Genomic DNA, 50,931 nt, shown 5'->3' with positions numbered 1-50,931 from the left:
CCTGCGCGTCGTGCGTAGCGCGCGCCGCCGGACCACCGGCTGGACGTCGTCGGTGTCCGCGACCGCCGTCGTCTCGGCCGCCGGCTTCGCCGCCGCCGCACCCGACCTCGGCGCCGTCGCAGCGGGGGTGACCGCGGTGCTCGCGGTCCCGACCGTGGTCGCGGCGCGCCGACTACGCAGGCTGAAAGCCGCACCGGTACCGCCCCGCGGATACGCGCGCCGCGACCTGCCGCGGACATCGTCGGCGGCGTACGGCCCTGCTCGGCGTCTCGCGGACGCCGAGCAGGAGTTCCTCGCCCTGATGTCCGTCCTCGCCCGCACCCGGGCCCTCCCCGCCGAGGCGATCCGCGACCTCGACGACGCCGCCGACTCGTCGGCGGACGCCGTCGTCCGCTATGCCGTGCAGCTCCAGCACCTGGAGGCGGCCGCGCGTGCGGGTGTCCGGGGGCCGTCGGGGCCAGTGCTCGGCGCGTCGCTCGACGCCGGGCTGCGGCGCCTCGCCGAGGGCGTCGATGCGTATCTCGACATGGTGCGGTCCGCCGCGGCCACGGTGGCCGCCGCACACGGTGCGGCCCTCGGGCGGCCGGGGGTCGGTGCCGATGCCATCGACGCCGCGGTGCCGCAGCTGCGCGACACCGCCGATCGACTGCAGGCCTGGGCGTACGGGATCGCGGCGCTTCCGCCCGTGCCCCACCCACAGATCTGGTGAACTCCGGGTGTCACCGGCCACCCGACTCGGGGATCCCCCCGATATCTCCCTGAAATCGCAGGTCACGGGGTGACTTCGCACAGCATCGGGGCGCACGATGGGAGACATCGGGGATCGACGAAAGGTGTTGGAGATGTTTTGGAAGATCATCGGAGTGATCGCGGCGTTGTGGCTTGCGTTCCTCATTGTCAGCGTCCTGGTCAAGGCGCTGTTCCCGCTGGCGATACTGGGACTGGTGGTGATCGGTATCGTGACCGTGGTCAAGTGGCTGGGGTCCGGTAAGAAGACCACGGTCTAGCAGGCGGGGCGCGCCGCCCCGGTCGGGAGGTGGTGTGCGCGTCGCGATCGTCGCCGGTCCGGAGGCCGGTCACGCGCTACCCGCGCTCGCGCTGGCGACCGCGCTGGCCGCCGCGGGGGATACACCCGTGGTGTTCACCGGCGAGAGGTGGGGCGCTACGGGCACCGAGCGGGGTATCGACACCCGCGGGCTACCGGGCCTGTCGCCGCGGCCCGGGGACGACGACGGTGACGCCGGCCAGAAGATCCACGCGCGGGCGGCGCACATCGCCGCACTATTGCATCCGGAACTATCCTCCCTCGCACCAGATCTCGTGGTTTCAGACATCATCACCGCGGGCGGCGGGATGGCCGCCGAACGACTCGGGATCCCGTGGGTCGAATTGTCCCCGCATCCCCTGTACCTTCCGTCTCGCGGTCTCCCGCCGATCGGCTCCGGGCTCCCGCCGGGCGAGGGTGTCGGTGGGCGGCTGCGGGACGCGATCCTGCGGGCCCTGACGGCACGCCACATCCGTGCCGGCGCGCGGCAGCGCGGGGCGGCCAGGGCGTCGATCGGACTACCGTCGACCGACCCCGGGCCGCGGGCGCGGATAGTGGCCACGATCCCCGCGCTCGAGGTGGCCCGGCCCGACTGGCCGGCGCGCACCCACCTGGTCGGCCCGCTGACACTCGAGCCGACCGCCGCCCACTGCCCGGTGCCCGAGGGGGCGGGCCCTCTCGTGATGGTGGCGCCGTCGACCGCGGCCACCGGCACCGCGGGTCTGGCGGAGCTCGTCGTCGCAGGTCTGACTCCGGCGGCGTTCGGCGGCGCCGTTCGTGTCGCGATCTCGGCCCTGCACCCCACTGGATTCGACGAGCCATGGGTGGCAAGCGGATTCGGCCGGCAGGATCTACTCGTGCAGCAGGCCGACGTGGTGGTGTGCGGCGGCGGGCACGGCCTGCTGACCAAGGCTCTCACCGCGGGCCGCCCGGTCGTGGTGGTGCCCGGCGGCGGCGACCAGTGGGAGCTCGCGAACCGCGTCGCACGCGCGGGGCTGGGAGTGCTGGTACGGCCTGCTACACCCGACGGGATCGCGGCCGCGGTGCGCCGGGTACTCGGGGACCCGGGCTTCGCGGAGCGCGCCCGCGCCGCTGCCGAGGCCGCCGACGCGGTCGCGGACCCCGTCGCGGTATGCCGGTCGGCGCTCGCATAGCCGTCGGAACACGTGGCCACGACTGACTACTCTGGGTCCGTGCGGTTGACCGAGTTTCGCGAACTTCTCACCACCGAGTTCGGTGTCTCCAGAGGCGAGATGCTGATGACCGAGCACCGGCTCGCCGCGCTGGGGCGCACGGGCGAGGCCGCCATCGATGCGGGCGTCGACCCCCGCGATGTCTGGCGGGCGCTGTGTGCCGAGTTCGACGTACCCCGCGAGCGTTGGTGAGCGCCGCTGCCGTCAGTGCGCGATCGGCCCCGGTGACCACATGCCCGACCTCGTGACCGAGCCGAGCTCGGCATGTGCGGGAGTCGCGTCCGGCACGTACGGGATGTAGCGCTCGAGCGCGCCCCACTCGCGGCTCCAGTCACTGTCGAGATATGTCGCGACGGTGTCGGGCTTGCCCGACATCAGCGTCCAGCCGAGTGGGCCGCCGGCGCTGCCGCCCTCCCACGTGGTGGTGGCCGCGACCGCGAGGTCGCGCTCCGGCTGGATGCGCCACTTGGGCTGCTCGGCGATGCCACCGAACTCGGTCCACTGCCGCTGGCAGGGGAACGCGATCCCGGCGCCCCAGTCGATCAGCACGGCGTCGCGGCCGACCAGCTTCCCGAGCGGCTCGAGGTGCGGTACGCGCGGCGGCGTGTACGCGACCCAGTCGTGTGCCGACGGTGACGTCACCGTCGCCCGGATCCGCATCACCGTCGCCAGGCTCGGGACCATCGCTGCGGGAACCCGCAGGTTGCGCCACGCCGGCGCCGGGCCGATGTCGATGGGCGTCACCGTGCCGATCGCGCGGAAACCCGCTCCGTCCGCGCGCCCGAACTCCACGACGAAGCCGCCCGACTCGATGCGGCCGGCGACCGTGACGACCAGGAGTTTGCCCGCCCCCAGGGGCCTCCCGGACGAGCCGGGAAGCCGGTACCAGCCCGACACGGCACGCGCGACCTGCTGGTCGCCCGTCTGCAGGCTGCCCAGAACCGGCGTCCGCGCGGGGTCGAGGCCGAACGGCAGCGCGGCCGTGCTGCCGTTGACTCCCGGCGTGGCGAGCGTGCCGCCGCCGGTGCCGCCGGTGTTGGCCGCCGTGCGCGAGGCGTCGCCGGTCTGCACCACGTCGTCGGCGTTGGTGTTGGTCGCGGTGAGGTCTGTCGCGACGCCGTCGGGTGTGAAGTTCTCGTTGTGCTCACCGGCGAGGGCGGAGCTCTGCGTCCCCGAGACCGGTGTGAGCGTGCCCGCATCGGCGTCGGGCTCGGCCAGCACCCCGTCGGCCTCGCCGCACGGGTGGCCCGCGAGCGAGCGCAGGTTCTGCAGCCCGTACGAGTACGCCGGGTATTGATTGATGATCGACATCACGTTGGAGGCGCCGATCAGTGCGACCACCAGCGCCGCCGCCAGCGTCAGGGGCGCCGCGACAGGCCGCGCTAGGACCCCTCCCACCGCGCGGCCGAGACGGTTGTCGGCGACGATGGTCGGTACCGCAGGCCCGTCGCCGCGGATCAACAGGATCACCGCCCACACCGTGGTGAGCACGGCCAGCACCACGAACACCGACGCGATCGAGACACCCGCCACGGTCGGCGCCGCGCCGCCCCACGGGATGCCGTAGTTACCTGGATAGAACCACCCGTTGGTCGACTCGAAGCACAGCGCCAGGATCGCGAACAGCGCGGCGAGGAACGCCACGCGATAGCGGGCGGTGCGGATCGCCCGCGGCCCGACGGCCACCACCGCGACGGCCGCGATCATTGCGCCGAAGCCCGCGAATGCACCGAAGTGATGGGTCCACTTGGTGGGGTTGAACATCATCAGTAGCAGCGACATCAGGATCACCGACGCCACCCGCAGCGCCGGACCGCTCGCGATACCCGGGATCCGGCGCCGGCGCAGCAGCACCACGAGCACCGCGCCCACGGACGCGAACATCGCGAACATCGCGAACCGCCGCGCGATCGACCCGTTGGGGTTGGCCTGCAGCAGCGCGTCGTAGCGCTGGATCTCCTTGAACCACGGCTCGCTCGGACCCACCTGCGACAACAGGTGCGTCGACTGCAGCATCTCGCGCAGGCTGTGGTCGGCGAAGATCAGCAGCAGCACGGCCGACGCGGCAGCCAGAAGGGGGGCGAGCTCCGCGGCGTAGCCGAGCGTCCGGGAGCCGGCACTGCCCGCGACCGAGGCCGCGCGCACGCGGCCGGCCAGCGCCGCCCACAGTGGGCGGGCCGCGACCACGAACACCGCGAACGCGAAGCTGCCGGTCGGCGCCGCGGACAGTGTGAGCCCGGCCACCACCAGGCCCACGGCGGCCGGTGCCAGGCGTCGCGTCGCGACCGACCGCTCGACGCAGCACCAGGTGACCACGGTGCCGAACGCCACGATCGGTTCGGGCCGCAGGCCGGGGTTGTAGGTGAGCCAGAACAGGAGGAACACCGCCGCGGTCGCCCACAGCGCACGGTGGTAGTCGCGGCGATCGCGGCGCCGCGACAGGCCCAGCCGGGGGAGCACTTCGCGGGAGAGCAGCAGCCAGGTCGCGATCGCCGCCACGAGCGTGGGCAGCCTGAGCCAGGGGCTGGAGACCGACAGCTCGGTCATCCACGAGACCAGGTAGTAGGGCATCCCGAACGGCGCATAGGGCGCGTCGTAGTAGCGGAACACCTCGGGCATGTAGCCGGAGTGCAGCGACGCCTTGGCCATCCCGAGGATGTAGCCGTCGTCGGATGTCGGTGCACCCACGATGTGCCAGATCAACAGGGCGCCCACCACCACGGCGTCGGCGAGGCCCACATGCAGCCAGTGGCCGGGGATCACGCGCCGGGCCCGACGGCCGTCACCGCGGTCGAGGACCGCGAGGGCCACGATCGAGACGACCACCGCGAGCGCTCCGAGGATCATCGCGAGGCCCTTGAGCAGCGTCGGCGTCGTCGAGTACCGGGAGTCGACGGTGACGTGCGCGGAGAGTCCGGCCGGAGCGGCGCCACCTGTGGCGAGGTCTGAGAACAGCCCCACCACCTGCGGGCGGTAGTCGCCGTTCGTGAGCGATCCACTCCCGTTCGGGATGCCGGTGAAGGTCGCCGTCACGCGCTGCGCCGTCGCCGACACCGTCAGCGTCGTGCAGTGGGCCGCCTCGGCGCGCGGCACGGTCACCACCAGGCTGCCGCGGCTGCGGACGGTGACCGAGCGCCCGTCGACGGTGACGAACAGCCCCGCCGCCTGCGCCGAGTCGCCGGCCGCGGCGGGCAGCGTCGAGAACACCGCGGTCTCCTGGTCGGCGGGTGCCGACGCCAGCAATGCGCATGGGATGTGCGCGGTGAGGTCCTGCGGTCGGTACTGCACGAGCGGCGCACTGACCGGCGCGAAGCGCCCCGCCTGCGGCCAGTCGATCGCGACCGTCGTCTGCCGGACCGGCAGCAGCGGCGTGAGCAGCGCGAGGACCAATCCGATGAGGCCGGTGACGACCGCGATGATCCGTACCAGAGGAGTTCGGTCGGGTCGCCGCGCGGCTGGAGTGTTCACGGCTAGCAGGGTATCGGCCGCGTCCGACAGGTCCCCGCAGCCCGCGCCGCGACGGCCGAGACCGCGCCGGCGGACCGCTCGCGGTGGGACGTGATCGGTCTCATCGCGGAGTTATGATGTGACCACCGACATAACTGAAGTCTCCGCCCACCACCCCCGGGCCGGCGACACGAAGAGAAGGCCAGGTGGTTTCCGTGACCCTTGACTCCAATCCGCCGCTCGGCGTGACCGCACATCCCGCGGGTCGACACGACCAGGATCCGCGCGGCGGGCAGTCCGCCGCAGTGCAGTCGTTCTCGCTCGACGACCGGTACACCCGGGAAGAGGGCACCGTCTATCTCACCGGCATCCAGGCCCTGGTGCGCATGGTCCGCGACCGCGCCCGCCTCGACCGCCGGCAGAACCTCACCACAGCCTCGCTGATCTCCGGCTACGAGGGCTCGCCGCTGGCCGGCTACGACATCGAGATCGCCAAGCGCAGCCGATACCTGCGTGACTACGGCATCGTCCACCGCCCCGGGCTCAACGAGGAGATCGCCGCCACCTCCGTGATGGGCTCGCAGCTCGCCGCCAAGGTCGGGGACCTCGCGCACGGATACGACGGCGTCGTCGGCTACTGGTACGGCAAGGCCCCGGGGCTCGACCGCGCCTCCGATGCGCTGCGCCACGCGAACCTCATCGGGACCCACCCGCGCGGTGGGGCGGTCGCGTTGGTCGGCGACGACCCGGGCGCCAAGAGTTCGTCCGTGCCGGCCGCGTCCGAGATGGCCCTCGCCGACCTCTACATGCCGATCCTGTACCCGGCCGACTCGCAGGACATCCTCGATCTGGGGGTGCACGCCGCGATCATGTCGCGCGTCTCCGGCCTGTGGACGTCGTTGAAGATCTCGGCACATGTCGCCGACGGCGCGTCCACCGCCGATGTGCACCCCGACCGCATCCTGCCGGTGTACGGCGACATGGGCACCAGCCCGCACGTACCGAGCGGCCGGCTGCTCGGCGGCAGCCTCATGGAGCTCGAACAGAACCAGCTCACGGTCCGCATGCCGCGCGCCACCGAGTACGCGCGGATCAACAAGCTCAACCGGATCACGGTGCGTTCGTCCGACGACCGTATCGGCATCGTCGCCGCCGGCAAGACCTACCTGGACGTCCGCGAGGGGCTGCGGCTGATCGGTATCACCGACGCGGACCTGAGCCGCCTGGGCATCCGCATCCTCAAGATGGGCATGGTGTACCCGTTCGAGCGGCAGATCATGCGCGAGTTCATCGCCGGCCTCGACGAGGTGATCGTGGTCGAGGAGAAGCGCGACTTCCTCGAAACGATGATGCGCGACATCCTGTATCGGCACCCGGGTGCGCCGAACATCGTCGGCAAGACCAACGAGGACGGCTCCACGCTGTTCTCCCGGTTCGGGGAACTCGACGTCGACGCCGTCGCTCGTGGCCTGGCTTCGCGGCTCGCGCGCGCCCACAGCGTCCCGGCGGCGCGTGCCTGGCTCGACGGCAGGGCGCGTCAGCGCACCCGTATCGAGCTTCCCCTGGCCGTGCGCAGCCCGTACTTCTGCAGTGGCTGCCCGCACAACAGCTCCACCAAGGTAGATGTGGAGAGTGACACCCTCGTCGGCGCCGGTATCGGCTGCCATGTGATGGCGGTTCTGATGGATCCGCAGCAGGTGGGCAACGTGATCGGCCTCACCCAGATGGGTGGCGAGGGTGCGCAGTGGCTGGGCATGGCGCCCTTCCTCGAGCAGCAGCACTTCGTGCAGAACATCGGCGACGGTACGTTCATGCACTCCGGCTCGCTGGCGCTGCGCGCGGCGGTCGCGTCAGGGGAGCGCATCACGTACAAGCTGCTGTTCAACGGCACCGTCGCCATGACCGGCGGGCAGGACCCCGTCGGTCAGATGTCGCTGCCCGAGATCACGCGGCTGCTACAGGCCGAGCGGGTCGCCAAGATCGTCGTCACCACCGACGACCCGAAGCGGACGCGACGGCTGGGCATGCCGAAGGGGGTCGAGGTGCGCCGACGGGACGACATGCTCGATGTACAGCGCGAGCTCGCCGAGATCGACGGTGTCACCGTCCTCATCCACGACCAGCACTGTGCCGCCGAGAAGCGACGCATGCGCAAGCGCGGCACCTATCCGACGCCCGCGCAGCGCGTCATGATCAACGAGCGCATCTGCGAGGGCTGCGGCGACTGCGGGAAGAAGAGCAACTGCCTGTCGGTGCACCCCGTCGAGACCGAGTTCGGGCGCAAGACGCGCATCGACCAGAGTTCGTGCAATCTCGACTTCTCCTGTCTCGAAGGCGACTGCCCGTCGTTCGTGAGCGTCACCCCGGGCGCAGGCCGGGTACGCCGGGCCGCGCAGCCGATCGGCGCCGACGAGGTGCCGCCGCCCGTCGCCGCACGTCGTGATCGGGCCGGCTTCACCGTTCGCGTCACCGGCATCGGCGGCACGGGTGTCGTCACGGTGTCCCAGGTACTCGCCACGGCCGCGGTGCTGGATGGCAACGTCGCGCGCACCGTGGACATGACGGGCATGGCGCAGAAGGGCGGCGCCGTGGTCAGCGACATCAAGGTGTCGCCGGAGCCCGTCGACCAGGCGGCGAAGGTCGCGTCGGGCGACTGCGACCTGTACCTCTCGTGCGACGGGCTGGTCGGCGTCGACCCCGTCAACCTCAAGGTGGCCTCGCCCGAACGCACCACATCGGTCGTGTCCACCACGCAGATCCCCACCGGCGCGATGGTGATCGACACCGCGGTGGGGTATCCCGACACCACGCGGATCCACGACGCCATCGATCAGGCGTCGCTGCGGTCGGTGTACCTCGACCCCGGCATGCTGTCCGAGCGGCTGCTCGGCGACGAGCAGTACTCGAACATGCTGATGGTGGGCGCCGCGTACCAGACCGGTGCACTGCCTGTCTCGGCGGAGTCGATCGAGCACGCCATCGAGCTCAACGGCGTGGCGGTGGAGAAGAACCTGCAGGCGTTCCGCCGCGGCCGCCAGGCGGTGGCCGACCCGGCCGCCATCACCGTCGCGATCGAGGTCGTGCACGCGACGCCGGCGCCGGCGCCGCTGTCGGCGTTCGCAACCGACCTCACGGGCCGGCTCGACGGGGCGTCCGACGGCCTTCGTCATCTCGTGGCGGGCCGGCTCGACGAGCTCGTCGCCTACCAGAGCCAGGCGTATGCGCGCCGCTACTTCGACGACGTCGCACGGGTATTGCGCGCCGAGCGCACAGCGGGGTCCGACGGTGCCGGGCGCGGCGACGGTGAGCGGGTCACGGCCGCGGTCGCGCGCAATCTGTTCAAGCTGATGGCCTACAAGGACGAGTACGAGGTGGCCCGGCTGACGCAGGACGCGGAGTTCGCGGCGCGGGTGGCCGACCAGTTCGGCGCCGACGCCAAGAAGGCGATCCGTCTGCACCCGCCGACGCTGCGCGAGCTGGGAATGAAGAACAAGCTGGCTCTGGGCGAGTGGGCCGCACCCGGCATGCGGGGCCTGGCGCGGATGAAGCGGCTGCGCGGGACCATGCTGGACCCGTTCGGGCGCACGGAGGTCCGACGCACCGAACGCGCGCTGGTGGAGGAGTACCGCGGGCTGATCGATGCGATGGTCGCGCACCTCGCGGGGACCGGCTCCGGCGAGGTCGACGCCGTCGTGATGCTTGCGGAGCTGCCGGACGTGGTCCGCGGCTACGAGGGCGTCAAGATGGCCAACGTCGCGCAGTACCGCGACGAGGTCGCCGCGCAGCGGGCGCGGCTGGGCTGGTAACCCGCCTCACAGCCGTGGCGGCCGGCGCGACTCGCGCCGGCCGCTCGCCGTCTCGGCGTGGCGGCTTGAGTCGAACGAGCATTCGTCTACAGTGGGGCGTGTTCGTACGCGAGAAACCTGTCGTAGGGGTGGTCTAGCGTCAGCGACAACAGACACGGAAGGGTCGGCGGAAGCCGCTCCCTCCACAGAGAACTACCCAGAGCGGAGAACCACCATGGCACCTGCGGCGGATCGCGACAAGGCGCTCGAACTAGCCCTGCAGCAGATCGACAAGAACTACGGCAAGGGTTCGGTGATGCGCCTCGGTGACGAGGTGCGGCAGCCGATCTCGGTGATCCCCACGGGGTCGATCGCGCTCGACGTGGCGCTCGGCATCGGCGGACTGCCCCGGGGCCGGGTCGTCGAGATCTACGGCCCGGAGTCGTCGGGTAAGACGACGGTGGCACTGCACGCTGTCGCCAACGCCCAGGCCAACGGCGGGATCGCGGCGTTCATCGACGCCGAGCACGCACTCGACCCCGACTACGCGGCGAAGCTGGGTGTCGACACGGACGCCCTGCTGGTGTCCCAGCCGGACACCGGCGAGCAGGCGTTGGAGATCGCGGACATGCTGATCCGCTCGGGTGCCCTGGACATCCTGGTCATCGACTCGGTGGCGGCGCTGGTGCCGAAGGCCGAGATCGAGGGCGAGATGGGTGACAGCCACGTCGGGCTGCAGGCCCGGCTCATGAGTCAGGCGCTGCGGAAGATGACCGGCGCGCTGAACAACTCGGGCACCACGGCGATCTTCATCAACCAGCTGCGCGAGAAGATCGGCGTCATGTTCGGCTCGCCGGAGACCACCACCGGTGGTAAGGCGCTCAAGTTCTACTCGTCGGTGCGCCTCGACGTGCGGCGCATCGAGACCCTCAAGGACGGGGCCGACGCGGTGGGCAACCGCACCCGCGTCAAGGTGGTCAAGAACAAGGTGTCTCCGCCGTTCAAGCAGGCCGAGTTCGACATCATCTACGGCGTCGGCATCAGCAAGGAGGGGTCGATCATCGACATGGGTGTCGCCGAGGGCTTCATCCGCAAGTCCGGTTCCTGGTACACCTACGACGGTGACCAGCTCGGCCAGGGCAAGGAGAACGCTCGTAAGTTCCTGCTGGAGAACACCGACGTCCGCGACGAGATCGAGAAGCGGATCAAGGAGAAGCTCGGTGTGGGCGCGGACGTGACGGCCGACGAGGACGAGATCGCCCCGGCGCCCGTCGAGTTCTGATGCACATCGTGGCGGCCGGCGGGCGCTTCGAGCCCGTCGGCGAGGCCGCGCCGGACCTCTCGGTCGCCGCGCCGGATCGGTCGGTGGCTGATCTGGATTCCGAGGTCGTTCCCGATTCGGAACCTCTGGATCCGGGAGAGACGGTGCGCCGGGAGGGGCAGGCGCGAGACCTGATCTACCGGGCCCTCGCCGCCCGTGACCACTCCACCGCGGAGTTGCGGACCAAGCTGGCCAAGCGCGGGTTCGACGAGGATCTGGCCGAGCGCGTGCTGGCGAAGTTCGTGCACGCGGGTCTCGTCGACGACGCGGCGTTCGCGCAGCGCTGGGTCGAGTCGCGGCACAGGTACGCCGGTCGCGGCCGGCGGGCGCTCGCTATGGAGTTGCAGCGCAAGGGGGTCGGCGGCGCGGCCGCCGCGGAGGCGCTCGATCAGGTGAGCCGCGACGACGAGCGGGAGCGCGCCGCCGAGCTGGTCGAGCGGAAGCTGGCGCGGCAGGTCGTGCCAGCCGACCGGGTCGAGCGCGACCGGCTGGTGCAGCGCCTCGTCGGCATGCTCGGCCGCCGCGGCTACCACCCGTCGCTCGCCCTGTCGGTGGTGCTGGACCGGATCCGCGCTGCGGTGGAGGACACGGGAGATGCGACGCAGGCGGGGGACGCGATGGAGGAGGCCCTGTGACGCATCTGCTGTTCTCGTACGGCACGCTGCAGCTGCCCGCCGTGCAGGCCGAGGTGTTCGGCGGCCCGATCGCGGGTACACCGGACGCGGTGGTCGGTTTCGTGGTGGAGCAACTGACCATCGAGGATCCGGAGGTGGTGGCACTCAGCGGGGCCGCGGTCCATCCGGTCCTCGTCCCGGGCGCCGCGACTGCCGAAGTCGTGGGCACCGTTTTCGAGGTCACCGACGCCCAGCTGACGGCGGCTGACGACTACGAGGTCGACGCGTACGTCCGTCGCGGGTTCCCGTTGCGGTCGGGGCGCACGGCCTGGGTGTACGTGCTCGACGCGCCGGGCGATGAGCCGGCGCGGGACTGCTAGGTCGCCCTCCCGACGTACGCTCCAGATGTGAGCCTCTCCGTGCACCCCGGGACGGCGCATCGGCGCGGCCGGTCGGCAGGCACCGCGTGTGTGGTGTCGTTGGCAGTTGCAGCGTCAGCCGGAGCCTGCGATCGCGACAACACCACCGCGACCGAGGCGGGCGTGATCTGCAACATCGGCGAGCACGGATTCTCCGTGTCGACCGAGGACTGCTCGGTGCGGTGAGCGCCGAGCGGACGCCGACACCGACGAGTTGATCGGTGTACGGCGCCGCCCACGTGGTGAGGTACGCGAGCGGCGCCGCCCCCGGCGCGGACAGCCGACGGTTCTGTCGGCCGCCGCTGGATCCGGCGCGGGCCGCGCCGGGTGGACTCGGTCGCGCTACGCCGACTCTCGCCGGCGCGGCACCGTCCCGTTGTTGGTGATCTGGACGATCGGGAGGCGGAGCGCACCGGGCGCGTCGGCAGGGACGATCGGTGCGACGGGCGGGACAGGCGAGATGCGGCGGTAGCCCTCGGCCTGGGGAGCGCGGTTGTCGGCCTCGCCCTTGTTGGGCCACAGGGCCGCGGCGCGCTCCGCCTGCGCGGTGATCGTCAGCGACGGGTTCACGCCGAGGTTCGCGGACACCGAGGAGCCGTCGACGACGCTCAGCGTCGGGTAGCCGTACACCCGGTGGTAGGCGTCGATCACGCCGCTGTCGCGGTCGGCGCCGATCGCGCAGCCGCCGAGGAAGTGCGCCGTCATGGGGATGTTGAACACCTCACCCCAGGTGCCGGCCGGCACGCCGTCGACCTTCTCGGCGATCCGTCGCGTGGCCTCGTTGCCGAGCGGGATCCACGTCGGGTTGGGCTCGCCGTGGCCCTGCCGGCTGGACAGGTGCCGGCCGCGCAGGCCGCTCTTGGTGAACGTCGTGATCGAGTTGTCGAGCGACTGCATGACCAGGGCGATCACCGTGCGCTCGCTCCAGCCCTTCACGAAGAGCACGCGCGCCAGGTTCACCGGATGCCGCGCTGCGGTGCCGGCGAACCGCAGCCAACGCGGCGCGGTGCCGCCACCGTCGGTCATGAGCGTCTGCAGCATGCCCATCGCGTTGGAGCCCTTGCCGTACCGCACGGGCTCGACGTGGGTGTCCGGGCTGGGGTAGAACGACGACGTGATCGCGACGCCGCGGGTCAGGTCGAGGTCCTTGTCGACGGAGTAGCGGATCGCCGACAGGATGGACTCGGAGTTGGTACGGGTCAGGGTGCCGAGCCGGTTGGACAACGCGGGCAGCGAGCCGTCGTCCTTGAGTGAATGCAGCAGATTCTGCGTGCCCCAGGTGCCGGCGGCCAGCACCACGTGCTGCGCGGTCAGGGTGCGGCGCCTGCGCTTCGATCGGGACCCGGTCCGCTTGGTGGACACCTCCCAGACCCCGTCGGGGCGCTCGCTCAGGGAGGTCACCGTCGTCATCGGCAGGATCTCCGCGCCACCCTTCTCGGCGAGCGCGAGATAGTTCTTCAGCAGGGTGTTCTTGGCGCCGTGCCGGCAGCCGGTCATGCACTCGCCGCACTCGATGCAGCCGGTGCGGTCCGGGCCCGCCCCGCCGAAGAACGGGTCGGGCACCGTCTTCCCGGGCTCGCCGAAGTACACGCCGACCGGTGTCTGGATGAACGTGTCACCCACGCCCATCTCGTCGGCGACCGACTTGATGATCTCGTCGGACGGCGTCATGTGCGGGTTCTGCACCACGCCCAGCATCCGCCGCGCCTGGTCGTAGTACGGCGACAGCTCGTCGAACCAGTCGGTGATGCCGGACCACTGGGGATCGTTGAAGAACGGTGCCGGCGGCTTGTACAGCGTATTGGCGTAGTTCAGCGAGCCGCCACCCACGCCGGCGCCGGCCAGGATGACGCAGTCGCGGAGCAGGTGGATGCGCTGGACGCCGTACGCGCCGAGCGCGGGCGCCCAGACGAACTTCTTCACGTCCCAGCTGGTCTTGGCGAACTCCTCGTCGGTGAACCGGCGGCCGGCTTCGAGCACGCCGACGCGGTATCCCTTCTCGGTGAGGCGCAGCGCGGTGACGCTGCCACCGAATCCGGAGCCGACCACGATCACGTCGTAGTCGGTGTTCGGCGCAGGGCTGTGGGGGTCGGTCATGGAAGATCCCTCTCTGGGGGGCTGAACGGGGGATGGTCTACAGGATCGCGACCCGGGGCGGTGCAGGTCACGTCGCGGCGGGCGATCGGGCGTCAGCCGGGCGGGCGGTGTCAGTCGAACACCGGGAGCCCGGCCTCCTCCTCGACCATGGACTGGGCGATGCGCCGTGCACGAACGGCGGCGCGGTCGGCCTTGACGTTCACATCGCGCCGCGGCAACAGGTCGTCGTCGAGCCGGGACTGGACGGCCTCGAGCACCTCGACGTCGCGGGCGGCCATGCGGTGGAACATCGCCCGCAGGTAGTCGGCGACGATGCCGCGCCGGGTCTCGTAGTCGCGGGCGAGCTGCAGGAAGACGTGCGTCGCGGTGTCGGTCTCTGGCGTGAACCCCTGCAACCGCACCAGGCGATACGCGCGTTCGCCCTCGACGGGGATGATCACGTACCGCTGTGCGTGCAGGCCGGGGGAGACGAAGGCGCCCTCCTCGACGCGATCGCACGAGGTCTCGGCGGGCAGGCCGGTGGCCTCGGCCTCCCACTCGGCGAGCGTGGCGCGCGGCAGCGTGCGGGCGTAGGCGACCGACAGCTCCGACACGTGTACCTCGTCGAGTTGGGGCAGCGCCTCGATGCCGGGCGGCGCGGCTTCCGGATACATCAGGAAGACGTTCGTCAGGTCGAGGTAGTGCTCGTGCAGTAGGAGGTAGTTGGCCTCGACACGGAAGGTCTCGCGGGTGTCGGCATAGCCGGCGTCGAGGTTCCAGGGCGAGTTCGGCACCGGGCGCAGGTCGGCGGCGCGCGCGTCACCGAGCCAGATCCACACGAAGGCGCCGTCCTCGCGGACCGGGTACGCGCGCACCGCGGCGTTCGACGGCGCGTACTCCTGCGACGGCACGCGCAGCAGCCGCCCCTCGCCGTCGTAGACGCAGCCGTGGTAGCCGCACACCAGCAGGTCACCGTCGCGGTGGCCGCGCGAGAGCGGGTAGGCGCGGTGCACGCATCGGTCCTCGAGGGCTACGACGGTGCCATTCGACCGGCGGTACAGCACCACGTGCGTGCCGAGCAGACGACGCGCCACGACACCGTCGGCACCCAGCTCGTCGCCGAACGCGGCGACGTACCAGGTGTTCAGGGGGTAGTTCGCGATCACAGGTCCAACACCAGCCTCTCGGAACGGGCACGCGAGACGCAGATCATGATCGTCTCGCCGGATTCGCGTTCGGACTCGGACAGGACCGAGTCGCGGTGGTCGGCGACGCCCTCCAGCACGTCGCACTCGCAGGTGCCACACACGCCCTCCATGCACGACCCGAGGACGTCGACCCCGGCGGCCTCCACGGCGGAGTAGATACTGGTCCCGGCGGGCACGGTGACGGTGACGCCGGACCGCTGGCAGTCCACCTCGAACGCGGTGTCGGGCGCCGGCTCGTCCGTGACCTTGGCGGAGAACCGCTCGACGTGCGCGGTGGTCCCGTCGCGGTCCCGGCAGCCCGCCTCGACGGCCGTGAGTAGCCGCTCGGGCCCGCAGCAGTACACGGCAGTGTCGGTACGGGGCCGCGCGAGCAGCGCGTCGAGGTCGAGTCGGTCGCGTTCGTCGCGCGGGATCAGCGTGACCTGCTCGGCATGCGGGGCGAGCTCGTCGAGGAAGCCCATCGACGCGCGGGAGCGGCCCACGTAGTGCAGCTCCCATTCGGCGCCGATCGCCTGGGCGGCCGCGATCATCGGCAGCAGGGGGGTGATGCCGATACCGCCGGCGACGAACAGGTAGCGCCGCGCCCGGACGAAGGGGAAGTGGTTGCGCGGGCCGCGGATCCGGACCGTCGCGCCCTCGCGCAGGTGCTCGTGGATGTACCGGGATCCGCCGCGCGACTGCGGATCGAGCAGCACGCCGATCCTCCAGTGCCGCCGGTCGCGGGTGTCGCCGCACAGCGAGTACTGGCGGACCAGGTCGGGGAGCAGCAGATCGATGTGTGCGCCAGGGCTCCACTGCGGCAGCTCGGCACCGTCGGGCGCGGCGAGCGTGAGCGCGACGACACCGTCCGCGACCACCTCGCGGCGCACTACCTCCAGATCGGCCTCGACCTCGCGGAAGGTCGCCCGGCCGAGCGCCTCCGCGGTGGTCACGACGCCCGCCGGACAGGGATCGAGCTGTACTGGTTGAGGAACAGGGAAGCCACGCGGGTCGGCTCGGCGGCGAGCTCGAGGTCGGGGAACCGCTCGAGCGTCTGCTGGATCCACAGCTTGAGCTCGAGGCGGGCCAGGTTCGCGCCGAGACAGAAGTGCCGCCCGCGCCCGCCGAACGCCTGGTGCTGTTCGAGTCCCGCCCGGGTGATGTCGAACCGGTCGGCGTCCTCGAACAGCTCCGCGTCGCGGTTCGACGAGAGGTACCACAGCAGGACACGGTCGCCGGCCTTGATGTGCTGCCCGCGTAGCTCGACGTCCTTGGTGGCCGCGCGCCCCATGAACGCGAACGCGGGGAAGCAGCGCAGTCCCTCCTCGACGGTGGCCTCGATCAGCTCGGGGCGTTCGCGCAGCAGCGCCAGCTGATCGGGGTTGCGCAGCAGCGCGAGCATGGTGGCGCTGTACACCGACCGCGTCGAGTCGTTGCCGGCCGACATGAGCAGGATGAAGAAGACCGCCAGCTCCATGTCGTCGAGCTTCTCGCCGTCGACCTCGGCGTTCATCATCGCCGTGATGAGATCGTCGCGCGGCTCGGCCCGGCGCGCCGCGATCTGGCCGCCGAGGTACTCCACGATCTCCATCAGCACCGCCTGGGTGTCGGACCACTGCTCCCGGATCTCGGGGTCCTCGAACGCGGTGAACACGTTGGTCCAGTGCACCAGCCGCGCGTCGTCCTCGGGCGGGGTGCCCAGCATCGAGCCGATGACGCGGGCCGGGACCGGGCGCGCGACGTCGGCGACCAGGTCCCACTCCCGCCGGTCGGCGACCCCGTCGAGCACATGTGAGACGATCCGATCGATGTGTCCCTCGTGCTCGGCTATCCGGTCGGGCGTGAACACCTTGCTGACCAGTGCCTTGATCCGGTCGTGGCGGGGCGGGTCCATCGAGATCATCTGGAGACGCTGGATGTCGAGCGGCACGCCGATGTCGTCCACCAGGAAGATGCCTCGAAGCTCGGACGAATAGGTCTTGTAGTCGCGGCTGACCGCGCGGACGTCCTCGGCGCGGGTGATGGACCAGAATCCGCCCTCTTCGGGAGCGCCACGTTGCGGGCTGAAGTGCACCGGGTGCTCGCTGCGGAGACGGGCGAAGAGCTCGTACGGCGGACCGCCCTGCCACAGTGCGGGGTCGGCGAGGTCGATGCTGGTCAGATCGGATTCCGTGGCTGCGGTGGTCATCCGTGACTCCTCGGGCTGGCGGTGGGCTGGTGACGTGTTTCACGAATCGGCTGAGTGATAACAGTCAATACACATTTGCCAAAAGTGTCAAGACTGCGACGAAAACTCTGGAGATGTATTCTGGCCTGGTGTCAGAGCAGGTGAGCTTCCAGGTCGAGATGCGCCTACTGCTGCGCGAGCGGATCCTCGACGCCGCGCGCGAGCTGGTGGTCGCGAGCGGCTGGAGTGCGGTCAACATGTCCCAGGTCGCGCGCCGCGTCGGCGTCAGCCGTCCCGCGCTGTACAACGAGATCGGGAACCGGCAGGACCTCGCGACCGCACTCATCGAGCACGAGACGGACCACTTCCTGGAGGGGATCGTCGGCGTGCTCGCGGACAATCCCGACGACCCGGTCGACGGACTCGCGGCCGCTGCGCGGTTCACGTTGGTGGAGGGCGGCGACAACACCCTGCTGCGCACCATCCTGGCGGGCGAGCACCGATCCGAGGACGGACTGCTGCCGCTGGTGACCGCGGAGCCCGAGCCGGTGCTCGGGCGCGCGATCGACTCGGTGTCGGGTGCGCTGCGGGCGCAGTACGGCGACATCGTCGCACCCCCGCTCGCGCGGGTTCTCGACGAGGTGTTCGTCCGGCTCACGTTGAGTCATCTGCTGCAGCCGCGGGGCTCGGTCGACGATGCCGTCGCGCAGATCCGGCAGGTGGTCGCGGGCCTCGCCGCCGCGCCCGGGTAGCCGGGAGGTGTCCCCGGCGCCGGCCGGGGTTCAGCCTGCGGGGATCGCCTCGACCGTGCCGAACGTGTCCAGTACCAGGAGTGACAGCTCCACGTACACGCGTCGGGTGTCGATCGGATGCCCCAGGCTCTGCTCGGCCTGGCGTATCCGGTAGCGAACGGTGTTGGGGTGCACGTTCATCTGCGCGGCGGTGCGCGCGGCATTGCACTGGTTCGCCAGGTACCGCAGGAGGGTCCCGCGGATCCGGGTCGCGCCCTCGTCGGCCCCGGACAGTTCGCCGAGCTCGCGGGAGACCATGTCGGAGACGGCCCACGGGCCGGCGAGGCCGGTAGCGATGCAGCTGATCTCGACGTCGCGATAGCCGACGATGGGGCGGGCGTGTCCGGTCGCACCCGAGAGTGCCTGTGCCGCCAGCGCCTCCCGGTGGGAACGCACGAAACCCTCACCGCCGGAATATGTTCCGCCGACAGCGAGGTGGACGTGCGGGCGAATGGCCCCGGCCTCCGAGTCGACCGCGTGGGATGCCGCGGCCCACATCCAGATGCTGCGGGTGCCGCTCTCCACGGTGAGTCGTCCACGCGCCCCGGTGGTTTCGGCGACGGTTGCAGCCGACCGCTCGAGCTCGCGCTCGACTGCGGCGTCGGGGATCTCGTCGTCCGCCCAGATCACGTACGCCGTGTGCGCTCCGCGCAGGCGATAGCCCAGCTCGCTGGACGCGGCGTCGAGGTCGACGGGTTCTCCGCCGACGATGGCACGTACCTTGGCGCCGCGCCGCGCCGCCGTGATCCGATCGAACTCGAGGCGCTCCGTATCGTACGTGGCGATGATCTGCTCGACCGAATGGTCGAGCCACCGCGACGTGCGCTCCCAGAACCGCACTAGGACGAGGGTGCGGACGTCGGGATCCTCGATGCGACGCTCGACGACAGCGGTGATGTAGCCCCACACCGCGCGCTGCCCGGCGCGGTAGCCCGCCAGCAGCACGCCCATGTCATATCCCCGCATGATCATCGTGCGCGCCAGATCGGTCGCCTCGACGGGCATCCGGGGCTCGAAGTGCTCGCGCTCGAGCTGCACGATGAACTCCCGCCAGTGGCCGCGCGTGCACGCGTGAAGGTCCCGGCGCAGCGATTCATCTGCTGCGAATTCAGGTACAGCAGCGAGGATCTCGCCGTCGACCAGGTCCGCGAGTCCCTCGACGCCGCCGTCCGTCGCAGCAGTACAGCTGAAGTCTGCGAGCCATCGCGCAGCCGCGTCCATGGTCTACCTCCGAGCTTGTCCGTCGGAACAGATGGTGATGTGGGGCTTGTCGTGCTCGCCCAAGAAAGTGAGGGGCAGCATATCCGATGCTGGCGGTGTTCCGAATCGACCGACCAGTGAAGGAGCCGCGCATGGCGGATGCACCTCCGCCCGCTTTCACGGCATCTCCGACGGCCCCGACGGCATCTCCGAAGGTCACGCCACCCCCGAAGATCACGTCGCCACCGAAGGTCACGCCACCTCCGGTGCCGACGTCCCGCCCCTCGGCGTTCGGCATCTTCCGAGCGAATTTCTCGGCGTCCGTTGTCGACTCGCTCCGGACGTCGGGGCGGGCCCTGCGCATGCTGATCATGTCCCTCGTCGCCCTGGTGGAGGACGTGCTGAAGCTGCGGCTCCAGTGGAAGGAGACGGTGTATCAGATCTGGTTCATGATCAGCGTCACCACGCTTCCCGGCATCATGATCGCGATCCCGTTCGGCATCGTGATGGCCATCCAGGTCGGCAACATCCTGGATCAGCTGGGGGCGCAGGGGCTGGCGGGTGCGGCGTCCGGCCTGAGCATCATCGCCCAGGCGTCACCGATCGCCACCGGGCTGCTGCTCGGTGGCGCGGCAGCATCCGCGATCGCGGCCGACCTCGGCGCGCGGACCATCCGCGAGGAGACCGATGCCATGCGCGTCATGGGCATCAATCCCCTGAACCGGCTGGTCGTCCCGCGCCTGCTGGCCGCGTGGATCGTGGCTCCGATGCTCAACATCCTCATCACCGTGGTCGCCGTCGTATCGGCCTACATGGTCGCGGCGGGTGCGCAGGGCGTGACGCCGGGCTCGTTCTGGTTGACCTTCGGCGCGTTCACCCGGCCACTCGATGTGTGGCTCTCCCTGGGCAAAGCGGTGGTGTTCGGCACGATCATCGCCGTGATCGGCTGTCAGCGAGGCCTCGAGGCCAAGGGCGGCTCGCGTGGTGTCGCGGACGCGGTGAACGCCACCGTCGTGCTGTCGTTCGTGCTGATCTTCGTGGTGAACCTGGTCGGCGCCCAGCTGGTGACGGTGTTCTGGCCGATGCAGTTGGGTTGACGTGCCCCGGGTCGGTCAGGCTCCTCTGCACGCGGGCGGGGTGGAGTCGAGGAACGACAGGTCGCCGATCGCGGGCCTGAATCGGTCGAAGCCGCCGGCGCGCGTGAGGAGACGGTCGACCTCGCCGTCCCCGAGCGACGCCCGCAGCGCCCGCTGCCACGCGCCGGACGAGATCATATCCGTGAGCGCGGCGTCGACGGCGTCCTTGGCCGCGGTGTCGCCCTTCGCCAGGCCGATGCCGTACCGCTCGGTCGCGAACGGCGAGCCCGCCTTCTGGAGGCGACCGCCGACGCACGCGTCCTTGGGGTAAGACATGTCCACCGTCCGGAACTCGCCGGCATACAGCTGCGCGAACCCCGCCAGGATCGTCTCGTCCGTGGTCACCGCGTCGACCTCCTTCTGGTGCAGCGCCGTGACGCACGCGCTGTAGGAGTCGAACTCCTGCAACTGCACGCCCGGCAGCTGCGCCTTGACGTTCTGCGCGGACGTCGAGCCGGACACCGAGCAGAGCGTCCTACCCTTGCCGAGGTCGGTGAGCGAGCGGAGCGTCGTGTCGTCGGCGCGGACCAGCAGGCCCTGGCGGAGCACCAGGTACGGGCCCGCGAAGGCGACCCGCTTCGCCCGGGCGGCGTCGATCGAGTAGGTCGCGGCGATGATGTCGACCTCCCCGTTGCCGATCAGGGTCTCGCGCTGCGCCGACGGCGTCTCCCGCCAGGTGATCCGGGGGTGGCGCCAACCGTGCTCATCGGCGATCCGGTCGACCACATAGGTGGCGACGTCCACGTCGAAACCGGACATCGACCTGTCCGGGTTCCGCATGCCCAGGCCGGGCTGGTCGTACTTGGTCCCCAGGATGACGCGCCCGCCCTCGATGTCCTTCAGCAGATCGCGTGGGTCGGTGGTGCCGCACGTGGTGAGCAGCGCGGCGAGGAGTCCGACGGTGACGGCGAGTGCCCCGGCCACCCGGCAGCGCGGCCCGGGCGGTTGCGCAGGACAGATCACGGCCATCCGCTAGTGGCTCAGGATCTTGCCGAGGAAGTCCTTGGCGCGGCGAGACTTCGGTGCGGTGAAGAACGACTCGGGGTCGGTGTCCTCGACCACCCCGCCGTCGGCCATGAACACGATCCGATCGGCCGCCCTGCGGGCGAAGCCCATCTCGTGGGTGACCACGACCATGGTCATACCCTCCCTCGCGAGACCGACCATCACGTCGAGCACCTCGCCCACCATCTCGGGGTCGAGGGCGGACGTGGGTTCGTCGAACAGCATCACCTTCGGATCCATCGCCAGCGCCCGCGCGATCGCGACGCGCTGCTGCTGGCCGCCGGACAGCTGCGCCGGGCTCTTCTCCGCCTGGCTGTCGACCCCCACCCGACGCAACAGCTCCATGCCCCGCTTGCGGGCGTCGTCCGCCGACGCCTTGCGCACCTTCATCGGCGCGAGCGTGACGTTCTCGATGATCGTCCGGTGGGGGAAGAGGTTGAACGACTGGAACACCATGCCGACGTCGGCCCGCAGCGCGGCGAGCGGTCGGCCCTCGTCCGGTAGCACCTTCCCGTCGATGCGGATCTCGCCCGAGTCGATCGGCTCCAGCCGGTTGATCGTGCGGCACAGCGTCGACTTGCCCGAGCCCGACGGCCCCAGGATCACCACCACCTGACCGCGGGGCACGACCAGATCGATGTCCTTGAGCACGTGCAGGTCCCCGAAGTGCTTCTGCACGCCGCGGATCTCGATCATCGGAGCCGCGTCGCCGGCGCATCCACAAGCGCTGGGAGTGGTCATGCACCTCAGCGTAGGTAACCGGGCGCCATAGCACAGGGTGACCGGCGGAACGGTCGGGTAATAGACGGGTAAACATCGCTTTGCGAAGCGTCCCGGTCGACGCGGGAGCTGATTTGCATCGCCCCCGTACCCTGGACTGGTGAAACCCATGGAAGCCATCGACGCGGACCGGAGCGACACGGCGACGGTGACCTCGGGCCCGATCGCGACTCGCACCTATGAGGTCCGCACCTACGGGTGCCAGATGAACGTCCACGACTCCGAGCGGCTGTCGGGGCTGCTCGAGGATGCCGGATACGTGCGCGCCGACGGTGGCGAGCAGGCCGACCTCGTCGTCTTCAACACCTGCGCCGTCCGCGAGAACGCCGACAACAAGCTGTACGGGAACTTGAGCCATCTGGCGCCCGTCAAGCGTGCCCGGCCCGGTATGCAGATCGCGGTGGGCGGCTGCCTCGCGCAGAAGGACCGCGGCGTCGTCGTCGACAAGGCGCCCTGGGTCGACGTCGTGTTCGGCACCCACAACATCGGCTCGCTGCCCGCCCTGCTCGACCGGGCGCGGCACAACCGGCGCGCCGAGGTCGAGATCCGGGAGGCCCTCGAGTCCTTTCCCTCGACGCTGCCCGCGCGGCGCGAGAGCGCCTACTCCGGCTGGGTGTCGATCTCGGTGGGCTGCAACAACACGTGCACGTTCTGCATCGTCCCGTCGCTCCGCGGCAAGGAGGTCGACCGCCGGCCCGGCGACGTCCTCGCCGAGGTGGCGGCACTCGCCGACCAGGGGGTCCTCGAGGTCACCCTGCTCGGGCAGAACGTCAACGCGTACGGCGTCAACTTCGCCGACCCCGACATGCCGCGTGACCGCAGCGCGTTCAGCGCTCTCCTGCGCGCGTGCGGCACCGTCGACGGCCTCGAACGCGTGCGGTTCACCAGCCCGCACCCCGCCGAGTTCACCGACGACGTGATCGACGCGATGGCCGAGACGCCCGTCGTGTGCCCGCAGTTGCACATGCCGCTGCAGTCCGGGTCCGACCGGGTGCTCAAGGTGATGCGGCGCAGCTACCGCAGTGCGAAGTTCCTCGCGATCCTCGACCGGGTGCGGGATCGCATCCCGCACGCCGCGATCACCACCGACATCATCGTCGGGTTCCCAGGTGAGACGGAGGAGGACTTCCAGGCCACCCTCGACGTCGTCGAGCGCGCCCGGTTCTCCAGCGCCTTCACCTTCCAGTACTCGATCCGCCCCGGAACGCCGGCCGCGGACCTGCCCGACCAGCTTCCCAAGGCCGTCGTCCAGGAGCGGTACGACCGCCTCATCGCGCTGCAGGAGCGGATCACCCTGGCAGAGAACCGCAAGCAGGTCGGCCAGACCGTGGAGTTGCTCGTCGCCGCCGGCGAGGGGCGCAAGGACGGCGAGACCGGTCGCATGTCGGGCCGGGCCCGCGACGGCCGGCTGGTGCACTTCGCCTCCGCGTCCAGTGTGCGGCCGGGCGACATCGTCACCACGGTGGTCACCGCCGCCGCGCCGCACCACCTCGTGGCCGACGGTGGCGTGCTCACACACCGTCGTACCCGGGCGGGCGACAACTACGCCGCCGAGATCACGCCCGTCACCGGTCCGGCCGGCGACGACCGGATCGGCGTCGGCCTGGGCCTGCCGTCCGTCGGGCGTCCGACGGTGCCGGTGGGGCCATCCGGCTGTCCGACCGGGTGTGCGTGATCCCGGGGGAGCAGGGCTGCGTGAACAGAGGAGAATCAGCACTATGAGCACCGACCACAACCCGAGCCACGCGGGCCAGCCGATCGAGCCGGAGGGGCCGCGCACGCAGGCCGACCTCGACGACCTGCGTCGCGAGGTCGACGACACCGAGCGCCGCCTCGCGGCCCAGATCGAGCCGGGGCCACGCCTGATCGCGGTGGCGGCGTGCATCATCGTCGTCGGAGGCGCCCTGTTCCTGCCGCATACCGGCAAGGTGACGGGTCTGCAGATCCTCACGGGCCACGGCCCAGGGTCGATGCTGTCGATCGTGATCACCTCGAAGGTGTTCGTGTGGATGTCGCTGCTGTTCGGGGTGATCGCCTCGGGCGCGGCCGTTCTCACCCGCCGCTGGGTGGTCGCACTGCTGGCCGCGGCGGGGAGCGCGGTGGGCAGCGTGTTCGGGCTGCTGTCCGTGTGGTCGCGGCAGACGCCGGGTCTGCACGGCGAGCCACCGTCGGGCGCGGGCGTGGGCCTGATCCTGGGCTGGATCGCCCTGATCGTGCTCACCGTGCTGTGGGTCAGGCTGGTGTGGGTTCGGACGGCTTTCCAAAAGGCGGTCGAGGCCGAGCGCCGGGAGACCGCCCGCGAGTTCGGTGACGACGCGTTCCGCCGCTTCACCGATCCGGACCACACCCGGCCGCGCGGCTGACCTCGGCCGCCCCCGGCCCTTACCGGTCCTCGATCGCCGTCTCCGCGGCGTCGGCCCACTCCCGCCACTGCTGCGCCTGTTCGCGCAGCCGCACGGCGTCCTTGGTGCGGCCGGCGCTCTCGGCCTTCTCCGCCTGCTCCTCGAACTGGGCGACGCGGGCACGGAACTGCGCGGCGCGTGCCGTGGCCTCCGGGTCCGAGCGCCGCCACTGGCTGTCGTCGGCGGACTTGACCTTCTTCTCCAGGGCGCGGATCCCGGCCTCGAGCGCCGCCATCTGCTCGCGCGGGACCTTGCCCACCTGCTCCCACCTGTCCTGCAGTTCCCGCAGGGCCGCCTTCGCCGCGCCGAGGTTGGCCGCCGGGTCGATCCGCGGGCCGTACTCGTCGAGTAGCGCCTGCTTGCGGCGGCCGTTCTCGGAGAACTCGGCGTCGCGCTCACCGGCGGCGGCGTTGCGGGCGGCGAAGAACTCGTCCTGCACAGCCTTGAACCGTGCCCACAGGGCGTCGTCGGTGTCCCGCGGGGCGCGCCCTGCCGCCTTCCACTGGACCAGCAGGTCGCGGAACTTGGCCGACGTCTCGCCCCACGTCGTCTCGTTCTTGATCGCCTCTGCCTCGGCGATCAGCTCCTCCTTGCGCGACTTGGCCCCGGCCCGCTCGCGGTCCAGCTCGGCGAAGTGCGCGCCGCGGCGCTTGTTGAACGCCTCCCGGGCCTTCGAGTAGCGCTTCCACAGCGCGTCGTCGGTCTTGCGGTCGAGGCCTTTGACGGTCTTCCACTCCTCGAGTAGCGCGCGCATGCGATCACCCGCGGCCTTCCACTGGATGGACTCGGCGGCGATCTGCTCGGCCTCGGCGGCGAGGGCCTCCTTGTGGGCGAGGGCCTCGGCGCGGCGCTGCTCGCGGTCGGCGGACGCGGTGACGATAGCCGTGTCGGCGCCGGTGAGCAGGGCGCCGACACGCGCGGCCAGTGTGTCGAGGTCGCCCACCACCGCGGCCGTCGGCAGTGCGTCGGCGATGAGCTGCGCGGCGGCCCGGGTCTTCTTGGGGTCGCCGGCGCCGGTCGCGAGGCGCTCCTCGAGCACCTCGACCTCGGTGGCCAGCTCGTCGTACTTACGGCCGTAATGCGCAAGGCCCTCGGCGGACTCACCGGCCTGCCACGACCCGACGGCGCGTTCGCCGGCCGAGGTGATCACGTACACGGTGCCGTCGTCGTCGACGCGTCCGAACTTCGTCGGGTCCGACGGTGCCGACATCGGGTGCACGGGGTGCGCGGCGGCGGGCTTGGCGCCGGGATGGGGCCTGGGTCCAGGGTGGGGCTTGGGTCCGGGGTGCGGTTTGGGTCCGGCGTGCGGCTTCGGCACAGGCCGGGCGAACGGCCGGGTCGGCGGCACCGAACCGTTGGCCGACGGGGGCGCGGGCGTCGCGGTGTCAGCCGGGGCGGCGGCGCCGGACGGGGCGGCGGTGTCGGGCGGCGAGGATGCCTGGGTCGGGGCTGGCGGGGGAGTGTGGTCGGCGGTCTCCGCCGACTGGTTGGGATCGGTCACGTAGGGCTCCCTCGTTCGCGCCGCGCGTCACGGCTGCCTGATGCGTCCCGCAGGAGGCGGGCACTGGTCGTTCCCATTGAAGCACTCTTCGCGCTGCGCGGTGGCGATCCGGACCCCGATCCTGGAGCCGGGTGGTAGCGCACTCTGTGGGCGAGCCGGGGGCGATCGATTAGTGTTCTTCGATCGTGGACGACCATTCCGCCGGCCCCGCCGCTGCGCACCTGCCGGTGATCGTGGTGCCGGGGTCCCCGCTGCTGGTCCCCGAGCTGGCAGGCGTGCCGGGCGACCCGGATGCCGACGCCGTGCGGGCCGCAGCGGTCGACGCCGCCCGCTGGTTGGCCGCCCGCGCGCTGCGCTGGGTGGTCGTCGCGGACGGGGGTGGAGATCGGCCCGGCACGGATGAGCCGGCGAGCACGGACGACGTCGCCGGTGCTGCGCCGGGCACGGTCGGGACGTTCGCGGGGTTCGGAGCGCCCGTGCCCGTGGCGCTCGCGGGTCCGGCACCGTCGGATCCGGCCACCGCGACGCCCGGCTGGCCCACGCCGCTGCTGGTCGCGGCGTGGCTGCGCGGCGCTGTCGCCACGCCGGAGCGGGCACCGCAGTTGGTGGGTCGCGGCGGGGGCCCGGACGGCGTCGTCTTCGTCCTCGACGGGCCCATTACGCTGACGCCCCGCGCGCCGGGCGGTCATCGGCCCGAGGACGTCGCGGTGTTCGACGCCCTGGTGGCCTCCGTCGTCGACGGTCTGGGACCGGTCGGGAGCGTCCTGCCCACGTGGGACGCCGCGGCCGAGGCGTGTCGCGGCCGCGCGGTGACCGAGCTCTACCGGGGCGCGCCGTTCGGCGTCGGGTACCTGGTCGCCACGGCTGAGGCCCCGTGACCGGCTCGTTCGCTGTTCCCGCCCCCGGGCCGCGTCCCATCGCGGTCGTCGGGCCCACCGCGACCGGAAAGTCCGACCTGGCCCTCGACCTGGCGGCCGCCCTCGGCGGCGAGATCGTCAACATCGACGCGATGCAGATGTACCGCGGCATGGACATCGGCACGGCCAAGCTGCCGGTCGCCGAGCGCCGCGGCATCCCGCACCACCAGATAGATGTCCTCGACGTCACGGAGACCGCCACCGTCGCCGGGTACCAGGCGCGGGCCCGCGCCGATGTGGAGCGCCTGCGGGCCGCCGGGCGTACGCCGGTCATCGTCGGCGGGTCGATGATGTACTACCAGGCTCTGCTCGACGATTGGCGGTTCCCCGCCACGGATCCGCAGGTCCGTGGGCGTTTCGAGGCCCGACTTGCCGAGATCGGTCCGGCGGCGCTGCACGTCGAGCTGGCGGCGGTCGATCCGGCTGCGGCGGCGGCCATCGGACCCGCCGACGGGCGGCGCATCGTCCGCGCACTCGAGGTGGTCACGCTGACCGGCGAACCGTTCGCCGCATCGGCGCCCCGGATCGGGGCGCCCCGCTGGGACACAGCGGTCGTCGCGCTCGACCGGGACACCGGCGAACTCGACGAGCGGATCGCGCGTCGCACCGATCTGATGTTCGCGGCGGGCCTCGTCGAGGAGGTGACGGGGTTGGTCGGCCGCGGACTGCGCGAGGGGGTGACCGCGTCCCGCGCCATCGGCTACGCCCAGATCCTCGACCTGCTCGACGGCCGCTGCACACTCGACGAGGCCCGCGAGTCGACCTTCGTGGGCACCCGCCGGTACGTGCGGCGGCAGCGCTCGTGGTTCCGCCGCGACCACCGGGTCGTGTGGCTCGACGCGGCTCGGCCCGACGTCGCCGCTGCGGCGCTGGCTGCGTACGTGGATCGCTAGACTCGGCCGGATGAGCGGCGAACCGACGGACTTCGTCAAGGGACACGGCACCGAGAACGACTTCGTGATCCTGCCCGACACCGGGGTGGACATCGACCTGACCGGGACCCTCGTCGCGGCCCTGTGCGACCGGCGTGCGGGCATCGGCGCCGACGGGGTCCTGCGCGTCGCCCGGACGGCCGAGCTCGTCGACGCCGGTGTGCTGGCTGCGGCGCCCGCGGGGGTGGGGCCCGAGGACTGGTTCATGGACTACCGGAACGCCGACGGGTCGATCGCCGAGATGTGTGGCAACGGCGTCCGGGTGTTCGCGCACTACCTCGTCACGTCGGGGCTGCAGCCCTACCGCGAGTTCACGGTGGGCTCGCGCGCCGGGGGACGACGGGTGGTGGTACACGCGGCCGACACCGCCGCTGCCGACGTCGAGGTCGACATGGGACGCGCGCGGGTGTTCGGTGAGTCCACCGCCACCGTCGGCGGCCGGGAGTTCGCGGGCATCGCCGTCGACGTGGGCAATCCGCACCTCGCGTGCGTGGTCCCGGGACTCACCGAGCAGGAGCTGGCGGACCTCGACGTGGCCGCTCCGCCGTCGTTCGACACCGCGATGTTCCCTGCGGGGACCAACGTCGAGATCCTCACCGAGCTCACCGGCGCGAACAGGGCGACCGGGCATCGATTCGGTGGGTCCGTCCGGATGCGGGTGCACGAGCGGGGATCAGGGGAGACGCGGTCGTGCGGCACCGGGACCGTCGCCGCTGCCGTCGCGGCGCTGCGGGCGGCCGGGCGGGCCGAGGGGGTCGTCGAGGTGTGCGTGCCGGGTGGCGAGGTCACCGTCACCGTCGGGCCGGACGGTGCCGCGCTGCGCGGGCCCAGCCGCTTGGTCGCGGCAGGCACCATCCGCGCCGCAGGTCTGGTGCGCCACCAGGCATGACGCCGGTTCGGTGCCCGCCGGGGAAATCGAGATGACCTGCGGCGCCGGGTCGTGCCACACTGGTCGTCAGAATGACTGAAGCACACACCGCCGCAACGGCGGACTCCGTACCTGCTGTACACCGCATCGACCCGCTGGGCTGGGAGCCCGCGGAGTCCGCGCCGACCATCGGCGAGCTGCAGCTCGAAGAGAGGTCCTCGCTGCGCCGTGTAGGCGGCCTGTCCACCGAACTCGACGACGTCACGGAGGTCGAGTACCGGCAGCTGCGCCTCGAACAGGTCGTGCTGGTCGGCGTCTGGACCGAGGGATCCGCGGCGCAGGCGGACTCCTCGCTGGCAGAGCTCGCCGCGCTCGCGGAGACCGCCGGGTCGATCGTCCTGGACGGCCTGATCCAGCGCCGCGACCGGCCCGACCCGTCCACCTACATCGGTTCGGGTAAGGCACACGAGCTGCGCGAGGTCGTGCTCGCGACGGGCGCAGACACCGTGATCTGCGATGGCGAGTTGACGCCGGCGCAGCTGAACGCCCTGGAGAAGGTCGTGCGGGTCAAAGTGATCGATCGAACCGCGTTGATCCTCGACATCTTCGCCCAACACGCCACGTCGCGGGAGGGTAAGGCGCAGGTCACCCTGGCGCAGATGGAGTACATGCTGCCCCGGCTGCGTGGTTGGGGCGAGGCGCTGTCGCGGCAGGCCGGCGGCCGCGCTGGCAGCAACGGCGGCGTGGGCCTGCGCGGGCCCGGCGAGACCAAGATCGAGACCGACCGACGCCGGATCCGTGAGCGGATGGCCAAGCTGCGCAAGGAGATCCGCGGCATGAAGCAGGCGCGCGAGACCAAGCGCGGCCAGCGGCGCCGCAACCGGGTGCCCGCCGTCGCCATCGCCGGATACACCAACGCCGGCAAGTCGAGCCTGCTCAACGCGCTCACGGACGCCGGGGTGCTGGTCCAGAACGCGCTGTTCGCGACCCTCGACCCCACCACCCGCCAGGCGCGCCTCGACGACGGCCGCGACGTGGTGTTCACCGACACCGTCGGCTTCGTGCGGCACCTGCCCACGCAGCTGGTCGAGGCGTTCCGGTCGACGCTCGAGGAGGTCGTGGACGCCGACCTGCTGCTGCATGTGGTGGACGGCTCCGACCCGATGCCCGAGCAGCAGATCGCCGCGGTCCGCGAGGTGCTCCGCGACGTCGCCGGTGAGCAGGACCACGCCCTGCCTCGCGAGCTGCTCGTGATCAACAAGATCGATGCCGCCGACCCGACAGTGCTCACCCAGCTGCGGCACGCTCTGCCCGACGCGGTGTTCGTCTCGGCCCAGACGGGTGACGGCATCGACGCGCTGCGTGCGCGCATGACCGAGTTGCTGACCGCCGACGACGTGGACGTGGTGATCCGCGTGCCCTACGACCGCGGCGACGTACTCGCGCGGCTGCACGCCGCGGGGGCCGTGGTGTCCACCGAGCACGAGCCCGACGGCACGCGAGTCACCGCGCGGGTCCCCAGTGCTGTAGCCGGTGCGCTGGAGCCGTTCGCCGTCTGACGAAGCTGCGCCGTGGGTAGAGGTGCCGGCGTCAGGGCTCGGCGAGGGCTGCCACGTCCCGGCGGACGGCGCGCCGGACCCGCTCGGGCACCCGCTCCGAGAACGACACGGCCAGCGCCAGTGGTGCGGGTGCCGGAAGTCCGTCCATGGGGCGTATCCCGTCGACGGCGTCGATCTCGGGCAGCAGCGTCACGCCTAGGCCCGACCGTGTGGCCGCGTACAGTCCTGCGAGGTTGGCCGCCTCGGCGACCACAGTGGCACCGCCGGGCAGAGCGTGCGCCGCGCCCGTGGCGGGCGCGCGGAGCACGCACGGCGCGTCGAAGACGATGATGGGCAACGGGCCGGCACCGGCGACGAAATCCTTTGCGGCGTACCAGCACAGCGGTAGCGTCCCCACCGCATCCGGATGCCCGGCGGGTGCGAGGAACACCGCCACGTCCGCCGCCCCCGCGCCGATCGCGTCGGCGACGTACGCGCTGCGGTCCAGGCGGAACTGCGCGCTGTAGCCGCCGGGCAGTTCGCTGAGCAGGTTGCTGAGCACTGGGATCAGGTGGTCGGCACCGTGCTCGATGGTGGCCACGACGAGCGTCTTGCGTGACGGTGCAACAAGCGTGCTCACGGCCTCGTCGTGTGCGGCCAGGATCCGCTCCGCAGCGGCGAGCAGGCGCTCGCCGTGCTCGGTGAACCGGATACCGCGCCCCGCCTTGGCCACGACCGCCGCTCCGGTCTCCTTCTCGATCCGGCGCAGGTGCGCGCTCACCGTGGACTGGGTCAGGTGCAGAGTCGCCGCGGCGCGGTGCACGCCGCCGCAGCGGGCCACAGCCACGACGCTGCGCAGGGGGAGGATATCGAGCACGGGATCGCTCACAGCCACCAGTATCACCCATCGGAGCGACCGATGTACCGATTCGATCGATTGATATCCGCGATTGATCGTGATCGCAGATCGTCGTTGGACGACAGCGGGATCGGGCGACACGATCGGGGCATGAGACTTTCACCTGTCGTCGCAGTCCCGCTCATCCTGCTGTGGGCATTCGGCTACCCGCTCGGCGCATTAGGGGTCGCCGCGATGAGCCCGATGCTGCTGGTGTTCCTACGATTCGGCCTGTCCGGCATCGCGATGGCCGTCGTGGTGCGGGCGACGGGGCGGCGGTGGCCGTGCGGAGCGGCGCTCCGGCATGCCGTGGTCGCCGGCCTGCTGGGCCAGGCCGGCCAGTTCATGGGGCTGTACCTCGGACTCACCGCGGGAGTCCCCCCGGCCGTCGCGGCGCTCGTGATCGCCGTGAACCCGGTAGTCACCACCCTCGCTGCGCGGATCACGTTGGCGGAGAAGCTGACCGGCCGTAAGGTGGTCGCAGCTGCCCTCGGTCTCGCCGCCGTCGTGGCGGCCTGCTGGTCGGCGGTCGGCCACCTCACTCATGCCGGCGCCGGTATCGGCTTCACGCTGCTCGGGCTCGCCGGCCTGGTCTCCGGCGGCCTCTACCAGCAGCGGTTCTGCCGTGGGGCGGACCCGATCACCCTCAACGCTGTCGGCCTCATGTCCTCCGCGCTACCGGCCGGGATTGCTGCGATCGCGACCGGCCTGGCGGTGCCGCACCCTGTCCGCGCCGTCGAGGTCCTCGCCGCGATGGTCGTGCTCAGCTCGCTGGTCGCGACCACCCTCTACGTCCGCGCGATCGCCCAGGCGGGAGCGGTCGCGGCGGCGTCGGTCTTCGCGGTGATTCCGTCGGTGACCGCGCTCATGACGTACGCCATGTTCGGTACCCGCCCCAGCCTCGGCGCCGTCGTCGGGCTTGTGCTCGGCGCCGCGGCGTGCGTGGTCACCTCGGGGGTGGGCGGCCACGGCGCACGGCGGGTGATCCGACGCGCCGCGCTACGGGCCACCGGACAAGGCCCGGTCAGATCCGGCGCATGACCGCCACGATCTTGCCGAGGATCACCGCATCGTTGCCGTGGATCGGATCGAACGCCGGGTTGTGCGGCATCAGCCACACGTCCCGCCCCGTGCGCCGGAAGGTCTTCACCGTGGCCTCGCCGTCGAGCATGGCGGCCACGATGTCGCCGTTGTCCGCCACCGACTGCTGGCGTACGACGACCCAGTCGCCGTCGCAGATCGCGGCGTCGACCATCGACTCGCCGACCACCCTGAGCAGGAACAGCGACCCCTCGCCGACGAGCTCGCGCGGCAACGGGAAGATCTCCTCGACCGCCTCTTCGGCGAGAATGGGCCCCCCCGCGGCGATCCGGCCGAGCACGGGCACGAATGCCGGCTCCGGCATCCGGGTGTCGTCCTCCATCACCTTCTGGATCACCTTGGCGGTGCGTTCCTCGGCGCCGTGGACGTTCACCGCCCGCGGACGGTTGGCATCGCGCTGCAGGAAGCCGAGCCGCTCGAGCGTGCGCAGCTGGTGCGCGACGGACGACGTCGACGTGAGACCGACGGCATCACCGATCTCGCGGATGCTCGGCGGGTAGCCGCGCTCGCGGACCGACTTGCGGATCACGGTGAGCACCTGCTTCTGCCGGCGGGTCAGGTGGTCCTCGGACACCGGTCCGTCGGCGTCGACCGCGCGGCGGCCGCCTCGATACCGCTGCTTCGGGGTCTCGATCTCGCTCACGTCGTCCTCCCCGTCCTGCATGGGATTCCCCTCCTCTTGGGTCGCATGTCCTGGGCTTGAGGGCCACCTTCTCGCGGTCTCACACCCCTGTGCTGTCGATCTCACTGTAGCCGAACATCCGGACCGTGACAAACATCTGTTCGAGAAATTTCCGCGCGTGTCTTCCGGAAACCCTCGACCTGTGGTAGATATCGAACAGACATTCCTTCGAACATCGGGGCGAGATCGCATCCGGGTTCGCGGTAGCGGTCGAGCGGTCCACCGAAACTTGTCGGTGGGTGCGGGTAGAACGACTGCATGACCGCAAGGAACCACCCATCCGGCAGGAGGACGAGCATGACCACCACCATCGATCGCACCGGCATCGCTGCAGTTCAGGAGCACATCAATGATCTTCCGCTGAGGGATCCGCGCCGTGCCCCCGCACGGAGCCGGGCGATGTCCCCGCGCCTGGCGCAAGCGCGGGCAGAGCAGTCCCGTCGTGGGGAAGCTGTCGGCACCGTGTCTTCGTCCACCGGTGCGAAACAGCTGTCCGTCGAGACAGGTCGAACGCCTGACCGGTGCGATCGGGATGCCGCGATCGCGGGTTGGCGAGCCGAGCGCGGAGTTCGAGTCGAACGGCTGGCACGCTCGGCTGAGCGGCGCGCACGGCAGCGGCGGCGGGTATCGCGGGCGGGCGGATGTGCGCGCCGCGGGCAGCCTTCGGTGCGGGTGTGCGTGACGGTCGGCGTTGCGGCACTGCTGCTCGCGCTCGGACTGGTGGGTCTCGCGGGCCTGGCCGGTGCGGGCGAGACGGTGGCGCGGGGGCAGGTCGCCGCAGCGGACCCCGCGATCCGTGACCAGACGTCGCTCGTGACGGTGCGCGCGGGCGAGACGCTCCCCGACGTCGCCCGCGCTGTGGCCGGCGGGCACCCGGCGTCGGCCGTCGCGCAGGAGATCGCCGAGATCAACGGTATCGCCGACGGTCACGTCATCGCCGGCCAGACGCTCGTCGTCCCGCGGTACTAGGTCCGATCCGAGCAGACGGGAGAACAGAGATGACGGAGGCACGAGGCATGGGATGGTTCGGAGGCCGGGTCGCGGCAGGCGTGCGCCCGGTCGGGGAGCGTCGTCTACAGCTCGTCGTCGGTACCGCGCACGCGGATTGCTCGACGGTCCTACCGTTTCCGGGGCGAGTATCCTCGAGCCCGACACTCGGCCCGCGCCGTGCCACCGCCGTGGTGCCGCACCGGCGGCGGCCCGAGGCCGACGGTGAGGGTGAGCGCATGCATTGTCCGTTTTGCAGGAACGAGGACACCCGTGTGGTCGATTCCCGCGTGTTCGACGACGGTCAGGGGATCCGCCGCCGCCGTTCGTGTGCGAACTGCGGGCGCCGGTTCACGACGGTCGAGAGCGCGGTCCTGGCAGTGGTGAAACGTAACGGCGTCACCGAGCCGTTCAGCCGCGAGAAGGTGATGAAGGGCGTACGCCGTGCGTGCCAGGGACGCGACGTCTCGGAGGCGGCGTTGCAGCGCCTCGCGCAGCAGGTGGAGGACGCGGTGCGGTCGAGCGGCGCAGCGGAGGTCCCGTCCCACGAGGTGGGGCTCGCGATTCTCGGTCCGCTGCGGGACCTCGACGAGGTCGCGTATCTGCGGTTCGCGTCGGTCTACCAGGACTTCACCACGATCGAGGACTTCGAGGCGGCTATCCAGGCGCTTCAGCGCGATCGCGCGAACCGCGCCACCCGAGCCTGACGAGGGGCAGTTCGAGGCGGTGCGGGGCCACACTCAGGCGGCCTCGGCGATCACCGCCAGGATGCGTTTCTCCGACACCGATCCGGCGGTGCCGAGCGACTGGGCGAACAGGCTGATGCGCAGCTCCTCGATCAGCCAGTGCACGTGCTCGTGCAGGGCGTCGCGGCGGCTCTCGGGTAGGGCGTCGAGGCGGGCCCCGAGCGCTGCGTAGATCCGGTCGAGTACGACGAGGCCGCGGTCGTCGCGATCGAGCGACCCCGGGAGTGCGGCGAGGCGCAGGTCGGCCCCGCGTGCGTACCTCGGCATCCGCCGCAGGTGTGTCCCCGCGGTGGCGGCGACGAACCCCGGCAGTAGCAGGCTGTCGAGCTGTTCGGCGACATCGTCGGCAGCGTCGCGGGCGGGTGCGCCGTTCTTGATCGAGGCGATGCGGCCCCGCGCGTCGGTGGCCGCGGCGATCGCGTCAGCCGCGCACGTGAGGTACTCGAGCTGCGTCTCGCCTAGTCGCGCGCGGACGGTCGCGGCGAGCTCGGTGAACTCGGCGGGCGTCCACGCGAGTGGCGCGGTGGCACGTAGGTCGGTGATCGCGCGTCGGCGGCAGTCGGCGAGGAGCTCCTCGGGCGTCCGGTACGGGCCCTGCGACAGGGCGATCCGCTGCTTGGGCCCGAGTGTGCGGAGTGCCGATTTCGGGGCGGCGGGCAGAGCGACCTCGAGCAGCCGGTCCAGCCCGGCAGCGGTCGACGCGCGCTGCGCGGCCTCGGTGGCCACGATGCGCACGCCGGCACCGTCGGCGGTGGCGTACAGCGCGCCGAACCCCTCGACCGTCCGCCCGTCGACCTGTGTCTCCACCCGGCGCGGGACGTCGCCGAGGGTCTCGGCGGTCCACGTGGTGGCGGGTGGCCGTTCGAATCTCGACGTCCGCCGTGACAGATCCTTCTGGACCTCCCGGCCCAGCCTGCGCTTGAGTGCGTCGAGGTCCTTGCCCTCGGCGAGGACCTTGCCCCTCTCGTCCACCACCCGGAACGTGACCCGCAGGTGCTCGGGGAGCTCGGCGGGCCGGAAGTCCCCCGGCCGAATCACTGTCCCGGACAGCTGTGTCAGCTCGCGCGCGAGACCGTCGGCCAGCGGCTCGCTGCGCGCCGCGAGTCGTGCCATCGCGGCGGCAGCGAAGTCGGGCGCCGGTACCACCTCGCGCCGCAGTTGCTTGGGCAGCGTCTTGATCAGTCCGGTGGCGAGCTCGTCGCGCATCGCGGGTACCAGCCAGTCGAACCCGTCCGCCCGCACCGACGCGAGGTCGCGGACCGGGATCTCGGCGGTGACCCCGTCGTCCGCGGCCCCCGGCTCGAACCGGTACTTCAGCGGGACCTCGATGCGCCCCTGCAACCACGCCGTCGGGTACGCCTCCGCGGTCACGTCGTCGGCGTTGTCGGTGAGGACGGTCTCCTCGGTGAAGTCCAGCAGCGCCGGGTCCGCGCGGCCCGCCTTCTTCCACCAGCGGTCGAAGTGCGCCGCCGACACGATGTCGTCGGGCACGCGCCGCTCGTAGAAGTCGTACAGCGCGTCCTCGTCGACCACGATGTCGCGCCGCCGCGCCTTGTCCTCGAGGTACTCGGCGTCCTCGAGCAGCGCCCGGTTGCGTGCGAAGAACGCGTGGCGCGTGCGCCATTCGCCCTGGACCAATGCGTGCCGCAGGAACAGGTCGCGCGAGAGCACGGGGTCGATCGACCCGTAGTTCACCGTTCGATCGGCGATCAGTGGGACGCCGTACAGCGTGACGCGCTCCTGCGCGAGGACCGCCTCCCGCTTGGTCGACCAGTGCGGCTGCGAGTAGTGGTGCTTCGCGAGCGGGCCCGCGATCTTCTCGGCCCACTCCGGCTCGATGCGTCCCACCGTCCGCGCGAACAGCCGCGACGTCTCCACCAGCTCGGCCGCCATCACGAATCGCGGCGGCTTGCGATACAGCGCCGAACCGGGGAACACCAGGAACTTCGCGCCCCGCGCCCCGAGGAACTCGCGGGACTCGCCCTCGCGCAGACCGATGTGCGACAGCAGCCCGGCGAGCAGCGCCTGATGGATGTCGTCCAGGCGGGCGCCGGCATCGGGCTCGGGCAGCTCCGGCACCGTCCACCCGAGATCCCGGCAGATCTGGCGCAGCTGTCCCTGCAGGTCCTGCCACTCCCGGATGCGCACGTAATGCAGGAACTCCCGCTGGCACGTGCGTCGGAACGCGCTGGAGCTGAGCTCGTTCCGACGCTCGCGGAGGTAGCGCCACAGATTCACGTACGCGAGGAAGTCCGATGCGGGGTCCGCGAACCGGGCGTGCTTCTCGTCGGCGGCCTGGCGATACTCGCTGGGCCGCTCTCGCACGTCCTGGATCGACAGCCCGGCGACGATGACCAGCACCTCCGGCAGGCACCCTGCCTCGCGGGCGGCGACCAGCATGCGCGCGAGCCGCGGGTCCACGGGCAGGTCGGCCAGCTGGCGCCCGATGGGGGTCAGCGAACGGTGCGCGGCGTCGGCGTCTGCGAGGGCCCCGAGCTCCTCGAGCAGCGCGACACCGTCACGCACCGCCCGTGGGTCGGGCGGCTGCACGAACGGGAACGCCGCTACGTCGCCCAGGCCGAGCGACGTCATCGACAGGATCACCGACGCCAGATTGGTGCGCAGGATCTCCGGGTCGGTGAACGCGGGACGTGCCTCGAAGTCGTCCTCGGCGTAGAGCCGGATCGCGATGCCGTCTGAGGTGCGCCCGCAACGGCCGGAGCGCTGCCGCGCCGACGCCTGCGAGATCGGCTCGATCGGCAGGCGCTGCACCTTGGTCCGTACGGAGTACCGGGAGATGCGCGCCGTCCCGGGATCGACCACATATTTGATGCCCGGCACCGTCAACGAGGTCTCGGCGACGTTGGTGGACAGCACGATCCGGCGCCCCGCGTGCGGCGTGAACACGCGGTGCTGCTCAGCGGCGGAGAGACGGGCATACAGGGGGAGGATCTCCACGTCGGGCCGCAGGCGGGCGGACAGCGCGTCGGCGGTGTCGCGGATCTCGCGCTCGCCGGACAGGAACACCAGCACATCGCCGGGGGCCTCCCGAGCCAGCTCGTCCACCGCGTCGCAGATCGCGGTCACCTGGTCGCGCGGCTCGCGAGCCGTGTCATCGTCGTCACCGGGACCCGCGTACTCGTCGAGCGGCCGGTACCGGACCTCGACGGGGTACGTCCGGCCACTCACCTCGATCACGGGGGCGGGTGTCCCGTCCGGCGCGGCGAAGTGCACGGCGAAGCGCTCGGGTTCGATCGTCGCCGAGGTCACGATCACCTTGAGGTCGGGCCGGCGCGGCAGGATCTGCCGCAGATAACCCAGAATGAAATCGATGTTGAGGCTGCGTTCGTGCGCCTCGTCGATGATCAGGGTGTCGTAGTCGCGCAGCAGCCGATCGCGGGTGAGCTCACGCAGGAGGATGCCGTCCGTCATCAGCTTCACCGCGGTGGTGGGCCCCACCCGGTCGGTGAACCGGACCGCGTAGCCGACGGTGTCGCCCAGCTCCGTCCGCGTCTCCTCGGCGATCCGCTCTGCGACGCTGCGCGCTGCGAGACGGCGAGGCTGCGTATGGCCGATCATGCCGCGCACACCGCGGCCGAGCTCGAGGCAGATCTTGGGCAGCTGCGTCGTCTTGCCGGACCCCGTCTCACCCGCCAGGATCACCACCTGGTTCTCCGCGATCGCCTTCTTGATCTCATCCCGCCGGGCGCTGACCGGCAGCTCCTCCGGGTAGTCGATCGTCGGGATCGCCGCGGCCCGCGCCGCGAGGCGGGCCTGCGCGCTGCGGATCTCGTCGGCGAGCCGGGGGAGTTGCTTGGCATCGGCGCGCCTGAGCCGGGCGGACAGCCGGGCGTGATCGCGGATCGTGACCGCCGGCGCTTCGCGGGTGCCCAGCTCGCGCAACAGCTCCCGTTTCGTGGGTGTTACGGTCTGCGCGGCGGGGGGCGCGCTGGTCGGGTCCGGTCTCACTTGCTCTAGTTTATCTCCCATGACTTCCTCAGCGTTGTGGCACGGTTTCGCAGACATGGGTGCGGTCGAACGGGACGGGGCGTTCGTCGTCGCACGGGGTGAGGACTCGTACATCTGGGACACCGACGGTAACCGGTACCTGGATGCGACCGCGGGTCTATGGTTCACCAACGTGGGCCACGGCCGCGCCGAGGTGACGAACGCGGTGCGCGACCAGCTGCTCAAGGTCGCGCACGTCAGCGGCTTCGGCGACATGGCGACCGACATCACCGTCGCCCTCGCCGACCGGCTGCGTGACCTCGCGCCCGTGCCGGACAGCAAGGTGTTCTTCACCTCCGGCGGGTCGGACTCCGTCGACACCGCCATCAAGCTGGCCCGGCGGTACTGGGTCGAGGTCGGCAAGCCGGAGAAGAAACTCATCGTGGGGCGCACCAACGCGTACCACGGAATGCACGTGGGCGGGACGAGCCTCGGCGGTATCCCCGCCAACGCGGACGGTTACGGCGGGGTGCTGTTCGACGACACCGCGACGGTCGCCTGGGACGACGCCAAGGAGCTGCTGGGGCTGATCGAGCGGGTCGGCGCCGGGCAGATCGCGGCGTTCGTCGCCGAGCCGGTGATCGGGGCGGGCGGGATCATGCCGGCGCCCGAGGGGTACCTGCGCGAGGTGCGTGAGATCTGCCGCGAGCATGACATCCTGTTCGTGGCCGACGAGGTGGTCACCGGCTTCGGCCGCATCGGTGGTGCGTGGTTCGCCTCCAGCCGGTTCGAGCTCGAGCCCGACCTGATGACCACCGCCAAGGGGCTCACCAGCGGTTACGTCCCGATGGGCGCCGTCTTCGTCGCTCCGCGCGTGGCCGAGCCGTTCTTCGCGGGTGGTGCCTGGTTCCGCCACGGCTACACGTATGGCGGCCATGCCGCGGCGGCGGCCGCCGCGATGGCGGTGCTCGACATCTACGAGCGCGAGAACCTGCTCGAGGCCGCGCTGCGTGTGCAGGACACCCTCGCCCGCGAGCTGCGGCCGCTTGCCGACCACCCCAAGGTCAAGGAGGTCCGGGCCGGAGTCGGTGCGGTGGCCGGCGTACAGCTGAACGATCCGGCCGAGGCGGCGGCGATGGTGAAGAAGCTGCGCGCGCAGGGGGTCTCGGGCCGCGCGGCGGGCTTGGGCACGCTGCAGTACTCACCGGCGTTCGTCACCACCGACGAGCAGATCTCCGAGATCGCCACGGCCACCCGGCGCGCGCTGGACGCGTAGCGCGCCTCGCTCACTGCGTCTGCGCTCACTGCGTCTGCGCAGTAGCGCCCTCGACGTCACGGTCACGCGGCCCGGTGGGAATCAGCGCGGTCGACACGAGCCCGACGAGGAGGAATGCGGTCGCGATGACGCCGCAGATCGTGAGGCTGTGGGTCATCGCGTCGCGTGCCGCCGACGCGGCCGACGCGGTGTGCGGGTCGCGTGCGAGCCCCTTGATCGCGGCTCCGGCGCTGGCGGTGACCGCCCTGCTGAGGTCGCCGGCCCGCTCCGGCGGGGTACCGGCGGCGAGCAGACGACCGTTCAATGTGGAGCTGAGCGCGCTGAAGAACGTGGTGGTCAGCACTGCGATCCCGAGTGCGGAACCCAGCTGGCGGAACGTGCTCTGGATCCCGGACGCCTGCCCGGAGCTGAGCTCCGGGATGTCCACGAGCACCACGTTGGTGACTTGGGCGGTGGCGAACCCGACACCGACGCCGTAGACGAAGAGGACCAGACCGATATGCCAGAACCGGTTGTCGGTCGCGGCCAGGAGGGCGAGTCCCGCGAGCCCGATCGCCTCCAGAGCCAGGCCGATCCGTACCAGGCTCAGGGGTGACACCTTCTCGGCTGCCCCGAAGCTGGCGCCGCTGGCCACGAAGCTGCCGAGTGCTATCGGGACGAGGGCGAGCCCGGCTGTCACGGCGGAATAGTTCAGGGTGAACTGCAGCCACAACGGAAGTACCGCGACGATCCCGAACTCGCCGACGCCGATGATCAGCGTGGCGATGTTGCCACTGCGGAACGAGCCGATGGAGAAGAGCCGTACGTCCATCAGCGCCGAGTCGGGTCGCGCGCCCCTGGTGAGGGCCCGTTGGCGCAGCGTGAAGGCCATGAGCAGTGCCGCCGCGAGGACGAACGCGATGAGCACGGGTGAGATCCGGCTGCTCCAGGAGTAGCCGAATATGCGCGCCGGGGACGAGGTGGTCACCCATCCGTAGTTCCGCCCCTCGATCAGCCCGAAGGCCAGGAGGCCGAGCCCCGTCACCGACAGGACCGCACCGATGATGTCCACCTTCCCGCCGCGCGGCGCCGAACGGTCGAGAAAGAGGAACGAACCGACCAGGATCACCAGCGTGAGCGGGATGTTCACTCCGAATGCCCATCGCCACGACACGTGTTCCGACAGCCATCCGCCGAGTAGCGGCCCCAACGCCGCTGCCGCTCCGATGGTCGAGCCCCAAACCGCGAACGCCTGACCGCGGGCCTTACCGGTGAACGAGGCGTTGAGCAACGCCAGCGAGGTAGGAAGGATGAGCGCCGCGCCGGCACCCTGGATGAAGCGGGCGAGGATCAGGTAGGTCCCGTCGGCGGCGACCCCGGCCAGCAGGCTCGACAAGCCGAACACCACGACCCCGGTCACGAACACCCGCCGCGCGCCGAGGATGTCGGATGCGCGGCCCACCACGAGCAGCAGGGCCGCGAAGATGATCGCGTACGACTCCTGGATCCATTGAGCCTGGGCGGAGTCGACTCCGAGATCGCCGATGATGGACGGCACGATCACGTTGACGATCGTGGTGTCCACGACCACGATCGCCACGCCGAGCGCGATCGCTATCAGACCCAGCCATCGTCGAACGTCGGACGGGACACCCATCGTATACCTCCATGGTGAAGTTACTTTATGGTGAAGGTATCGGTGGGTGGATAGCCTGTCAAACGTCGTGCGTGTTAGCTGGGACGCGTGATCGATGGACGAGCAGGGGAGGTACGCCGCGATGGGTAGGGAGAATCCCAGGGGTGCGGCGAACGCGGGTGTCGACGATGTCGGCTCGTGTCGGGATCGATTGATCGAGGAGTTGCGAACATATGGGGCCGCGTACAACCAGCTCGGTCGGGTGTACGCGACCTGGCAGGAGCTGCATGCCAGCGACGCGCAGGCACTCATGGAGATCGTCTACGGGGAGGAGCGGGGCGAACCGCTGACTCCTGCGCGCCTCGGTTCGGCGATCTCCTTGTCGTCGGGGGCCACCACCGCGCTGCTCAATCGACTCGAAGCGGCTGGGCACATCGTTCGCAGCAGGGAGAGCGTCGACCGGAGGGTCGTCACTCTGCGCACCACCCAGACGGTTCATCGTCGCGCAGAGGAGTTCTTCGGGCCGCTATCGGAGAGGTTCGACGCGATCATGTCGGAGTACCCGGACGACGAACTCGAGCGGTTTCATCGGCTGCTCACCAGCCTGCAGGTGACCATGCAGGACTACGTCGCAGAACGAAGCTGACCTCGTCGCGACGGCGACGAATCTGCCTGGAACGGCGCTGCGTGGACCGGGTCGGCCTCGTCGGCGGAGCTTGCGACTGCCCCACCTCAGGGGTTCGCCTGGAACGCTTCTGCGCGCAGTTAGTTCTTGCCGCCACCGCGTGCGCCGCCCGAACCCGATGCGCCCGAACCGGTGCTCTTCGACCCGCTGTCCGTCGCGCCGCCGTTCTTCGATCCGGTGCCGCTGCTGGTGCCGGAGCCGCTTGCGGCCGCCTTCGACCCGGTGCCGGCCGCCTTCGACCCTGAACCGGTAGAGCCGCTGCCGGTCGACCCGGCGCCCGTCGTGCCGGTGCCTGTGGCCGTGGAGTGCGTCCGCGTCGTGGTGCCGGTCGAGCTCGAGCTGGTCGATGCGGTGCCGGTCGAGCTCGTGCCGCTGGAATCGGCCGCCGCGGCGGTGCCGGCGGTGGCGGAGACCGCCGCCTCGGTCGCGTTGGTGGTGGCCGTGGACGCCGTCGTGCTGTCCGCAGTCGCGGTGAGCGCGTGTGCTGCGGGAACCGCCGCGACGTCGGCGGTCGACGTGGTGCCGACGGCCGGAGTGGCGCCCGACTGCAGGTCCGAGACCAGCGCCTGGATGGCGGTGGAGTCGGTGGTCGCGATCGTCGTCGGCAACGAGGTGATGGCGGTGAACGCCGTACTGACCGTGTCGACCGCCGTGCTCGGTATCTCCCCGGCCTCACCCGTGAGTACGAGATTGAGCAGAGTGACCGGCAGTCCGATCAGCGCACCGCCCTCCGTGAACAGGGTGCCCACCACCGTGTTCACGTTGGCGAACGGCAGACCCGCGACGGTGACGGCATCGCTGACCAGGGTCGAGAGGCTCGCCGCTGGGGTGGCGTCCGAGACTGCGACGTCGGACACCGTCGTGTCGGCGTCGGCGGTCGCCGGCGGCGCGGACGTGGAGGCGAGGCTGATCGGCGAGGCGCCGAGGTCGCCCAGCAGGGTGTTGATCGTTGCGAGGTTGGCGGTCAGCAACTCCGCGGGCTCGCCGAGCAGCGCTTCGGCAGCCGTCGGGATCGCGAGGAAGGCGGTGGTGATGTCTGCGAGGTCGCCGGCCACCACGTCGTTCAGGACGGTGCTCGGCAGGTCGACGACGGAACCGTACACGGCCCCGAGTGCGGTGTTGATGGCGCTCAGGTCGGCGAGTGGGATCCCGGCGACGGCCACGGCATCGGACAGGATGGTCGACGCCGATGCGAGAGTGATGCTGGTGGTCGTCGCGGACGCGGACGCGGGCGCGACCGTGACGGCTGTGACGGTGACCGTGGCGGCGACGGCGACGGCGGATACGAGTTGACGTTTCATGACACGCCTCTCAGAGGGGATCTGCGCGATCAGACACTCGGAAATTAGCAGAGAATGGGCGCCACCGTAGGGTTACGCGAGCTGGGCGGACCGGTCCAGTACCTCTAATATGCTGGTGTGCAGCGTAATTCGTGATCCGGATGTTCGTGCGCCGAGAACGATTCACCGCGATTTCCATCGGAGTCGTCTCATCCTGCCCCCCGACAGCGGCTACTTCCGCGCCGCCTTCCACTCGAGCCACTCGGATGCACGGCGCGCGCTCGACGTCGCCGAACGCGTTGCCCAGTGCCTGCACGATGCCCTTGCGGCCGTCGGTGACCTCGTACAGGCAGGCCAGGTCGAGGTCCACGGCCGGCCCGCCGCTGAAGATCCCGCGCCGGCTCCGGCGGCACGGCATGCTGCGGCGAACCGACGGTGACGCCGTCCTCGATCGCCAGAGCGGCCAGGCCACCGTCCGACCCGGCGGACACGTTGCGCAGCTTCCCGTACCCCGGCTCGCGTGCGTCTGCGCCGGTGGGCGATGATGCGGAACACTGGTGTTAGTGAGGCCGGTCACATCTCGCCGGTCCGCCCGACCCGAGGAGGGACATGGCACCGTCGGCGCCCACCGCACCCGATCGCCGTACCGAGCAGCGAACGAGGGTGGTGGTGCGCTTCGCGGGCGATTCGGGCGACGGCATGCAGTTGACGGGTGACCGGTTCACGGCGGAGGCGGCGGAGTTCGGCAACGACCTGGCGACGCTTCCCAACTTCCCGGCGGAGATCCGGGCGCCGCAGGGGACGTTGCCGGGCGTGTCGAGCTTCCAACTGCAGTTCGCGTCCACCGACATCCTCACGCCGGGTGACCGCCCCGACGTGTTGGTGGTGATGAATCCGGCGGCGCTCGAGGCGAATCTGGCGGACCTGCCGGCGGGCGGCGTGATCATCGCCGACGTCGACCAGTTCACCAGGCGCAACCTCGCGAAGGCCGGGTATGCGGCGGATCCGCTGTCGGACGGGTCGCTCGAGAGGTTCACGGTGCACGCCGTGGCGATGACGTCGCTGACCGTGGCCGCGGTGGCGCAGACGGAGCCAGTGCACTCGGGCCCGCACGCGCACGCCGGGCTGGGCAAGAGGGACGCCGAGCGTGCGAAGAACATGTTCGCGCTGGGCCTGCTGTCGTGGATGTACTCACGCCCGACGGACGGCACGGAGCGGTGGCTGCAGGGGCGGTTCGGGAGCCGCCCGGACCTGGTGGCGGCCAACCTCGCCGCGTTCCGCGCCGGCCACGCGTACGGCGAGACCACCGAATCGTTCTCTGTCGTGATCGAGGTCGGGCCGGCAGCGCTGCCGGCCGGTACGTATCGGCAGATCACCGGGAACAGGGCGCTGGCCTACGGGATCGTGGCCGCGGGGCGACGCTCTGGGCTCCCGGTGTTCCTCGGCTCGTACCCGATCACCCCCGCGTCGGATGTGCTGCACGAGCTGAGCCGGCTCAAGCGATTCGACGTCACCACCTTCCAGGCCGAGGACGAGATCGCCGGCGTGGGGGCCGCGCTCGGGGCCGCGTACGGGGGCGCACTGGGGGTGACGACCACATCCGGTCCAGGTATCGCCCTCAAGAGCGAGACGATCGGGCTGGCCGTGATGACCGAGCTGCCGCTGCTCGTGGTGGACGTGCAGCGGGGTGGGCCGTCGACGGGGCTGCCCACCAAGACGGAGCAGGCGGACCTGTTGCAGGCCATGTTCGGGCGCAACGGCGAGTCTCCGGTGCCGGTGCTCGCTCCGCAGTCGCCCGGTGACGCGTTCGCGATCGCCCTCGACGCCGCGCGGATCGCGCTCACGTACCGGACCCCGGTGCTGGTGCTGTCGGACGGCGCGATCGCCAACGGCTCGGAGCCGTGGCGGATACCGGCGGTCGCCGACCTCCCCGACCTTCGGGTCCGGTTCGCGACGGCCGGTGACGGACCGTTCCTGCCCTACAGCCGCGACCCCGAGACACTGGCGCGACCGTGGGCGGTGCCCGGAACGCCGGGACTCGAGCATCGGATCGGGGGGCTGGAGAAGGCCGACGGTACCGGCGCCATCTCGTACGAGCCGAACAACCACGAGGCGATGGTCCGGCTGAGGCAGGCCAAGGTCGACGGCATCGTCGTGCCCGATCTGGCGGTCGACGACCCGTCGGGCCACGCAGACGTCCTGCTGCTCGGGTGGGGGTCGACGTACGGGCCGATCGTCGAGGTCGCGCGGCGGTTGCGGGCTGCCGGCCGGCCGATCGCGCAGGCCCACCTGCGGCACCTGAACCCGTTGCCGCGCAATACCGGTGACGTCCTGCGTCGCTACCGGAGGGTGATCGTTCCCGAGATGAACCTGGGGCAGCTCGCGCTGCTGCTGCAGGGCCGGTTCGCGGTGCCGGTGACGCCGGTGACCAAGGTCGCTGGGCAGCCGTTCGGCGTCGAGGAACTCGAGGTGCGCGTGCTGCGGGAACTGGGTGCCGAATCCCATGCTGTCGGGTCGGACACGGGGGTGGCACGGTGACCGCGGTGGACCTGGGTGTACCGGGCCGGGGCGGCCTGGAGTTCGTGCCCGGCGCATCGGAAACGTTGAAGCCCAAGGACTTCACATCCGACCAGGAGGTCCGATGGTGCCCGGGCTGCGGCGACTACGCCGTCCTGGCGGCGGTGCGGGCATTCCTGCCGAAGCTACGGATCGCCCGCGAGAACGTCGTGTTCGTGTCGGGCATCGGGTGCAGTTCGCGGTTCCCGTACTACCTGGACACGTACGGCATGCACTCGATCCACGGACGCGCGCCCGCGATCGCGACCGGGCTCGCCATCGCCCGGCCCGAGCTGTCGGTGTTCGTCGTGACCGGCGACGGTGACGGGCTGTCGATCGGCGGCAACCACCTGGTGCATGCGTTGCGGCGCAACGTGAACCTGACGATCCTGCTGCTGAACAACCGGATCTACGGCCTCACCAAGGGCCAGTACTCGCCGACCAGCGAGGAGGGTAAGGTCACCAAGTCCACCCCGGACGGCTCGGTGGATCACCCGATCGACCCGCTCGCGCTGGCCCTCGGTGCCGACGCCACGTTCGTCGCGCGGTCGCTCGACTCGGACCGGGTGATGCTCACCTCGGTGCTCGAAGCCGCTGTGTCGCACCGGGGTACGTCGCTGGTCGAGATCTACCAGGACTGCCCGATCTTCAACGACGGCGCGTTCGACGTCCTCCGCCGTCCCACCGATGCCGAGTCGCGGGTGATCACGGTGCGGCACGGCGAGCCGATCACGTTCGGCACGCCCCGCGGCGACGGTGTCGGGCGCTGGGCGGTGGTGCAGCGCGGCTTCGGCCTCGCCGTGGCGCCGACCGACGAGGTGCCGCGCGAGTCGATCGTGGTGCACGACGAGACGGACCGGCAGCTGGCGTTCGCGCTCGCCCAGCTCTCGGATCAGGCCCTGGAGCACACCGTGTTCGGGGTGATCCGGCGGGTGGTGCGTCCGGCGTACGACGACCTCGTGCGCGAGCGGGTCGAAGCGGCCAAGGGCGGCGGCGACGACCTGGCCGCCCTGCTGCGCGGTGGCGACACCTGGACGGTCGAGTGATCCGATTACAGCAGGCTGCTGCTACTGATGGCCGTCGAGGGCGAGCTCGCCCGCCGCTGGCTCGCCGCCTACGGCCCGCCCAGCCCGACGACCTGCGATGGTGGACCGGCTGGACCACGACCCAGGTCAGGCGGGTCGTGACGGAGATCGAGCCGGTCGATGTGGAGTTGGACTCCGGACCGGGCATCGTCCTCGACTCCGACCTCGAACCACCCGCGCGCCCGCTCCCTGGGCGGCGCTGTTGCCAGCCCTCGACCTCATCCCGACGGCCCCCCTGCGCGGTCCCGCAGGGATGACGCATGATCGGAGTCATGGATATGACGTTTCGCCGCCTGGGCCGCTCCGGCCTCGCGGTCTCGGTGGTCGGGCTCGGTACCAACAACCTCGGGATGAAGCTGGACGAGGCGGGCAGCCGCGAGGTGGTGCATGCCGCGCTGGACGCCGGCATCACACTCTTCGACACCGCCGACTCGTACGGCGCATCGGAGGAGCGGCTCGGTGCGCTGCTCGAGGGGCACCGAGACGACGTCGTGATCGCCACCAAGTTCGGGAGCGACACGCGGCCCCGTGGCAACAGTAACGGCGAGGACTGGGGCGCACGCGGCTCGCGCCGCTACATCCGCAAGGCCGTCGAGGCGTCGCTGCGGCGGCTGGGTACCGACTGGATCGACCTGTACCAGCTGCACCGCCCCGACCCGCAGACCCCGATCGAGGAGACCCTCGCTGCGCTCGACGCCCTCGTGCAGGAGGGTAAGGTCCGCTACATCGGCCACTCCAACTTTGCGGGCTGGCAGATCGCGGACGCCGAATGGACGGCTCGGACAAGGGGGTTCGAACGTTTCGTCAGCGCGCAGAACCAGTACAGCCTGCTCGATCGTTCTGTCGAGCGTGACGTGGTTCCTGCGCTCGAGGCGTACGAGATCGGGCTGCTGCCGTTCTTCCCGCTGGCCAGCGGGCTGCTGACCGGCAAGTACCGGCGCGGCGAGCCCGCACCCGCGGGGAGCCGGATCGAGGCGTGGAACAGGCAGTCCGTCCTCACCGACGGCGCGTTCGATGTGGTGGAGGCGCTCGAGGCGTTCGCCACGCAGCGCGGGGTCACGATCCTCGACGTCGCGATCGGTGGCCTGGCCGCGCAGCCAACGGTGTCATCGGTCATCGCCGGCGCCACCAGCGCCGCACAGGTGCGGGCCAATGTCGCTGCCGGGCAGTGGGTCCCGACACCGTCGGATCTGATCGACCTGGACGAGATCACCAGGACCAGCTGACGCAGAGGAGTCGACCGACAGCATAGTGCCCGCCCCCGGATATCCGGGGGCGGGCACTGGTGCAGTCTTCGGCCGCCGACTACGCGGACGCGGTGGCCAGGGTCTCGGCGACGGTGATCGCCTGGGCGACGCCCTGCAGCGTGGCGGCGACCTTCACAGCCTCCCACACCTGTTCCTTGGTCAGCCCGGCCTTGCGGACCACGTCGTCGTGCGCGCCGACGCAGTGCTCGCAGCCATTGATCGTGGACACGGCCAGGCTCCACAGCTCGAAATCAGCCTTGTCGACGCCGGGGTTGCCGATGACGTTCATCCGCAGGCCCACCCGGACCTGCGTGTAGTCGGTGCCGAGGAAGCCCTTGGCGCGGTAGGCGACGTTGTTCATGCCCATGATCGAGGCGGCGGCGAGTGCGGCCTGGTACGCCTCGGCCGACAGGTTGTCGCCGGCCTCCTCGGCGACCTCGCGCAGCACGGTGGCATTGCGGGTCGCGGCGGCGGCCGCGAGAAACGTGCCCCACAACTGCTGCTCGCTGAGCTCGGTCGAGCGGGCCAGCGAGCCGAGGTTCAGCTTGAGGTCCTTGGCGAACTCCGGGACGGCGCCCTTGAGGTTATCGATCGACATGGCTTAGACGCTCTCCTTGAGCAGCTCGCCCGCGTCGATGGTCGGGTCGCCCTTGCGCCAGTTGCAGGCGCAGAGCTCGTCGGACTGCAGGGCGTCGAGGACGCGGAGCACTTCGTCGACGTTGCGGCCCACGGAGCCGGCGGTCACCGACACGAACTGGATCTCGTTGTTCGGGTCCACGATGAACGTGGCACGGTCCGCGACACCGTCGGCGTTGAGAACGCCCGTCGCCGTGGCCAGCTCGCGCTTCAGGTCCGACAGCATCGGGAACGGGAGCGTCTTGAGGTCCTCGTGCTGGGCGCGCCACTGGAAGTGTACGAACTCGTTGTCGACCGAGGCGCCCAACACCTGCGCGTCACGGTCGGCGAACTCGTCGTTGAGCTTGCCGAACGCGGCGATCTCGGTGGGGCACACGAAGGTGAAGTCCTTCGGCCAGAAGAAGACGATCTTCCACTTGCCGGCGAAGTCATTGCTGGACACGGTGGTGAAGTAGTCGTCCGGCTGCTGGGCGTCGACCTTCGACAGGTCGCCACCGATCACCGCGGTGAGGTCGAAGGCGGGGAACTGATCACCAATCGTCAAGAGAGCCAAGATATCTCCTTCATCGTGAGGTCCTTCGGGGGGCGATGATGCGGCCCTGGACCGGCTTGTCCGTCGAGGAATATCCTGCCTGGACCGAGTCCAATGCGCAAAGAAACGTGATTGATCGCACTAGACTCATAGGTATGTCCGATCAGTCTTATCAGCCCACGCTTGCGCAGCTGCGCGCCTTCGTCGCAGTAGCACGCACGCGCCACTTCTCGGCGGCGGCCGCACGGCTCGGCATCAGCCAGCCGACGCTGTCACAGGCGTTGTCCGCCTTGGAATCCGGGCTCGGCGTGCAGCTCGTGGAGCGCAGTACTCGCAAGGTTCTGATCACCGAGGCGGGGACGGCGCTGCTCGACCAGGCCGCGGCGATCGTCGCTTCCGCAGAGGACCTCGTCCTGTCCGCGTCGGGCCTCACGGGGGAGCTGCGCGGTTCGCTCCGCCTCGGCTTGATCCCGACGGTGGCGCCCTACCGGCTACCGGCGTTGCTCGCGGAGCTGCGTGCCCGCGTGCCCGAGCTCGCCGTCACCGTCGTCGAGGATCAGACGGCTCGTCTCGTCGACGCGCTGCGCGCCGGCCGTATCGACGCCGCCGTGATCGCGCTGCCGGCGCTGCGCTCCGGACTTGTCGAGGCACCGCTCTACGACGAGGATTTCGTCCTCGTGGTGCCGGCCGGTCACCCGCTCGCCGGGCGTGCCGACCTCACGCCGGACGACCTCACCGATCTGCCGCTGCTACTCCTCGACGAGGGGCACTGCCTGCGCGACCAGGCGCTGGACCTGTGTCGACGGGCCACGGAGGCGCCGGCCGCGCTCGGGGACACGCGCGCTGCGTCACTCTCGACCATCGTGCAGTGTGTGGCCGGTGGGCTCGGCGTCACCCTTCTCCCGGAACCCGCCGTCGCCGTCGAACTGCGTGGAACAGACCTGGCGACAGCACGATTCGCCGCGCCGGTACCCGGGCGCAGCATCGGACTCGTGCACCGGGCCTCCAGTGCCAGATCGGATGGCTTCGCGCGGCTCGCCGAGATCGCGCGGGCGGCCGCCGCGATAGGGAACACGATGGCGACGGCGTGATAACAGGTCCGATATAAATCAGCGCTAGCCTTCCTCCCATCTTCCTCCGAACGGAGGGCAAGGAAGGTGCGGAACGATGGCCATTGATGCGGGAGAAGCGGGCGTTTCGCCCGTCACCGAGGATCCGACCTGGGAGGAGTTGGGGTATCACCAGCGGTTGACCAATGATGATTTGGCGCCGTTGCAGCGGCAGAGTTGGAAGACGTACAACATTTTCGCGTTCTGGATGTCGGATGTGCATA

Annotated in this window: 42 protein-coding genes; 26 read left to right on the top strand and 16 right to left on the bottom strand. The window is 70.7% G+C overall.

Annotated features, from left to right (window positions below; translation table 11 throughout):
• The 4 genes from pspM to ABD908_RS11845 all read left to right on the top strand — a co-directional run.
• Window positions 1–709, top strand: a 709-nt coding sequence (gene pspM / locus ABD908_RS11860; protein ID WP_344995574.1) for a phage shock envelope stress response protein PspM, incomplete at its 5' end; no start/stop codon positions are given.
• Window positions 710–842: 133 nt separating this feature from the next.
• Complete coding sequence (locus tag ABD908_RS11855; RefSeq protein ID WP_344995571.1) at window positions 843–1,007, top strand: hypothetical protein; 165 nt, start codon at window positions 843–845, stop codon at window positions 1,005–1,007.
• A 34-nt stretch (window positions 1,008–1,041) separates the two neighbouring features.
• Window positions 1,042–2,199, top strand: a complete 1,158-nt coding sequence (locus ABD908_RS11850) for a glycosyltransferase (protein WP_344995568.1) — start codon at window positions 1,042–1,044, stop codon at window positions 2,197–2,199.
• A gap of 39 nt (window positions 2,200–2,238) precedes the next feature.
• Window positions 2,239–2,430 carry a DUF3046 domain-containing protein gene (locus tag ABD908_RS11845; protein ID WP_344995565.1) on the top strand — a complete coding sequence of 64 codons (192 nt, stop codon included), beginning with the start codon at window positions 2,239–2,241 and terminating at the stop codon, window positions 2,428–2,430.
• Window positions 2,431–2,442: 12 nt separating this feature from the next.
• On the opposite strand, the gene ABD908_RS11840 is transcribed toward ABD908_RS11845, so the two are convergent.
• Window positions 2,443–5,706 (bottom strand): arabinosyltransferase domain-containing protein, encoded by a 3,264-nt coding sequence (locus ABD908_RS11840; RefSeq protein ID WP_344995562.1) that lies wholly within the window; start codon window positions 5,704–5,706, stop codon window positions 2,443–2,445.
• 194 nt (window positions 5,707–5,900) lie between these two features.
• On the opposite strand from ABD908_RS11840, the gene ABD908_RS11835 reads away from it, so the two are divergent.
• The 5 genes from ABD908_RS11835 to ABD908_RS11815 all read left to right on the top strand — a co-directional run bounded on the left by ABD908_RS11835 (window position 5,901) and on the right by ABD908_RS11815 (window position 12,010).
• Complete coding sequence (locus tag ABD908_RS11835; RefSeq protein ID WP_344995559.1) at window positions 5,901–9,491, top strand: indolepyruvate ferredoxin oxidoreductase family protein; 3,591 nt, start codon at window positions 5,901–5,903, stop codon at window positions 9,489–9,491.
• 214 nt (window positions 9,492–9,705) lie between these two features.
• Window positions 9,706–10,752 carry a recombinase RecA gene (gene recA / locus ABD908_RS11830; protein ID WP_344995556.1) on the top strand — a complete coding sequence of 349 codons (1,047 nt, stop codon included), beginning with the start codon at window positions 9,706–9,708 and terminating at the stop codon, window positions 10,750–10,752.
• Entirely contained in the window at window positions 10,752–11,426 is a 675-nt protein-coding gene (locus ABD908_RS11825) for a regulatory protein RecX (RefSeq protein WP_344995553.1), read from the top strand. The genes recA and ABD908_RS11825 overlap by 1 nt, the downstream gene beginning before the upstream one ends.
• The gene (locus ABD908_RS11820; RefSeq protein ID WP_344995550.1) at window positions 11,423–11,785 is read left to right on the top strand and encodes a gamma-glutamylcyclotransferase family protein; all 363 of its coding nucleotides are present in this window, start codon (window positions 11,423–11,425) and stop codon (window positions 11,783–11,785) included. Before ABD908_RS11825 ends, ABD908_RS11820 begins: the two co-directional genes overlap by 4 nt.
• A gap of 27 nt (window positions 11,786–11,812) precedes the next feature.
• On the top strand, window positions 11,813–12,010 hold the full coding sequence (locus ABD908_RS11815; protein WP_344995547.1) for a hypothetical protein: 198 nt from the start codon (window positions 11,813–11,815) through the stop codon (window positions 12,008–12,010).
• 156 nt (window positions 12,011–12,166) lie between these two features.
• On the opposite strand, the gene ABD908_RS11810 is transcribed toward ABD908_RS11815, so the two are convergent.
• From ABD908_RS11810 to ABD908_RS11795, 4 genes are all read right to left on the bottom strand, one after another.
• Entirely contained in the window at window positions 12,167–13,921 is a 1,755-nt protein-coding gene (locus ABD908_RS11810; protein WP_344995544.1) for an FAD-dependent oxidoreductase, read from the bottom strand.
• A gap of 110 nt (window positions 13,922–14,031) precedes the next feature.
• Window positions 14,032–15,066, bottom strand: coding sequence for a Rieske 2Fe-2S domain-containing protein (locus ABD908_RS11805; protein WP_344995540.1), 1,035 nt, complete (start codon window positions 15,064–15,066; stop codon window positions 14,032–14,034).
• The gene (locus ABD908_RS11800; RefSeq protein WP_344995538.1) at window positions 15,063–16,040 is read right to left on the bottom strand and encodes a PDR/VanB family oxidoreductase; all 978 of its coding nucleotides are present in this window, start codon (window positions 16,038–16,040) and stop codon (window positions 15,063–15,065) included. The genes ABD908_RS11805 and ABD908_RS11800 overlap by 4 nt, the downstream gene beginning before the upstream one ends.
• Window positions 16,037–17,275, bottom strand: a complete 1,239-nt coding sequence (locus ABD908_RS11795) for a cytochrome P450 (RefSeq protein WP_344995535.1) — start codon at window positions 17,273–17,275, stop codon at window positions 16,037–16,039. The genes ABD908_RS11800 and ABD908_RS11795 overlap by 4 nt, the downstream gene beginning before the upstream one ends.
• Window positions 17,276–17,403: 128 nt before the next feature.
• Between ABD908_RS11795 and ABD908_RS11790 the strand changes: the two genes are divergently transcribed.
• Window positions 17,404–18,006 carry a TetR/AcrR family transcriptional regulator gene (locus ABD908_RS11790; protein WP_344995532.1) on the top strand — a complete coding sequence of 201 codons (603 nt, stop codon included), beginning with the start codon at window positions 17,404–17,406 and terminating at the stop codon, window positions 18,004–18,006.
• A gap of 30 nt (window positions 18,007–18,036) precedes the next feature.
• On the opposite strand, the gene ABD908_RS11785 is transcribed toward ABD908_RS11790, so the two are convergent.
• A complete protein-coding gene (locus tag ABD908_RS11785) occupies window positions 18,037–19,266 on the bottom strand; it encodes a PucR family transcriptional regulator (protein ID WP_344995529.1) in 1,230 nt (409 codons plus the stop codon).
• A 131-nt stretch (window positions 19,267–19,397) separates the two neighbouring features.
• Here ABD908_RS11785 and ABD908_RS11780 point away from each other — a divergent pair, with 131 nt between their 5' ends.
• Window positions 19,398–20,342 carry an MlaE family ABC transporter permease gene (locus ABD908_RS11780; RefSeq protein WP_344995526.1) on the top strand — a complete coding sequence of 315 codons (945 nt, stop codon included), beginning with the start codon at window positions 19,398–19,400 and terminating at the stop codon, window positions 20,340–20,342.
• A 15-nt stretch (window positions 20,343–20,357) separates the two neighbouring features.
• On the opposite strand, the gene ABD908_RS11775 is transcribed toward ABD908_RS11780, so the two are convergent.
• Window positions 20,358–21,350 carry a glutamate ABC transporter substrate-binding protein gene (locus tag ABD908_RS11775; RefSeq protein WP_344995524.1) on the bottom strand — a complete coding sequence of 331 codons (993 nt, stop codon included), beginning with the start codon at window positions 21,348–21,350 and terminating at the stop codon, window positions 20,358–20,360.
• A gap of 3 nt (window positions 21,351–21,353) precedes the next feature.
• Window positions 21,354–22,082, bottom strand: a complete 729-nt coding sequence (locus ABD908_RS11770) for an amino acid ABC transporter ATP-binding protein (RefSeq protein ID WP_344995588.1) — start codon at window positions 22,080–22,082, stop codon at window positions 21,354–21,356.
• Window positions 22,083–22,275: 193 nt separating this feature from the next.
• Here ABD908_RS11770 and miaB point away from each other — a divergent pair, with 193 nt between their 5' ends.
• Both miaB and ABD908_RS11760 read left to right on the top strand, forming a co-directional pair.
• On the top strand, window positions 22,276–23,841 hold the full coding sequence (gene miaB, locus ABD908_RS11765; RefSeq protein WP_344995586.1) for a tRNA (N6-isopentenyl adenosine(37)-C2)-methylthiotransferase MiaB: 1,566 nt from the start codon (window positions 22,276–22,278) through the stop codon (window positions 23,839–23,841).
• Between the two features lie 43 nt (window positions 23,842–23,884).
• Entirely contained in the window at window positions 23,885–24,529 is a 645-nt protein-coding gene (locus ABD908_RS11760; protein WP_344995521.1) for an Rv2732c family membrane protein, read from the top strand.
• Between the two features lie 19 nt (window positions 24,530–24,548).
• Here the strand turns inward: ABD908_RS11760 and ABD908_RS11755 are convergent, their stop codons facing one another.
• Complete coding sequence (locus ABD908_RS11755; protein WP_344995583.1) at window positions 24,549–25,916, bottom strand: DUF349 domain-containing protein; 1,368 nt, start codon at window positions 25,914–25,916, stop codon at window positions 24,549–24,551.
• A gap of 338 nt (window positions 25,917–26,254) precedes the next feature.
• On the opposite strand from ABD908_RS11755, the gene ABD908_RS11750 reads away from it, so the two are divergent.
• From ABD908_RS11750 to hflX, 4 genes are all read left to right on the top strand, one after another.
• The gene (locus ABD908_RS11750) at window positions 26,255–26,947 is read left to right on the top strand and encodes a hypothetical protein (RefSeq protein WP_344995518.1); all 693 of its coding nucleotides are present in this window, start codon (window positions 26,255–26,257) and stop codon (window positions 26,945–26,947) included.
• Window positions 26,944–27,879, top strand: a complete 936-nt coding sequence (gene miaA / locus ABD908_RS11745) for a tRNA (adenosine(37)-N6)-dimethylallyltransferase MiaA (RefSeq protein WP_344995515.1) — start codon at window positions 26,944–26,946, stop codon at window positions 27,877–27,879. The genes ABD908_RS11750 and miaA overlap by 4 nt, the downstream gene beginning before the upstream one ends.
• A gap of 10 nt (window positions 27,880–27,889) precedes the next feature.
• Window positions 27,890–28,807: a diaminopimelate epimerase gene (dapF, locus tag ABD908_RS11740; RefSeq protein WP_344995512.1), complete on the top strand. Its 918-nt coding sequence runs from the start codon at window positions 27,890–27,892 to the stop codon at window positions 28,805–28,807.
• 71 nt (window positions 28,808–28,878) lie between these two features.
• Complete coding sequence (gene hflX, locus ABD908_RS11735) at window positions 28,879–30,345, top strand: GTPase HflX (protein ID WP_344995509.1); 1,467 nt, start codon at window positions 28,879–28,881, stop codon at window positions 30,343–30,345.
• A 31-nt stretch (window positions 30,346–30,376) separates the two neighbouring features.
• Here the strand turns inward: hflX and ABD908_RS11730 are convergent, their stop codons facing one another.
• Window positions 30,377–31,213, bottom strand: coding sequence for a LysR family transcriptional regulator (locus ABD908_RS11730; RefSeq protein ID WP_344995506.1), 837 nt, complete (start codon window positions 31,211–31,213; stop codon window positions 30,377–30,379).
• A gap of 120 nt (window positions 31,214–31,333) precedes the next feature.
• Between ABD908_RS11730 and ABD908_RS11725 the strand changes: the two genes are divergently transcribed.
• Window positions 31,334–32,263 (top strand): DMT family transporter, encoded by a 930-nt coding sequence (locus tag ABD908_RS11725; RefSeq protein WP_344995503.1) that lies wholly within the window; start codon window positions 31,334–31,336, stop codon window positions 32,261–32,263.
• On the opposite strand, the gene lexA is transcribed toward ABD908_RS11725, so the two are convergent.
• The gene (lexA, locus tag ABD908_RS11720) at window positions 32,247–32,987 is read right to left on the bottom strand and encodes a transcriptional repressor LexA (protein WP_344995500.1); all 741 of its coding nucleotides are present in this window, start codon (window positions 32,985–32,987) and stop codon (window positions 32,247–32,249) included. The genes ABD908_RS11725 and lexA overlap by 17 nt on opposite strands.
• Window positions 32,988–33,683: 696 nt before the next feature.
• Here lexA and ABD908_RS11715 point away from each other — a divergent pair.
• Both ABD908_RS11715 and nrdR read left to right on the top strand, forming a co-directional pair.
• The gene (locus ABD908_RS11715) at window positions 33,684–33,974 is read left to right on the top strand and encodes a LysM peptidoglycan-binding domain-containing protein (protein ID WP_344995497.1); all 291 of its coding nucleotides are present in this window, start codon (window positions 33,684–33,686) and stop codon (window positions 33,972–33,974) included.
• Window positions 33,975–34,231: 257 nt separating this feature from the next.
• Window positions 34,232–34,699, top strand: a complete 468-nt coding sequence (gene nrdR, locus ABD908_RS11710; protein WP_344995494.1) for a transcriptional regulator NrdR — start codon at window positions 34,232–34,234, stop codon at window positions 34,697–34,699.
• A gap of 33 nt (window positions 34,700–34,732) precedes the next feature.
• On the opposite strand, the gene hrpA is transcribed toward nrdR, so the two are convergent.
• Window positions 34,733–38,728, bottom strand: a complete 3,996-nt coding sequence (gene hrpA, locus ABD908_RS11705) for an ATP-dependent RNA helicase HrpA (protein ID WP_425584372.1) — start codon at window positions 38,726–38,728, stop codon at window positions 34,733–34,735.
• On the opposite strand from hrpA, the gene ABD908_RS11700 reads away from it, so the two are divergent.
• Complete coding sequence (locus ABD908_RS11700) at window positions 38,727–39,962, top strand: aminotransferase family protein (protein WP_344995491.1); 1,236 nt, start codon at window positions 38,727–38,729, stop codon at window positions 39,960–39,962. The two genes, hrpA and ABD908_RS11700, sit on opposite strands and share 2 nt — an antisense overlap.
• 25 nt (window positions 39,963–39,987) lie before the next feature.
• Here ABD908_RS11700 and ABD908_RS11695 read toward each other — a convergent pair whose 3' ends face one another.
• A complete protein-coding gene (locus ABD908_RS11695; protein ID WP_344995488.1) occupies window positions 39,988–41,598 on the bottom strand; it encodes a DHA2 family efflux MFS transporter permease subunit in 1,611 nt (536 codons plus the stop codon).
• Between the two features lie 121 nt (window positions 41,599–41,719).
• Here ABD908_RS11695 and ABD908_RS11690 point away from each other — a divergent pair, with 121 nt between their 5' ends.
• Window positions 41,720–42,223, top strand: coding sequence for a MarR family winged helix-turn-helix transcriptional regulator (locus ABD908_RS11690; protein WP_344995486.1), 504 nt, complete (start codon window positions 41,720–41,722; stop codon window positions 42,221–42,223).
• 119 nt (window positions 42,224–42,342) lie between these two features.
• Here the strand turns inward: ABD908_RS11690 and ABD908_RS11685 are convergent, their stop codons facing one another.
• The gene (locus ABD908_RS11685) at window positions 42,343–43,563 is read right to left on the bottom strand and encodes a hypothetical protein (protein WP_344995483.1); all 1,221 of its coding nucleotides are present in this window, start codon (window positions 43,561–43,563) and stop codon (window positions 42,343–42,345) included.
• Between the two features lie 588 nt (window positions 43,564–44,151).
• Between ABD908_RS11685 and ABD908_RS11675 the strand changes: the two genes are divergently transcribed.
• From ABD908_RS11675 to ABD908_RS11665, 3 genes are all read left to right on the top strand, one after another.
• Complete coding sequence (locus tag ABD908_RS11675; RefSeq protein WP_344995480.1) at window positions 44,152–46,080, top strand: 2-oxoacid:acceptor oxidoreductase subunit alpha; 1,929 nt, start codon at window positions 44,152–44,154, stop codon at window positions 46,078–46,080.
• Window positions 46,077–47,144 (top strand): 2-oxoacid:ferredoxin oxidoreductase subunit beta, encoded by a 1,068-nt coding sequence (locus ABD908_RS11670; protein WP_385921420.1) that lies wholly within the window; start codon window positions 46,077–46,079, stop codon window positions 47,142–47,144. Before ABD908_RS11675 ends, ABD908_RS11670 begins: the two co-directional genes overlap by 4 nt.
• A gap of 311 nt (window positions 47,145–47,455) precedes the next feature.
• Window positions 47,456–48,409 (top strand): aldo/keto reductase, encoded by a 954-nt coding sequence (locus tag ABD908_RS11665; protein ID WP_344995477.1) that lies wholly within the window; start codon window positions 47,456–47,458, stop codon window positions 48,407–48,409.
• A gap of 79 nt (window positions 48,410–48,488) precedes the next feature.
• On the opposite strand, the gene ahpD is transcribed toward ABD908_RS11665, so the two are convergent.
• On the bottom strand, window positions 48,489–49,028 hold the full coding sequence (gene ahpD, locus ABD908_RS11660; RefSeq protein ID WP_344995474.1) for an alkylhydroperoxidase, AhpD family: 540 nt from the start codon (window positions 49,026–49,028) through the stop codon (window positions 48,489–48,491).
• A gap of 3 nt (window positions 49,029–49,031) precedes the next feature.
• Complete coding sequence (locus ABD908_RS11655; protein WP_344995471.1) at window positions 49,032–49,619, bottom strand: peroxiredoxin; 588 nt, start codon at window positions 49,617–49,619, stop codon at window positions 49,032–49,034.
• A gap of 134 nt (window positions 49,620–49,753) precedes the next feature.
• On the opposite strand from ABD908_RS11655, the gene ABD908_RS11650 reads away from it, so the two are divergent.
• On the top strand, window positions 49,754–50,689 hold the full coding sequence (locus ABD908_RS11650; RefSeq protein WP_344995468.1) for a hydrogen peroxide-inducible genes activator: 936 nt from the start codon (window positions 49,754–49,756) through the stop codon (window positions 50,687–50,689).
• Window positions 50,690–50,931 lie beyond the last annotated feature (242 nt).

Origin of the sequence: Tsukamurella soli, assembly GCF_039541155.1 — a bacterium.
In the GTDB taxonomy this organism is placed as follows: domain Bacteria; phylum Actinomycetota; class Actinomycetes; order Mycobacteriales; family Mycobacteriaceae; genus Tsukamurella; species Tsukamurella soli.
This window is presented reverse-complemented; position numbering and strand designations above follow the sequence as displayed.

What these genes read in the sequence shown, in the direction of transcription:
- ABD908_RS11855 (WP_344995571.1), top strand. Translation starts at nt 843, where the DNA reads ATGTTTTGGAAGATCATCGGAGTGATCGCGGCGTTGTGGCTTGCGTTC.
- recA (WP_344995556.1), top strand. Translation starts at nt 9,706, where the DNA reads ATGGCACCTGCGGCGGATCGCGACAAGGCGCTCGAACTAGCCCTGCAG.
- ABD908_RS11825 (WP_344995553.1), top strand. Translation starts at nt 10,752, where the DNA reads ATGCACATCGTGGCGGCCGGCGGGCGCTTCGAGCCCGTCGGCGAGGCC.
- ABD908_RS11810 (WP_344995544.1), bottom strand. Translation starts at nt 13,921, where the DNA reads ATGACCGACCCCCACAGCCCTGCGCCGAACACCGACTACGACGTGATC.
- ABD908_RS11795 (WP_344995535.1), bottom strand. Translation starts at nt 17,275, where the DNA reads ATGACCACCGCAGCCACGGAATCCGATCTGACCAGCATCGACCTCGCC.
- ABD908_RS11785 (WP_344995529.1), bottom strand. Translation starts at nt 19,266, where the DNA reads ATGGACGCGGCTGCGCGATGGCTCGCAGACTTCAGCTGTACTGCTGCG.
- ABD908_RS11780 (WP_344995526.1), top strand. Translation starts at nt 19,398, where the DNA reads ATGGCGGATGCACCTCCGCCCGCTTTCACGGCATCTCCGACGGCCCCG.
- ABD908_RS11775 (WP_344995524.1), bottom strand. Translation starts at nt 21,350, where the DNA reads ATGGCCGTGATCTGTCCTGCGCAACCGCCCGGGCCGCGCTGCCGGGTG.
- ABD908_RS11770 (WP_344995588.1), bottom strand. Translation starts at nt 22,082, where the DNA reads ATGATCGAGATCCGCGGCGTGCAGAAGCACTTCGGGGACCTGCACGTG.
- miaB (WP_344995586.1), top strand. Translation starts at nt 22,276, where the DNA reads ATGGAAGCCATCGACGCGGACCGGAGCGACACGGCGACGGTGACCTCG.
- ABD908_RS11760 (WP_344995521.1), top strand. Translation starts at nt 23,885, where the DNA reads ATGAGCACCGACCACAACCCGAGCCACGCGGGCCAGCCGATCGAGCCG.
- dapF (WP_344995512.1), top strand. Translation starts at nt 27,890, where the DNA reads ATGAGCGGCGAACCGACGGACTTCGTCAAGGGACACGGCACCGAGAAC.
- hflX (WP_344995509.1), top strand. Translation starts at nt 28,879, where the DNA reads ATGACTGAAGCACACACCGCCGCAACGGCGGACTCCGTACCTGCTGTA.
- ABD908_RS11725 (WP_344995503.1), top strand. Translation starts at nt 31,334, where the DNA reads ATGAGACTTTCACCTGTCGTCGCAGTCCCGCTCATCCTGCTGTGGGCA.
- lexA (WP_344995500.1), bottom strand. Translation starts at nt 32,987, where the DNA reads ATGCAGGACGGGGAGGACGACGTGAGCGAGATCGAGACCCCGAAGCAG.
- nrdR (WP_344995494.1), top strand. Translation starts at nt 34,232, where the DNA reads ATGCATTGTCCGTTTTGCAGGAACGAGGACACCCGTGTGGTCGATTCC.
- ABD908_RS11700 (WP_344995491.1), top strand. Translation starts at nt 38,727, where the DNA reads ATGACTTCCTCAGCGTTGTGGCACGGTTTCGCAGACATGGGTGCGGTC.
- hrpA (WP_425584372.1), bottom strand. Translation starts at nt 38,728, where the DNA reads ATGGGAGATAAACTAGAGCAAGTGAGACCGGACCCGACCAGCGCGCCC.
- ABD908_RS11695 (WP_344995488.1), bottom strand. Translation starts at nt 41,598, where the DNA reads ATGGGTGTCCCGTCCGACGTTCGACGATGGCTGGGTCTGATAGCGATC.
- ABD908_RS11690 (WP_344995486.1), top strand. Translation starts at nt 41,720, where the DNA reads ATGGGTAGGGAGAATCCCAGGGGTGCGGCGAACGCGGGTGTCGACGAT.
- ABD908_RS11685 (WP_344995483.1), bottom strand. Translation starts at nt 43,563, where the DNA reads ATGAAACGTCAACTCGTATCCGCCGTCGCCGTCGCCGCCACGGTCACC.
- ABD908_RS11675 (WP_344995480.1), top strand. Translation starts at nt 44,152, where the DNA reads ATGGCACCGTCGGCGCCCACCGCACCCGATCGCCGTACCGAGCAGCGA.
- ABD908_RS11665 (WP_344995477.1), top strand. Translation starts at nt 47,456, where the DNA reads ATGGATATGACGTTTCGCCGCCTGGGCCGCTCCGGCCTCGCGGTCTCG.
- ahpD (WP_344995474.1), bottom strand. Translation starts at nt 49,028, where the DNA reads ATGTCGATCGATAACCTCAAGGGCGCCGTCCCGGAGTTCGCCAAGGAC.
- ABD908_RS11650 (WP_344995468.1), top strand. Translation starts at nt 49,754, where the DNA reads ATGTCCGATCAGTCTTATCAGCCCACGCTTGCGCAGCTGCGCGCCTTC.